Below are 54,663 nucleotides of genomic sequence, written 5' to 3' on the forward strand. Positions count from 1 at the left end.
TTATAGCCCTCGTGCCGTCCGGCCGCGCGACCGAACACGCCGTAAAGGTTGGGGCCGGTCATGTTGGGGCCGCCCGGAGTGACTGTGTGACAGGCGCGGCAGCGGGCGAAGGCGCGCCGGCCATTCTCGTAATCCGCGTCGTTGTAGGGCGTGGGCAGGGCCGCGATGGCGACGCCGATCTGTTCCGGCGTGAGGGGCGCGGGCGGCGGCGCTTTCGGTGTGGCCGTGCCCGACGACTCGCCACAGGCGGCGACGGCGAGGGCCAAGAGGGCGAGGGTGGCGATGCGGACAGTCGGGGAGGGTGTCATCGGGAGCTCCATGTTCCGTCCGGCATAGGTCGAGCGGTGGAAATCGACAAGCGGACTGGACGACGCGGGGCAGCACCTGATAATCACTGTCAACTGGAAGGCGCGCCGAACGCGGACGGTTGTGACCCCCGATTCCCCGCCCGACCCGCGACGGCAGTTCGTAGTCCCATGACCGAGATCATCACGCTGAGCCGGGCCCGCAGGGGCCAGGGAGGCCGGATTCACGCCGTCGAGGCGATCGAGGCCAATCCCGCCGATGCGCTGGAGCTGGAACGCCGCCTGCTGGAATTCGGTCTGGTCGAGGGCGCGCGGGTGCAGATGATCCACGAGGGGCCGGTCGGTCGTGATCCGGTCGTGCTGGACGTCGAGGGCATGCGGATCGCCCTGCGCCGGCATGAGGTGCGCGGCCTGAGCCTGGCATTGACCGGGACGGACGCAGCAGAATGAGCGATACGGCAATCACGGTTGCCCTGGTCGGAAATCCGAACAGCGGCAAGACGGCCCTGTTCAACGCCCTGACGGGCAGTCGGCAAAAGGTCGCCAACTATGCCGGGGTGACGGTCGAGCGGAAGGCCGGCGCCATCAAGGCCCCAGACGGCACACCGATGACGGTGCTGGACCTGCCGGGGACCTATTCCCTGCGGGCGCGCAGCCCCGATGAGGTGATCACCCGCGATGTGGTGCTGGGCCGACGGCCCGAGGATGTGCCCGATGTGCTGGTGGTGGTGGCCGATGCCACCAATCTGCGTCTGGTGCTGAGGCTGGCGCTGGAGATCAAGGCGGTCGGGCTGCCGGCCGTCATGGCGCTGAACATGTATGACATCGCCGAGCGTCAGGGCCTGCGGATCGATCTGGAGGGTCTGTCGAAGGCTATCGGCATGCCGGTCGTGACCACGGTGGCGACGCGCAAGCGCGGGCTGGAGCAGTTGCTGACTATCGTGCAGGGCGTGCTGGCGTCGACAGCGGCCCGGCCCTCGACCTGGCACGAGCCGGATGTCGGAGATATCCGCGCGGCCCACCGCGAGGCCAGTCGCATTCTGTCGGCGCATGTAAAGCCGCCTGAGCGCCCCGATACCCTGACCGGCAAGATCGACAGCGTGCTGCTGCATCCGGTCGCGGGGCTGCTGATCCTGCTGACCCTGCTGTTCGTCATGTTCCAGGCGGTGTTCAGCTGGGCCGCGCCCGGCATGGACGCCATCGACCTGGGGCTGGGCGCGCTGGGCGGCTGGGTGGCGGGGATCATGCCCGACGGCCTGTTGCAGAGCCTAATCGTCGACGGGCTGATCTCCGGGGTCGGCAGTGTGCTGGTGTTCCTGCCGCAGATTCTGGTGCTGTTCCTGTTCATCCTGCTGCTGGAAGACTTTGGCTATATGGCGCGGGCTGCCTTTCTGATGGACCGCATCATGGGCGGCGCAGGGCTGCACGGACGGGCCTTTATTCCGCTGCTGTCCAGCTTTGCCTGTGCCATTCCCGGCGTCATGTCGGCGCGGGTGATCGACTCCAAGCGGGACCGGCTGACGACCATTATGGTGGCGCCGCTGATGACCTGTTCGGCGCGCATTCCGGTCTACACCCTGATCATCGCCGCCTTCATTCCGCGCGAGACGGTGTGGGGCTGGGTCGAGCTGCAGGGGCTGGTGATGTTCGGCCTCTATGCCGCCGGGATTCTCAGCGCGCTGGTGGTATCATTCGTGATCCGCAAGATCTTCTGGAGGGGGGCGTTCGAGCCCTTCATGATGGAGTTGCCAGCCTACAAGATGCCCGATCCGGGCAGTGTGGCGCTGAACCTGTGGCAGCGGGCGCGGATCTTCCTGGAGCGGGCGGGGCGGATCATCCTGCCGCTGATGGTGGTGGTGTGGGCGCTGTCGACCTTCCCCGGACCGCCGCCGGGGGCGACGGGTGCCGCCATCGACTACAGCTTTGCCGGGATGATCGGGCGGGCGCTGGAGCCGATCTTCGCGCCGATCGGCTTCAACTGGCAGATGGTGGTGGCGCTGGTGCCGGGCATGGCGGCGCGCGAGGTGGCGGTGGCGGCGCTGGGCACCGTCTATGCCGTGGCCGACGCCGAGAGCGCGGTCGGCACCCTGGCCGGGGTGTTGTCGCTGCAGTGGTCGCTGGCGACGGGTCTGGCCTTCCTGGCCTGGTATGTGTTTGCGCCGCAGTGCGTAGCGACGCTGGGCGTGGTCAAGCGCGAGACCAACTCCTGGATGTGGATGTGGGTCATGGTGGTCTATATGTTCGCCCTGGCCTATCTCGCGGCCTTTGTGGTCTATCGGCTGGCGGTCGCGTTCGGCCTCGGCTGAGACGGAGCGGACATGCTGGCGACGGTGGGGATCGGAGCAGGGGGTCTGATCGTCGGTCTGGCGGTGTCGCGGCTGAGCCTGTGGCTGGCGGCGCTGGACGGAGAGGCCGCGCGGGCGACCAGCCTGAAGCGCGATGTGGCGCTGAGCCTGTTTGGCGGCGGCCTTGGCGTATGGGCCGCGTCGGCATCTCCGAGCCTGATGATCGCGGCGGTCAGTGCGGTTCTGGCCTGGCAGCTGCTGATGCTGGCGGTCGTGGATGGCGAGAATTTCTGGCTTCCGGATGTGCTGACCTGGCCTTTGGTGGTGACGGGGCTGGTGGCCGCCTGGTGGTTGGAGCCCGACAGTCTGATGGCGCGCGCGATCGGGGCGGCGGCGGGGTTCGGCCTGCTGTGGGGGCTGGGCTGGCTGTATCGGCGGCTGCGAGGGCGTGATGGACTGGGCGGCGGTGATCCGTTCCTGATGGCGGGAGCCGGAGCCTGGGTCGGCTGGATGGGGCTGGCCAGCGTGATGCTGTGGGCGGGGATCGCGGGGCTGAGCCTCGTCATCGCACGACGGGTGACGGGCAAGGCGGTCAGCGGTCAGGACGCCCTGCCGTTCGGCGTGTTTCTGGCCATCGGTATCTGGCTGACGTGGCTGTACGGTCCGCTGGGCCTCGCGATCAGCGGCCGGTGATCAGGCGGACGAGGATATGGGCGGTCGTTTCGATGATGGCGCGGTCACTGTCGGCGCGCTTCAGCAGGTTGAAACTGGCGGCGGCGGACTCGGCGATGTTCGCGACCTCATAGGAGGCGAGGCGGGGGTCGTAGCCTTCCGGGTGAAGGCCGGCATTGGCCGCCTGGGCGATGCGCCGCTCCAGCGCCAGATGCAGTCGGCGGAGGCGGCCGATCCGGGCCTCGACAAAGGCCGGATCGCCGCGATCGGCCATCATCTGTTCGACCCGGATGATGGCGCCGTGGCGATCCCAAAGGGCGAGCATGTCGGTGATCAGGGCGCGGGCGTGGGCGAGGCCCTGACCGGCAGACCAGTCGGCCTCGACATGGTGGGCCAGTCCCTGCCAGTCGCTGGCGACCTCTTCGCAGAGGGCCAGCAGGGCTTCATCGAGAGTGTCGAAATAGGTGTAGAAGGTCGGGGCAGAAATGGCCGCCGACTGGGCGATATCGGCAATGCGGATTTCGCCCAGATGCCGGGTGGCCAACAGACCCCGCAGGGCATCGAGGATGGCCGCGCGGGTGCGGCCGCCGCGCGCGCCGATCCTGTGTCCCAGCTTGTTGACGGCGTCGGCCATGGAACCCCGGGGGAGGGGGAGGAGAGTGGTGCCGGTTGCAGGAATCGAACCCGCGACCTTCGGTTTACAAAACCGCTGCTCTACCAGCTGAGCTAAACCGGCGCCGGGCGGTTATGCGCAGGCCGCGCCCCCTGTGCAAGGGGGCGTGTGCACTGCGGCATGGATCAGGCCGGGTCCAGTTCGGCAGCGACCCGGTCGGCGAGCGCGCGCAGGCGGTCGCTGTCGGCCATGGGGGCGTGGCCGTGGCCCTTCATCGGGCGATCCGACCAGCGCGGGATGATGTGAAAGTGCAGGTGGAAGACGGTCTGGCCCCCGGCCTCGCCGTTGAACTGCATGATGCTGATACCCTCGGGCTTCAGGGCCTTTTCCGCCGCGCGGGCGGTGCGGTGGACGGCGCGCATGACCCGGTCGAGCGTATCGGGCTCAACCTCGAGCAGGTTGCGGGCCTGTGAGGTCTTTGAGATCACCAGCATATGGCCCTCGGACTGGGGGAAGACGTCCATGAAGACCCGCACATGGTCGTCTTCCCAGACCGTCACCGAGGGGATGTCGCCGCGCAGGATGCGGGCGAAGATATTGTCCGGGTCATAGGGGCCGTGCAGGCTCATGCGGCGCTCTCCAGTCTGAATCGGGTGAAGCCTAACATGTCAGTCGAGGCACGGGAGCCATTGACCGCCTGAGGCGCTGTGGCGGAGGGTATTGGTTGAGACCTGCAGGAGAGGAGACAGCGTCATGGTACGCTTCATTGTACAGGCCCTGGTGACGATGGTCGGGCTGTGGCTCGCGGACTATCTGATCACAGGGGTCGAGTTCCTGTCGACCGGGTCGCTGATCGCGGCGGCCATCATCCTCGGGATCGTCAATGCCTTCGTGAGGCCCATTCTGGTGGTCGTGACGTTTCCCATCACGGTGATCACGCTCGGTCTGTTCCTGCTGGTGGTGAATGCGGCGATGATCGGCCTGACGTCCATGTTCCTCGGCGGCTTCGTCGTCGACGGCCTGTGGCCCGGCATCGGTGCGGCGATTGTGACCGGCATCGTCAGCTGGATCGCGGGGGCCTTTATCCCGGACGAGGCGAAGGGTTGAGCGTGGCGCCGCCGCTGGTCAAGCCCCGCCTGTCGCTGGTCGGGCCGGGGATTGTTGTCGCCGCGACGGGGATTGGCGCCGGGGATCTGCTGGCGACCCTGATCGCCGGGGGACGGTTCGGCTATCTGTTGCTGTGGGCGGCGCTGCTGGGCACCCTGCTGAAGATCGCGCTGGCCGAGGGCGTCGGGCGCTGGACGCTGGCATCGGGGCGGACCCTTTTTGACGGCTGGGCAAGACTGCCGGGGCCGGGCGTCAAGGTGCCGGGCGGCGGGACGCTGAACTGGGCCGGCCTCTATTTCGGCATCTATGCGATCATCTGGGGCTTTGTGTACGGGGCCAGCGCCATGACGGCGACGGGCCTGCCGCTGACGGCGCTGTTCCCGGTGCTGGACCTCAAGACCTGGGGGATGATCACGGGCGTGATCGGTTTGATCCTCGTCTGGCTGGGCAGCTATGGACTGTTCGAGAAGATCATGACCGGGCTGGTCGCCATCATGTTCGTCACCGTCGTCGGTCTGGCGATACTGGTGACACCGGACCTGCCGCGCCTGATCACCGGGGTGTGGCCGACGCTGCCCGAGGGGTCGGGGTTCTATACGCTGGGCCTGATCGGCGGCGTGGGGGGCACGATCACCATGGCGGCCTATGGCTATTGGCTGACGGCCAAGGGCTGGAAGGGCCCCGAGTTCATGCCGGTCATGCGTTGGGACAACCGTATCGCCTACGGCATGACGGGCGTCTTCGTGGTCGCCATGCTGATCGTCGGCGCCGAGCTGTTGCACGCGGCGGGCATTGCCCTGGCCAGCGGGGATCGGGGTCTGTTGAACCTGTCGGATGTGCTGCGCGAGCGCTTCGGCCAGCCGATCGCCATCCTGTTCCTCGTGGGCTTTCTGGCGACCACCTTCTCCAGCCTGATCGGGGTGTGGCAGGGGGTCAGTCTGATGGTCACCGACTTTGTCGCGCACGCCGCGGGCCGGGTCGGCGATCCGGCGATGACGGGGTCGAAATCACCGGCGTTTCGCGCCTATCTGCTGTGGCTGACCTTTCCGCCGATGGCCCTGTTGTTCATCGACCGGCCGTTCGGGCTGATCGTGGCCTATGGCGTGCTGGGCAGCCTGTTCATGCCGTTTCTGGCGGGGACGCTGGTGTGGCTGCTGAACGGGCGCGACCAGCCGGCGGAATGGCGCAGCGGCTGGCTGTCGAACGCCTCTCTGGTGCTGGCGGCCCTGCTGTTCGCGGTGCTGGCGGGGCAGCAGCTGTATGAGATCATCGCCGGCTGAGGACCCGGCTGACTTGCCGTCGCGGCAGGCTTGGCCTACCCCTGCGGCCCGCAGAATCAACGAAACGACGGACGTTTTTGACATGACCCTCGCCTTCCTTTTTCCCGGACAGGGCAGCCAGGCCGTCGGCATGGGCGGCAGTCTGGCCGGGGCCTTTGCCAGCGCGAGAGAGGTGTTCGACGAGGTCGATGAGGCGCTGGGCCAACGCCTGTCGATGCTGATGCGAGAGGGGCCCGAGGACCAGCTGACCCTGACCGAAAATGCCCAGCCGGCGCTGATGGCGGTGTCGGTGGCGGTCGCCCGGGTGCTGAAGGTCGAGTTCGGGATCGATATGTCGAAGGCAGGCTATGTCGCGGGCCATTCGCTGGGTGAATATTCGGCCCTGTGCGCGGCAGGCGCGATCAGCCTGGCGGACACGGCTCGCCTGTTGAAGCTGCGCGGTCAGGCGATGCAGCGCGCCGTGCCGGTCGGCAAGGGGGCCATGGCCTCGCTGATCGGGCCGAAGACGGATCTGGCGCTGGCCGAGGCGGCTGCGGCCGCGGGGTCTGAGGTCGGCGTCTGCGTCGTCGCCAATGACAACAATGCCGGCAATATCGTGATTTCGGGCGACAAGGCCGCGGTCGATCGCGCCATCGAAAAGGCCAAGGAACTGGGCGCGCGCGCTATCCCGCTGAACGTGTCGGCGCCGTTCCACTGTCCGCTGATGCAGTCGGCCGCCGATGAGATGGCCGACGCCTTGGCCGATGCCAAGATCGTCGCCCCGGTCGTGCCGGTGGTCGCCAATGTTACCGCGCGCCCCGAGACCGACCCCGAAGCGATCCGCCGCCTGCTGGTCGAACAGGTCACCGGCCGGGTGCGCTGGCGTGAGTCGATGGAGTGGATGGCCACTGAGGGTGGCGTGACCCGCTTTGCCGAGATCGGCTCGGGCAAGGTGCTGACCGGCATGGCCAAACGCATCGCCCCCGACGCCGAAAGCCTGGCGCTGAACGCCCCCGAGGATCTGGACGCGTTCGCGAAGTCAGTGACGAGTGGCGAGTGACGAGTGGCGAGCCTTTTTGCAACGCCGCCTTGTTCCCTCGCCACACGCCACTAATCACTCGCCACTTGGAGAGATATTGATGTTCAACCTTTCAGGAAAAACCGCCCTCGTGACCGGCGCCACGGGCGGCATTGGCGGGGCCATTGCCCGGGCGCTGCATGCCCAGGGCGCGACCGTGGTGCTGTCGGGCACGCGCGAGGGCGTGCTGCAGGATCTGGCCAAGGAGCTGGGCGAGCGCGCCTTTGCCGCCGCCGCCAATCTGTCCGATGCGGAGAGTGTTGACGGGCTGGTGGCGCGGGCCGAGGAGGCCGCAGGTAGCCCGCTTGATATCCTGGTCGCCAATGCGGGCATCACCAGGGACGGCCTGCTGATGCGGATGAAGGACGAGGACTTTTCCGACGTCATCAAGGTCAATCTGGAGAGCTATTTCCGCCTGTCGCGCGCGGCCATGAAGGGCATGATGAAGCGCCGCTCGGGCCGGATCATCGGGGTGACCTCGGTGGTCGGGGTGACCGGCAATCCGGGCCAGACCAACTATGCCGCGTCCAAAGCCGGCATGATCGGCTTTTCCAAGTCGCTGGCGCAGGAGGTCGGCTCGCGCGGGATCACGGTCAACTGTATCGCACCGGGCTTTATCGCCAGCCCGATGACCGATGTGCTGAACGACCAGCAGCGCGAGACCATCCTCAAGAACATTCCCGCCGGGCGGCTGGGCACGGGCGACGAAATCGCCGCCGCCGCCGTCTATCTGGCCTCGGACGAGGGGGCCTATGTCACCGGCCAGACCCTGCATGTGAACGGCGGGATGGCGATGATCTGAGCCCACAGGTTCGGCATCAAACCCCGTAACCGCCCCTTCCCCCTGCGAGCGACTGTGCTAAAGGGCAGGGGCACACGGCGGCGGCGAGTCTGGTTCAGGCTTGCGCCGGCGACTTCGCCGTCATACGGCAGGCATGTAAGACAACTGCCGCACCCTGCGGCTTATCAAGGCAGAGACACCCATGTCCGATACTCTGGAACGCGTCCGCAAGATCGTCATCGACCACCTGGACGCTGATCCCGACAAGGTCACTGAAAAGGCCAGCTTCATTGACGACCTGGGCGCCGACTCGCTCGACAACGTCGAGCTGGTCATGGCCTTCGAGGAAGAATTCGACATCGAGATCCCGGATGATGCCGCCGAGCACATCCAGACGGTCGGCGATGCGGTGAAGTTCATCGACGAGAAACTGGCGGGCTGATGCCCGGCTGAAACCGGCCCGATGGCCGCCGCGGTGTGCCCCTAGCGGGCCCGCCCGGCGGCCATTAGTGTTTGTGGCCAAAGCTGAATCGATAAGGAGCCGCCAAGATGCGTCGTGTCGTGGTGACGGGACTGGGCCTTCTGACCCCTCTGGGGACGGGCGTCGAGCATAACTGGACGGGTATTCTGGCGGGTCGGTCCGGCATTCGCCCGATCACCGCCTTTGATACCGAGGGCTGGGGCTGCACCATCGCCGGTGAATTGCCGAGTATCGACGGTCGCGGCGGCGGCAAGCCGGGTGACCCCGGCGTCTTCGATCCCGACAGCATCATGTCGCCCAAGGAGCGCAAGCGCGTCGACAACTTCATCCTGTACGGCATTGCCGCCGCGGATGAGGCCTTGGCCGATGCCGGCTGGACGCCCGAGAGCGACCACGACCGCGAGCGCACCGGCGTGGTGATGGGGTCGGGCATCGGCGGGCTGGGCCCGATTGCCGAGACTTCGCTGGAGCTGCAGGAAAAGGGGCCGCGCCGGGTCAGCCCGTTCTTTATCCCGTCGTCGCTGATCAATCTGGCGTCGGGACAGATCTCGATCCGGCATGGGCTGAAAGGTCCGAATCACGCCGTGGTCACGGCCTGTGCCTCGGGCGTGCACGCCATTGGTGACGCAGCGCGGATGATTGCGCTGGACGATGCCGATGTGATGGTGGCGGGCGGGGCGGAAAGCTCGATCGTGCCGATCGGCATTGCGGGTTTCCTGGCCTGCAAGGCGCTGTGCACCGACTTCAACGACACGCCGGAGAAGGCCAGCCGTCCGTATGACAAGGACCACGCGGGCTTTGTCATGGGCGAGGGCGCCGGGGTCGTGGTGCTGGAAGAGTATGAGCACGCCAAGGCGCGCGGCGCGAAAATCTATGCCGAGGTGGTCGGCTACGGCATGAGCGGCGATGCCTATCACATCACGGCGCCGTCCGAGGACGGCGACGGGGCCTATCGCGCCATGGCGGCGGCGGTGAAGCGGGCCGGGATACAGCCAGGCGACATCGACTATGTGAACGCGCACGGCACCTCGACCATGGCCGACTGGATCGAGCTGGGCGCGGTCGAGCGGCTGGTGGGAAATGCGGCCTCGACGGTCGCCATGTCCTCGACCAAGTCGATGACCGGCCACCTGCTGGGCGCGGCCGGGGCCATTGAAGCGGTGTTCACCGTGCTGGCCATCCGCGACCAGATTGCGCCGCCGACCATCAATCTGGACAATCCCGAGCGGGAAACCGCCATCGATCTGGTCCCGCACACGGCTAAGCCGATGAAGATCGATGTGGCCATGTCGAACAGCTTTGGCTTTGGCGGCACCAATGCCAGCCTGATCCTGAAGAAGGTCGACTAGAGTGGCGGGCAAGGGTGCTCCGTCCGACTCGAAACGTCCGCTGGGGGCGGCCCTGCTGGCGGCGTCCGCGACCTTCAGCCTGTTCCTGATCGGGGCGCTGGTCTGGGGCTGGAGCGTCTTCTACGCGCCCGGGCCCGAGGCGCGTCAGGGGGATACGACCATCGTCGTGCTGCCCAGCGGGGCGGGGGTGTCGGCCATCGGGGCGTCGCTGAAGCAGGCCGGGGTGATCCGCTCGACCGACATGTTCAAGGCGGCCGTGACCCTGACCGGATCGGACCGCAAGCTGCGCGCGGGCGAGTATGAGGTGCCGTCGGGGGCGTCGCTACGCTCGGTCATCAGCCTGCTGGTCGATGGGCGGGTGGTGCGCCATTACGTGACCCTGCCTGAGGGTTGGTCGTCGGCCCAGGCCTTCGACATCCTGATGGCCGAGGACATTCTGACCGGCGAGATCGAAATCCCGGAGGAGGGCACCCTGTGGCCCGATACCTATGAGGTCACGCGGGGTGAAAGCCGGGCCTCGGTCATCGCCCGCATGCAGCGTGCCCACGACCGGAACCTGGCCGAGCTGTGGGTCCAGCGCAGCCCCAACACGGTGGTCAGCAGTCCGGACGAGGCCGTGATCCTGGCCTCCATCGTCGAAAAGGAAACCGCCGTGGCCGAGGAACGGCCCATGGTGGCGTCGGTGTTCTCGAACCGGATCCGGCTGGGCATGCGGCTGGAGAGCGATCCGACCATCATCTATGGCATCACCCAGGGGCGACCGCTGGGCCGGGGGATCCGCCGCTCGGAGCTGGATCGGCAGACCCGGTGGAACACCTATCAGATCGACGGCCTGCCGCCGACGCCGATTGCCAATCCCGGGCGGGAGGCGATTGCCGCTGTGCTGAACCCGCCGCGATCAGATGCGCTGTTCTTTGTGGCGGACGGGACGGGCGGGCACGCCTTTGCCTCGACCTATGCCGAGCACCAGCAGAATGTCGCGCGCTGGCGGGCCATCGAGCGCCAGCAGCAGGGTCTACCGCCTGTCGAGGTGCCGCTGCAGGACGAGCTGGCCCCCGAGACCGGCGCCGAGATCACCATACTGCCGCGTGGGGCAACACCCGAATGACCGGCACACTGTCCGGCATGACCGGCTTTGGCCGGGCGGATGGGGCGCTGGGCGGTTGGGTCTGGACGGTCGAGGCGCGCTCGGTCAACGGGCGAGGGCTGGAGGTCCGGTTCCGGGGCCCGCCCGGGCTGGACGGACTCGAGCGTCTGACCAAGGCGCGGGCCCAGGCCCTGATGAACCGGGGACAGGTGACGGTCGGGGTGCAGGCGCGGCGCGAGGCCAATCCGGCCAGCGAGATCGCCGTCGATCAGGCGCTGCTGGACCGCTATCTGGCCCTGTCTCTGGAGTTGGTCGAGCGGGGGGCCGAGCGTCCGCGCGCCGATGGCCTGCTGGTCCTGCGCGGCGTGCTGGACCGGCCGGAGGAGGCCGATAGCGAGGAGCAGAAGTCCGCGCTGGAGACCGCCATCGGCGCCAGTATCGATGAGGCGCTGATGACGCTGGTGGAGGCGCGCCACGACGAGGGCCGTCAGCTGGCCGCGTTGATCGAGGGCTTCCTCGACCAGATCACGGCGGGCGTCGATCAGGCCGAGACCGAGGCCGCAGCCCAGACCGAGGCGGTGCGGGAGCGGTTCACCCGGCGCATGGCGGAGCTGGCGCCGGACACGCCCGGCCTTGAGGACAAGATTGTCGTGGAGGCGGCGGCGCTGGCCGCGCGCGCCGATGTGCGCGAGGAGCTGGACCGGCTGCGGGCCCATCTGGACAGTGGTCGTCAGCTGTTGGGCCAGCCCCCGGCCGGACGGAAGCTGGACTTTCTGATGCAGGAGTTCATGCGCGAGGCCAACACCATGTGCTCCAAATCGGCCACGGTGGAGTTGACTCGCGTCGGTCTGGCGTTGAAGGCCACGATCGATCAGTTGCGTGAACAGGTTCAGAATGTCGAATAATCAACCTCCCTGTTCATAACGGTCCGTTGGTGTACCGCAATGCCATGAATTACATGGTGTTATAAAAAAAATTGTCCTTGGGTGTATTTATCTGTGCCTGGCTGAACCGCTCATATGTGAGGGCTCATGTGTGGGTTTGGGGGCTGGGCAAAGCCAAGTCGTGATCCCATAATTTTGCCTGACGACCGACACGGGGCCGGCCCCTGAAGGTGACCTGCCCCCTTCCTGATCCCTCGGTTTGAGTGAGAGTCCATCACACAGCGGGACTGAACACCTAGATGGCCAGACTATGTCTCCTCGATGGTGATGGTGACTGGTCATCAAAGCAGGCTGCGACCACCCGAACCAGCCGCGACGCTTTTCCCGAAACCTGGATCTGTCGACCGGAAACAGTACAAAGTCCATCCGCTTCGAGGGCACGGGCCAGGTCCAGGCCCTCGTCGAGGGCGCCCTCTGCACGTCCGTGCTCCACACATACGGATCCGAGGTCCACTTCGAGATGGCACATCAGCCTTTCGATGACGGCTGCCCGCAGCCGGTCCTCTGCCGTCGTTGCCAGCTGGCGGAGGACGGGGAGTTCGCCGCGATCAATGGCCGACGCCCAGTGATCCACGCGCGATGCATTTTGGCAAAAGCCTTGCGGGAAGGCGCTGATCGCTGAAGGACCGAGACCGATCAGAACGTCGGCCGGGTCGTCGGTATAGCCCTGGAAATTGCGGCGCAGGCCGCCATTGGCCAGCTGCGCCGCCATCGGGTCGTCGGGGCGGGCGAAATGGTCCATACCGATCCGGACGTAGCGATGGTCGAGGAGCACGGCCTCGGCAGCTTCAGCCTGACTCCACCGTCCGGCGACATCGGCCAGATCGTCCTCGCGGATCATGGCCTGGTGCTTTTTCATCCACGGGACATGAGCATATCCGAACAGGGCAACCCGGTCCGGAGCCAATGAGAGAGCGGCAGTCAGACTGGCCGCGACATTGTCCGGGGTCTGGCCCGGGAGGCCGTACATCATGTCGAAATTGATGGCTTCCACGCCACCGCCACGAATGTCGGCGACGGCCGCCTCGACCCGCTCGAAAGGCTGGACACGGTTGACCAGCCGCTGGACCGTGGGGTCAAAAGTCTGGACGCCCAGACTGGCCCGGGTAACGCCCGCAGCGCCCAAACCGCGGGCGAAGTCCGGGTCGAGATGTCCGGGGTCGAGTTCAACTGCCACCTCGGCGTGAGGCCGCAGGGTGAGCTTCTGGGAAATGGAGCCAAGCAGGCGAGAAAAATCGTCGCGGGAAAGCGAGTTGGGACTGCCGCCGCCGAAGTGGATATGGGCGGCACCGGCGTGCGCTGGCAGAGCATCGACCCACAGGTCCAGCTCGCGCGCGAGGGGGTCCAGAAAGGCGGCGATGCGGTCGTAGCCGTTGGGAACGCTGGTGTGGCAGCCGCAGTACCAGCAAAGCCGTTCGCAGAACGGAATATGGACGTAGACGGAGAGGGCGTCGGTTGGCTGGATGGCGTCCAGCCACCCTCGCATCAGGGTGTCGTCGGACGCCGGCCGGAAGGCAAGGGCGGTGGGATAGCTCGTGTAGCGCGGCAGGCTGCGCGACGCATGAGCCAGCAGGGGTTCGGCCAGCGCCGTCATCTCAGCGCCGCCTCGGCTGCGGCGAGGTCCTCAGCCGTGTTGATGTTGATGAAAGGATCTCCCTCCTCGACGGGCCAGTCCACAGCGACGCAACCGACGGCTTCCGCCAGTCCGCGGAGGGACAGCTGCCCCGCGCCCGCCCGCTGCACCAGTGTGGGCACAACGGCTGTGCGCCACAGGGCGCAGATGGGATGCAGTCGTCCGTCACTGGCGGCGAGGGCGACGTCGACATCCGGCGCAAGAGCCTGCTCAAGTCGGGCAAGCAGATCGGCTGGCAGGAAGGGCATGTCACAGGGCAGCGTCAGGACCCGGTCGGCTCCGGCCTCCGCGGCCCAGTTCAAGGCCGAAAGCAGGCCGGCCAGCGGTCCATCGATCCCGGGTTCGTCGAGCACCACGGTTCCTGCGAACCCTTCAACCTGCTGGGGGCTGCGCGCGACCATGATGCAGGGCGCGGCCGTGTCGTTCACGCGGGTGAGGGCGTGATCCAGCAGGCGGGCTCCAGCCAGGAGCCGACGTGGCTTGTCTCCCCCGATCCGCCGGCCAGCTCCGCCCGCAAGGATTGCAACGACCGTACCCATTCAGCGTGCCTCGGGGCGCCGGGGGACTCGCGGGCGTGAGGCCGTGCGGCTACTGGAGCCCCGTCGGGGAGACGGGAGCGGTGTGGCCAGACGCGCGGCGGCGTCCGCGTCACAGACCGTCGTCTCAAGGTCTCGTACCAGGCCGTCGCGAATGGAATAGATCCAGCCGTGAATCGACAACGACTGACCCCGACGCCAGGCGTCGACAACGAAGGGATTGCGGGAGAGGGATCGAACCTGTGCCAGGACGTTCTTTTCGCAGATGAAGTTGACCCGGGTTTCAGGATCGCGGATGGCGTCGAGATCGGCATCGTGGTCTTCACACAGACGCTGGACGCGCTGCATCCAGTGATCGAGAATCCCGTGGCGGCGACCGTCCAGCACGGCACGAACGCCACCGCAACCATAGTGGCCGCAGACAATGATATGCCGCACCTTCAGCGTCTCGAGCGCGAACTGGAGCACCGCCAGCAGGTTCATGTCCTGAGCGGGCGCGAGATTGGCGACATTGCGATGGACGAACAGTTCGCCGGGTTGAAGGCCGACGATTTCGTTGGCGGGAACCCGGCTGTCAGAACAGCCGATCCACAGATAGTCCGGCGCCTGTTGTTCCGAGAGCCGGCGAAAATATTCCGGATCGAGCCGGGTCCGGGTGGCCGCCCAGTCCAGATTGTTGCGCAGCAGGGCCTCGATCACGACGTCGCTTCCTCGCCTTGGGGATCCAGCAGGAGGCCGCGGCGCGCGGCCAGCCGGATACTCAGCGACCTCAGATCCGCGGCAGTCAGACGAAGACGGGCGATCGGAAGGACGACGGCGTTCTCAAGAGCGATATGGCGGCGCTCATGCAGGGCGAAGTCCGTGAAAACGCGTCGGCTTTCGCGATCCTGACCGGGCGCACGACCATCGGCCAAGGCACGCTCGAGCGAGTCTATGAGGGCGCGGGCCCTGTTCAGGTCATCATGGTGCTGGGCTGACAGCGCGCCGAGGACGGAGTCCAGTTCATCGGCGGCTTGGCACCGCCGACGCAGGAGCGGAAACAGGTCATCCTCCTCGTCGATGACGTGCAGCGGCATGTCGTGGCGCAAGAAGGTGAGGATCTCGTGAGCTTCGTCGGTCAGCAGGACGGTCGCGGTGCCCACCCGCTCGATCAAATGGCACAGCTGCCGGTGGCGGTAGTGCTCGGCGAACAGCCAGTTCAGCGGCTCATGCACCAACTCCGGAGGCAGCGGCTCTATCAGGGGGACCTGGTTCATCGATCATGCGCTCCGTGCCGCCGCATCCACCTAGAACCGGTAATCGAATGCGACCCAGACCTTGTCGCGGTCCGGGAACGCGGCCAGGGCGCCGTCGAAATGCGCACCCTTGAACTCGACCGCCCAGTGGTCGTCGAGCACCAACCGGGCGGACAGATCCAGTTCGCTGCCGTAGCGAGCGGAGCCTTCAACTTCATGCAACTCCCGCCACGCGGCCGTCAGGACGCCGCTGCGCCCGATGGGCGGATGGGCGACTGCGTAGCTGACCGTGGCAGAGACGTCGCGCAAACCGTCCCTCGGCGTCGTCAGGAACACGTCAGCCCAACCCTGGAAGGCATGCAGGGTCGCCAATGGGGTCTGGAATGCCTGGCTTCCGTTGCCGTCCAGGTGCTCGAGCGCCAATGTCCCTGTGACGGGACCGCGCTTCAGTCCCGCCGAGACCAGGACATAGTCAAGGTCGAACCGGGCCGGATTGGCTCCGTACTCCGATTGCCGGGCGTATTCCACGGCGTATAGAGCCGACCAGCCGGACGAGAGGGGACGACTTCCCTCCAGTCGCGCACCCCACGTCGCCGAGGACTGGGCCGGAGCGTTGTCGAAATCCAGCAGATAGCCATAGGCCGTTACCTTGCCTGCCGGGCTCGCGGTCTCGACATTGATCAGGTGACTGTCCGAGCGCCATTCGCCCACGGGGCTGTCGTCGCCGAAGACCCTGTGAACCCGATCGACCCAGGCCCAGGTGACAGTGAGCGGCTCAAATGCCCGGGTCGTCACCTTGATCGCGTCAAAGGTCTGTTCGTTCTGGCGGAAGCCAACATTGCCCACGAAGCGAGCATTTCCCAGCACAATGCGCTGTCGCCCGAGCACCACTTCGGTGTCCGGCAGGCCGGTCCAGGTCACCTGCAGCCGGTTCAGCTCGAACGCTTCGGGGTCGGCCACCACAGGATAGGTCGAGGGGCCGTGGATAGTGTCATTGTAGTCAGCAACCAGGGCGACAACGGCCTCCCCCTCCATCAGAAAGCGGAAGCCGGACCGCTTCGGGCTCTCCCAGCCGAGGCGGGCGCGCAGGGTGGCTGCCGTGGCGTCATCGAATCCGTCCTGCCGAACGCCTTCGTAACGCAGGCGACTTTCGAACAGGAACCCACCCGCCGGTGACGGGGCGGCGACCGGGGGCAAGGCCGAAGACTGTGCATAGGCCGGGGATGAGGCCGCGCCCACCAATAGGGCCAGCAAGGCAGCGCGGCGAAAGGACGACATGTCAGTGTCTCCGGATCAGGGTGAAGGTCTTCGTCGGCGCGACCAGTTTCGATTTCAGGATCGCCCTGACGCAGGCCAGAGCCGGGTCGTCCGAGCCTTGGGCTGCCGAAATCAGGCGCGTCCAGCCCTGGTCGTCGGCGCTCTGGATGAAGCCGGCAATTTCGTTCTGGACGAACTCGGCCAGACTGACGCCCGCCGCAGCAGCGGTCTGCCGGGCCTGCGCGGCCAAGGCAGGTTCAGCTTCGTCGAGCCAGACTTCCAGACGGGCAGCCACGGCAGACTGGTCGCGTAGCAGGTCACCCAGGGACAGGGCGCCGGCCGCAAGCCTGCCGTCTTCCGTGACGCTTAGAGCGACGCCGCAATCGCGGGCCTCGGCCGCCAGGCCGGAGACGTAGCGGGCCGCAGCCGCGGTCCAGGCCCGGCTCTCCAGATGCAGGGCGATGCGAGGCAGGACATGTTCGAAAGGCAGCCGGCGGCCTTCGATCCGGCGCTCAAGGCGTAGCACATGCCAACCGAAACGGGATCGTACCGGCTCGGAGGCGGTTTCCCCGTCCTGTAGCTGGCCGAGCCCGGCCTCGACCTCGACGGCGAGATCGCCCGGCGAGAGCTGCCCCAAGGAGCCGCCGACGCCCTTGGACGGGCAGTCCGAAAGGGCCTTGGCCATCTCGGAAAAGCTGTGCGGATCAGCTGCCAGCTTTGTGATGGCGGCCTCGGCCGAGCTGCGCGCCGCCGTCCACGCGGCTTCAGTCTGGTCCTTGGGCGCGAACAGGATGTGGGACGCCTGGGTCAGCGGCGGCGTGCGGAACCGCTCTGGTGAGCTGTCGTAGACCCTCCGGCATTCGGCCTCGCCGGGGCGCTCCACCTCGATTTCCGCCTCAAGTACAGCCCTGACCAGGGCTTCTTCCGACGTTTCCTCGCGGCCGTCCTCGTCTATCTCCGGCCGCGGCGTCAGACCGAGCTGGTCGGCCCGGTCCAGCAGCAAGGCCTTGATGGCGAGGGCATGTGCGGCCGCCATTCGTGCAGCTTCGGGGGTCGCGGCGGGATGGTTCTGGGCCTCTTCGGCGACCAGACGTTCCGGGAGTGCAACCCCATCGATGACCATGACGGCGCTCATCGCGGCAGATCCCCGGAGCGACGAGAGACTGGCATCTGACGCTTGCTGCGAACAAGCTGCCAGCCGCGGCGGTTCAGGTACCAGACCGGTGCGGAGAGCATGTGAACCAGCCGTGTGAACGGAAAGATCAGCAGGATGGTCAAGCCGAGGGTCAGGTGCGCCTTGAAGATCCAGTGAACGTCAGCGACGAAGCTGGCGCTCTGGGGGTTGAGGGTGAAGATCCCCTGGGCCCAGGACATGAATTTGATCATCTCGTGGCCATCGCGGTGGCCGAGGGAGAGAGGAATGGTGGCGAGCCCGATGCAGAGCTGGGTCAGCAGGATCGCCAGGATCGCGGTGTCGCCGAAGCTGGACGTCTGGCGTATCCGGGCGTCAAAGAGGCGTCGGTGAAGCAGCAGAAGACCTCCCACGAGGCAGAAGGCCCCGGCGAGGCCGCCGGCGACGATCGCCAGCATCTGTTTGAAGCCGTGGCTGACCCCCAGAAAGTCCCACACGGCGATCGGCGTCAGCAGGCCCACGAAATGCCCGGCGAAAATGGCAAGGATGCCCACGTGAAAGAGGATGGAACCCAGAACGAGCTGCTTGCGCCGGAGAAGTTGGGATGAGCCCGTGCGCCATGTGTACTGCTCGCGGTCGAAGCGCAGGACCGATCCGATCACCAGGACCGCAAGGGCTATGTAGGGGTAGACGCCGAAGGCGATGAAATTCAGGTCCATAGTCTCGATCCTCAGGCAGCCGCGCCGGCGCGGCGGCTTTTGTCGGGGGCAGGGGCAGCATTCATGGCGGACAGCATGGAGTCGGCCTTCGGACACCCTTCGTCGGAGGGGCCGAACGTGACGGCGGTCTCTTCCCAGGCCTTGTCGAGCGCCTCCAGGTCGTCGGGGTCGTCGTCCGGCTCCTGCATCAGGGCAGCGACAGCATCCGAGTCCGGCACGGCTCCGGTCATGGCTGTAAGCGCGCCGAACACGGCCCGGTAGGGGCTCTCACGCTTGTGGAGCCGCTCGGTCAGGGCGGCGAGGACATGCGCCCCTTCGCCCAGCAGTGAGGCCGCCTCGTCGTTGGGCAGGGTGGACAGGAAATCCAGGAATACCGGCAGATGATCCGGCAGCTCGTTGGCCGTCAGTTCCAGCCCGTAAGAGCGGTAGAGCTCGACGAGGGCTGCCATCGCCTGTCCGCGGTCCCGGCTTTCGCCGTGAATGTGTTCGTACAGGTTGAGCGACAGGGATCGGGTCCGGTCGAACAGATGAACAAAGCCCTCCTGGAGGTCGAAGAGGTCCTCGTGTTCCAGCTTGCGGGCCAGCTTCTCCAGAGCTCCGACGATCGGCGCGGGGATCATGCCCTCCGAGCGGATGGTCGCCATGATTGACGACGCGGACGCCTGGATGTCCGCAGTCGGATAGCTGAGAAGAAGCGCAAGTGCGCGATAGGTCAAAGCCATGGTCAGGCCACCTCTGCTGTCGGTTTGGCGCGAGAGCGTTTGTCAGGGCCGAACAAGCCCAATTCGGTGCGTCCGCCGGAACAACCATTGCCAAAGGTGAAGCCGCAGTTCCCTCGCAGATCGTAGGCGTCCTCAACCGTCTCCCGGTGAGTGGAGGGGATCACGAATCGATCCTCGTAATCGGCGATGGCCATGATCCGGTACATGTCGTCGATCTGGGCTGCGGTGAGACCTACGGTGTCCGCCAGTCCGTGATCGATGCGGCCATCGACCGTTCTGGCGCGCATATAGGCCCGCATCGCCAGCATTCGCCGCAGCCCGAGCGTCACGGGCTCCTCGACCCCTGCGGTCAAAAGGTTGGCGAGATATCTGACGGGAATACGGAGCGAGTCGACGTCCGGCATCTCTCCGTCCATTTCGAGGGCGCCGACGGCGGCGGCGTTCTGGATCGGCGACAGCGGCGGAACGTACCAGACCATCGGCAGGGTCCGGTATTCGGGGTGCAGCGGGAAGGCGACCTTCCAGTCGATCGCCATCTTGTACACCGGACTGCGACGTGCCCCCTCCAGCCAGGCTTCGGGCACGCCGTCGGCGCGGGCCTGGGCGATGACGGCCGGATCGTGAGGGTCAAGGAAGATGTCGAGCTGGGCCTGGTAGAGATCCTTCTCGTCCGGCGTCGAGGCAGCCGCCTCGATCCGGTCTGCGTCGTAGAGCAGCACGCCGAGATAGCGGATGCGACCCACGCAGGTCTCGGAACAGACGGTCGGTTGGCCCACTTCGATGCGCGGGAAGCAGAAGGTGCATTTCTCGGATTTGCCCGAGTCCCAGTTGTAATAGATCTTCTTGTACGGGCAGGCCGACACACACATCCGCCAGCCCCGGCACTTGTCCTGGTCGATGAGGACGATGCCGTCCTCCTCGCGCTTGTAGATGGCGCCGGACGGGCAGGCCGCCACGCAGGTCGGGTTGAGGCAGTGCTCGCACAGCCTCGGCAGATACATCATGAAGGTGTTTTCGAACTGGCCGTAGATCTCGTTCTGGATGCCTTCGAAATTGGCGTCCTGGGATCGCTTGGCGAATTCGCCGCCGAGGATTTCCTCCCAGTTCGGCCCCCATTCGATCTTCTCCATCCGCTTGCCGGTGATCTGCGATCGCGGCCGGGCGGTGGGGAAGTGCTTCATCTCCGGCGCTGTCTGGAGATGCCCGTAGTCGAAGTCGAACGGCTCGTAGTAGTCGTCGATCTCGGGCAGGTCGGGGTTGGCGAAGATCTTGGCCAGGATGCGCCATTTGGCGCCCATGCGCGGCTCGATCTTGCCGTTGGCCTTGCGCCGCCAGCCGCCGTTCCACTTCTTCTGGTTCTCCCACTCCTTGGGATAGCCGATGCCCGGCTTGGTCTCGACGTTGTTGAACCAGGCGTATTCCACGCCCTTGCGGCTGGTCCAGACGTTCTTGCAGGTCACCGAACAGGTGTGACAGCCGATGCATTTGTCGAGGTTCAGCACCATGCCGATCTGTGCGCGGACTTTCATTGGCCAAACTCCTTGGACTCGAGCGGCTCATCCAGCCAGTCGACCTTCGTCATTTTGCGCAGGACGATGAACTCGTCCCGGTTGGATCCCACGGTGCCGTAGTAGTTGAAGCCGTAGGACAGCTGGGCGTAACCGCCGATCATGTGGGTCGGCTTGAGCACGGTGCGGGTCACCGAGTTGTGGATGCCGCCGCGCCGGCCGGTGATCTGCGATCCCGGCGTGTTCACGATCTTCTCCTGGGCGTGGTACATGAAGGTGGTGCCTTCACGGATCCGCTGGGAGACCACGGCCCGGGCTGTCAGGGCCCCGTTGGCGTTGAAGACCTCGATCCAGTCGTTGTCGACGATTCCGGCCTTGCGGGCGTCCGTCTCCGATATCCACACCACCGGGCCGCCGCGGTTGAGCGTCAGCATCAGCAGATTGTCGGAATAGGTGGAGTGGATGCCCCACTTCTGGTGCGGGGTGATGAAGTTGAGGACGATCTCGGTCTCGCCGTTGGGCTTGAGACCCTTCACGTGGGTGGTTTTTAGGTCGATCGGCGGCTTGTAGACGCACAGCGCCTCGCCAAAGGCCCGCATCCACAGGTGATCCTGATAAAGTTGCTGCCGGCCGGTGAGCGTCCGCCAGGGGATCAGCTCATGCACATTGGTGTAACCGGCGTTGTAGCACACTGTCTCGCTCTCAATGCCCGACCAGATGGGCGATGAGATGATCTTGCGAGGCTGGGCGAGAAGATCGCGGAAGCGGATCTTCTCGTCCTCCTTGGGCAGGGCCAGATGGGTGTGCTCTCGCCCGGTTTGCTTCTCGAGGGCTGCCCAGGCCTTGACTGCGACCTCGCCATTGGTCTCCGGCGCTAGCATGAGGATGGTCTCGCAGGCGTCGATCGAGCTCTCGATCCGGGGCATGCCTTCCGTCAGGCCCTGGTCGAGCACGGCGCCGTTCAGGGCGCGCAGTTCATCCACCTCATGGCCGGTGTTCCAGCCCAGGCCCTTGCCGCCATTGCCGACATTGGCAAGGAGGGGGCCCAGCGCCGTGAACTGCTTGTAGAGGTTGGGATAGTCGCGCTCAACGATGGTGATCTGAGGCATGGTCTTGCCCGGGATCGCTTCGCACTCGTCCAGATACCAGTCCTTGACCTCGATGGGCTGGGCCATCTCGCCCGGACTGTCGTGCTGGATCGGCGTCAGGACGACATCCTTCTCAACCCCCAGCACTTCGGGCGCGACGGCGGAGAATTTCTTCGCGATCGCCTTGAAGATTTCCCAGTCGGACTTCGACTCCCACGCCGGATCCACAGCCTCGGACAGCGGGTGAATGAATGGGTGCATGTCAGAGGTGTTGAGGTCGTTCTTCTCATACCATGTGGCCGTCGGCAGAACGATGTCGGAGTAGACGGCGGTCGTCGACATGCGGAAGTCGAGGGTCACCAGCAGGTCGAGTTTTCCCTCCGGTGCCTCGTCATGCCAGACCACGTCGACAGGCTTCACCTGACCGGCCTCACCCAGATCCTTGCCCTGGACGCCGTGGGAGGCACCGAGCAGGTGTTTGAGGAAATATTCGTGGCCCTTGCCGGAGGAGCCCAGCAGGTTCGAGCGCCAGATGAACATGTTGCGCGGCCAGTTGGCCGGATCATCGGGGTCCATGCAGGACAACTGGATCGAGCGGTCCTTCAGCCGGTCCACGGTGTAGGCCTTCGGGTCGACGCCGGCCCTTTCAGCGGCCTTGGCGATGTCGAGGGAGTTGGTCTTCAGCGCCGGGGTGGATGGCAGCCAGCCCATCCGTTCCGCCCTGACGTTGAAATCGATCATTGACGCCTTCCACGGCCCATCGGGCGCGGTCGGCGACAGCAGTTCGTCGATGCCCACGGTCTCGTAGCGCCACTGGTCGGAGTGGGCGTAGAAGAAGGAGGTGGAGTTCTGCTGGCGCGGCGGACGGACCCAGTCGGTGGCAAAGGCCAGGGGCGCCCAGCCCGTCTGCGGCCTCAGCTTCTCCTGGCCGACATAGTGGGCCCAGCCGCCGCCGGATTGGCCCACGCAGCCGCACATCACCAGCATGTTGATGACGCCGCGGTAATTCATGTCCATGTGGAACCAGTGGTTCATCGCCGCGCCGATGATCACCATCGACTTGCCGTTGGTCTTCTCGGCATTGGTGGCAAAGCCGCGGGCGGTGGCGATGATCTGGTCGCGCGGGACCGAGGTAATGGCCTCGGCCCAGGCCGGGGAGTACGGCTGCAGGTCGTCGAACGACTCCGGCATGCAATCGCCGCCGAACCCTTGATCCACGCCGTAGTTGGAGAGGAACAGGTCGTAGACGCAGGCGACAAGCGCCTCACCGTCCTTCAGCTTGACGCGTCTGACCGGAACATTGCGGGTCAGGACATCGGGGTGGTCGGTGGATGCGAAGCCGTTGCTGGCGGTGTTGGCGAAATAGGGGAATCGGACGCCGGCGACCTCGTCATGCGCGTCCTTTAGGCCAAGCTTCAGCGTGGTCTCGCGCCCTTTGGCGTCGCGTTCCTCTAGGTTCCAGCGGCCGTCCTCGCCCCAGCGGAAGCCGATCGAGCCGTTGGGCACGACGATCTCGCCGGTGGCCTCGTCGATCGCGACCGTTTTCCAGTCGGGATTGTTGGCCTGTTCAAGATCGCCGACGAAGTCCGAGGCGCGCACCAGCCGTTCCGGAACATAGCCGCCGTCCTGGGGCACCAGGCGGACCAGCATCGGCAGGTCGCTGTACTGGCGCAGGTAGTCGCGGAAGTACGGCACCTGTCTGTCGACGTGATATTCCTTGAGAATGACGTGCCCGAAGGCCATGGCGAGGGCCGCGTCGGTGCCCTGTTTGACGGGCAACCACAGGTCCGAGAATTTCGAGGCCTCGGAATAGTCGGGGCAGATGACCACCGACTTGGCGCCGCGGTAGCGGGCCTCGGTGTAGAAGTGAGCGTCCGGGGTGCGGGTCTGCGGAACGTTCGAGCCCCACAGCAGCATGAAGCTGGAATTGTACCAGTCGGCGCTCTCGGCCACATCGGTCTGCTCGCCCCAGGTCTGCGGCGAGGCGGGGGGCAGGTCGCAGTACCAGTCATAGAAGGAGCCGGTGACTCCGCCCAGAAGCTGCAGGTAGCGGGCGCCGGCAGCATAGGAGATCATCGACATGGCCGGGATGGGCGAGAAGCCGAACACGCGGTCCGGGCCCCAACGTTTGACCGTATGGGCGTTGGCTGCGGCGATGATCTCGGTGATTTCTTCCCAGTCGGCCCGCACGAAGCCGCCTGCGCCGCGCATGCTGGTGTAGGATTTGCGCGCCGCCGGATCGTTCTGGATCGAGGCCCAGGCCGCGACCGGTTCCATGGTCTCGCGTGCCTTGCGCCACACGCGCAGCAGCCGTGACCGCACCAGCGGATATTTCACCCGGTTGGCCGAATAGAGGTACCAGCTGTAGCTGGCGCCACGCGCGCAGCCCCGCGGCTCATGGTTGGGCAGGCCGGGTCGGGTCCGCGGATAGTCCGTCTGCTGGGTTTCCCAGGTGACGATCCCGCCCTTGACGTAGATCTTCCAGGAGCATGACCCCGTGCAGTTCACGCCGTGGGTCGAACGCACGATCTTGTCGTGGCGCCAGCGGCTCCGATAGGCCTCCTCCCAGCTCCGGTCTTCGTCGTTCATGACGCCGTGGCGGTCTGAGAACAGTTCGGTCTTGCGCGTAAAAAAGGCGAGACGGTCGAGGGTATGGCTCATGGTCAGGCCGCCGGTTCGTTGGTTGTCGGGGGGGAATGCAGAATCGAGCGTTTCCGGGCGTAGAAGACCCAGTTCACGATCGCGCAGCTCAGGTAGAAGGCGAGGAAGGCGTACAGGGCGGTCTCGGGCCCGCCGGTGGCGCGCATGGAGTCACCGAAGGCCATGGGGATGAAGAAGCCGCCATAGGCGCCGACGGCCGAGGAGAAGCCGATGATGGCGGCCGCCTCCATCTCGGACGCCTTGAGACGCAGTGCGGCCGTGGCCATCGGCATTAGCCGCAGCATGTCGATCCGGACGATTGCGGGGATCATCTGGAAGGTCGAGGCATTGCCCACCCCGGTCCAGAAGAACAGCCAGAGGAAGGCGGCGAAGAACAGGATGAACGACGGTTCAGCGCCGAAGCCGCCCACACTGTAGAGCACAGCCAGTACGCCGACCATCAGGGCGCCGAAGACGATCTGGGTGACATTTTCTCCGCCCCAGCGGTCAGACACCCATCCGGTGAGGGCGCGCGAGGCCGCCCCGACCAGCGGTCCGAGGAAGGCGAACTGCAGCGCGTTCACTTCCGGAAACAGGGTCTTGGTCAGCAGGGGGAAGGCGGCCGAGAAGCCGATGAAGGAACCGAAGGTGCCAACATAAAGCCAGCACATCAGCCAGTTGTGCTTGCGCTTGAAGATCACGGACTGCGCCGCGAAAGAAGCCTTGGCCGAGCTGAGGTCGTTCATGCCGAACCAGGCAGCGGCGGCAGATGCCAGAAGGAAGGGAATCCAGACGAAGCCGGCGTTCTGAAGCCACATCTGGCTCTCGACGCCCTTGTCGACGGCGATCTGGGGCGCTCCGACGACGGGCGCGAACAGGCCAAGTGTGATGACCACCGGCACGAGGAACTGCATGACGCTGACGCCGAGGTTGCCGAACCCGGCGTTGATGGCGAGCGCATTGCCCTTTTCCGCCTTGGGGAAGAAGAAGGCCATGTTCGACATCGATGATGCAAAGTTTCCACCGCCCAGTCCGCAAAGCAGGGCCAGGGTGACGAACACCCAGTAGGGCGTGTCGGGGTTCTGGACCGCGAGACCGATGCCCAGCGCCGGAACGACCAAGGACAGGGTCGACAGAGCCGTCCATCGACGGCCGCCGAAAATCGGCACCATGAAGCTGTAGAAAATGCGGAGTGTCGCACCCGAGAGGGCCGGAAGGGCAGTCAGCCAGAACAGCTGATCGGTGGTGAACTGGAATCCGATCAGACCGAGCTTGGCCACCACCATGGACCAGACCATCGACACCGAGAAGGCCAGGAGGAGGTTGGGCACCGAAATCCAGAGATTACGGCGGGCGATCGCCTTGCCGGTCGTGGACCAGAATTCTGGGTCTTCGGGACGCCAGTCAGTAAGGATGGAGCGAGACATCCGCGCCTTTCTCTAGTTCGGACGGGTGGATGAGGCGGCGGCGGTTCGGTCGGGACCGACGCCGGCCAGCTCGGGGAATTCGGGCAGGGTCGCCAGCATCGGGGAGCGCTGACGCTCCATCCGGCGGACGGCGAAATGCATCCAGACGAGGGCGGTGAGGACCAGCAGGAACAGCAGCATGAAGCAACTGGTCCAGACGCCGGTCAGGTCGTTCAGTACGCCAAAGACTATGGGCAGGATGAAGCCGCCAAGGCCGCCGATCATCCCGACCAGACCGCCGACCGAGCCGACGTGGTCGGGATAGTAGACGGGGATGTGTTTGTAGACGGCTGCCTTGCCGAGGCTCATGGCGAAGCCGAGCACGAAAACCACAGCGGTGAAGACCGGTAGGCTCATCGCCAGGCGGAAACGGATCGGCCCGTCGATGCCGTCGACTACGTAGGTCGTCGCCGGATAGGCGAGAATGAAAGCGCAAACGACGCTGATGAGAAAGGTCAGGTACATGACCTTGCGGGCGCCGATCCGGTCGGACAGCCAGCCCCCGAACACCCGGAACAGCGAGCCGGGGATCGAATAGGCCGCGGCCAGCATGCCGGCAACGCCGATGCCCACACCATAGGCTCCGGTCAGATAATGCGGCAGCCACAGGGCGAGCGCGACGAACCCGCCGAAGACGAAGAAATAGTAGAGCGCAAACCGCCAAACCCGAAGGTCTTTCAGCGGCTCAAGCTGCATCCAGGCCGCCACAGGCTTCTGGCCCGTCCGCCGGCGCTCGATCAGCTGGGGCTCGTCGCGGGTCAGAAAAAAGGCCGCGAGAGCGATGAGGAGCAGGGCCCCGGCCCAGACCTGGGCCACGGCTTCCCAGCCCAGCGCCAGCATGACGAAGGGGGCCGCGAATTTGGTTACCGCCGCGCCGACATTGCCCGCGCCGAAGATACCCAGGGCCGTGCCCTGCCGACCGGCCGGGAAGAATTTCGAGACATAGGCGACGCCGACTGCAAAGGCCCCGCCTGCCATGCCGACGCCGAGGGCAGCGATCAGGAACTGGGGGTAGGTTTCAGCGTAGGAGAGAAGGAAAGTCGCCGCCGCCGCCAGAGCCATGACGATCAGGCTGACCCTCCGCCCGCCGAATTGTTCGGTCCAGACGCCGAGAAACACGCGCGCCAGCGATCCGGTCAGAATGGGGGTTCCGACCAGCAGGCCGAACTGCGCCTCGGTCAAGCCCAGGTCGGCCTTGATCTGAACGCCGATGATCGAAAAGATCGTCCACACCGCGAAGCAGGCCGTGAAGGCAAAGGTGCTGACCCACAGGGCCGACGCCGCGCCGGGTGCTGCTGTTTCAGAGGTGGATGCCACCTGCGTCTGCTCCATGGAATGCCGCCGCTTGCCGGCTGAGGTTCCATTAGACCTAGCGCGCCCTTGGCATGCGTTATTTGACGTTTATCAATCCTATGCTTGGTGAAGTTGGAACATGCGTACTGGAATGAGGGATAATTACAGTAACGTGATAATGTAAAGGCGCAGAGTTAGCGCGCTTATCTTCCTTGCTTGATATTGGTCAAGCCATCCACTAGTCGGAGATGGGGGTGGAGCATGCGAACCCGGCCAGTTCAGAATCTCGCTCTCGAATCGCTTGAGGAAAAACACGATGACGATGCGCCCCGCAGATCTTGACCGCGTCCGCGCCCTTCCTCTGTTTGAACGCGCCGCGCCGGAAGTTTTCCGGGACGTGACCGGCGGCGCATTCCTGCAGCGCTTCCCTGCCGGGACCACCTTGCTGATGGAGGGCGACAGGGTCGACTTCCTCTATGTGCTGCTTGACGGGGCGGTCGAACTTCAGGGCTCCTGGAAGGAGAAGGAAACGACCCTCGCCCTCTTGCGACCGGTTTCGACTTTTATTCTGGCCGCAGTAGTCCTTGACGCCGACGCCCTGATGTCAGCGCGAACCCTGGAGCGGTCGGAGATCCTGATGCTGTCCGGCGAGGCTCTTCGCCGCACCATGAGGCAGGATGCCGACTTCAGCTTTGCTGTGGCCCAGGAACTCTCGGGTTGCTACCGCGGCCTCGTGCGGGCCGTGAAGAACCAGAAGCTCCGGGGCGGTGTCGAACGTCTGGCCAACTATCTGATTACCCAGAGGGTGCGCCAAGGGATGTGCGATCCCATCGTCCTGCCCCACGAGAAGCGGGTGCTGGCTTCTCTGCTCGGCATGTCTCCCGAGAACCTTTCCCGCGCCTTCGCCAGTCTGTCCAGCTACGGCGTTTCTGTGCAAGGCGCCGAAGTCGGCATCGGCCGGCCCGAGGCCCTCGAGCGGCTGGCGCGGCCTCATCCGCTGATCGACAATCACATGCCGCCACCGACGGAGAACATCGGCAAGGCTGAACGTGAGCGGTGGAGCTCGCAGACGGGACGGACCTGCGGCTCCGTCCTGGGCTGATCAGCCCCCAAGTTGGGCCAGATTCCTCAGGTCGCCGGAGCGGCCCAATGCGAGGTTGTGGCCTGCGGACTTGCCTCCCAGGGAGGACATGATGCGCTGGGTCAGCGCCTCTCGATCATCGTCATCCTGCAGCAGATCGCGCAGGTCGACGCCGCCGTCTCCGAACAGGCACAGGCGCAGCTTGCCCCGCGCCGTGACGCGAAGGCGGTTGCAGCTGTCGCAGAAGCCGGGCGCATAGGGCGCGATCAGGCCGATGGCGCCAGTGTGGTCGGGGTGGCGATATTCCAGCGCCGGCCCGGCGTCAAAGGCGCGCTCCGACGGGGTCCAGCCATTCTGGTCCAGCCAGTCCCGCAGGCCCTGGGCCTTGACGTGATGGCGCGCGAAATACGCGTCGTTGTCCGTCGTCTTCATCAGCTCGATGAACCGGACGGCCACGGGCCGATCACGCACGAAGCGCGCCCAGCCGTCAAACCCGGCTTCCGCCGTCTCGCGCAACAGGACAGCGTTGACCTTCACAGCCGAGTAGCCCGCCGCCAACGCCAGGTCCAGGCCCGCCAGGACCTGGTTCAGTTTGTCGTGGCCGGTGATCTCATGGAACGTCTGAGGATCGATCGAATCGATGCTGACGTTGATATGGCTGAGACCGGAGGCCCGCCAGTCGGTCGCATGACGGGCCAGGTTCCAGCCGTTCGTGGTCATGGCAACCTTGGCCACACCCGGCGCGCTCGCAACGGTCTGGATGATGGCGTTGAAGTCCTTACGGACAGTGGGTTCACCTCCGGTCAGGCGAACCTTGCTGAGTCCCAGATCGGAAAACCCGGCGACCAGACGACCAATCTCGTCGACCGTCAGGAACGACAGGGGGCCGGTCTTTTTCCACCCGTTCGGCAAACAGTAGGTGCAGCTGAAATTGCAGACCTCTGTCACCGACAGGCGAAGGTAGTGGAACCGGCGGCCAAAGCCGTCAGTGATTTTGCCGGCGTCGAACGCCATGGAAGCCCCTTTCCAAACACGGGAGGCGGAGGGATTTCTCCCGCCGCCCTCGATCCTTGCGGATCCGGCTGCCGAACCTTGGCGCTGTAGAGCTTTAGGTCGGGCCGCTCGGAGCGAACTCGTGAAGATTTGTACCTGATCACCCCGTCATACCCCATGACGCGAGCCCGCCCCGGCCTTGATGAAGATCAATCGGGATCGATACACGCCGGGGATGTCGACAGACCCGGCCATGCTAATCAGAGTCGGCAGACCGGAGCGGTCGGCCCAGAAGGAGGCGCATCAATGGCGGAAGAGGGGGCAAGCATTGACCGACGAGCCGGGCTGTTGCTTCTCGCAGCCACGGCGCTGGTCGCGTGCTCGCCCCGCCGCGTAGACCCATCGTTGATCGACCTGTTCGCTGCCGCCAGTCTGCGTGAGGTGCTGGACGCCGTCGTTGCCGACTATCGCCGCCGCTTCGGCAAGACCGTGCGGGTGACCTATGCCGGAAGCGGTCAACTGGCCCGACAGATCGCCCAGGGCGCACCGGCGGATCTGTTCATTGCGGCTGATGAGGCGTGGATGGACTGGCTGGACCAACGCGGCCTGATCGAGACGTCCGCCCGACGATCCCTTGCGTCCAACCAGTTGGTGCTGATTGCGCCGGTGGCCGCCTCAGACGATCCGGTGGACCTGACAGCCCCAGCTGCGATCGCCGCGCGGCTGGGGGAGGGGCGCCTGGCCATGGCCGAAACCGCCGTGCCGGCGGGCCGCTATGGGCAGGAGGCTCTCATTCACCTGAACCTGTGGCCGGCGGTCAAGGATCGGCGGGCCCCCGCCGACGATGTCCGGGCGGCGCTAGCCATGGTCGCTCGCGGCGAGGCGCCGCTGGGTCTGGTCTATGCGACCGACGCCCGGGTCGAGCCACGGGTCCGGGTCGTAGCGACCTTCCCCACGGGAAGCCACGCGCCGATCGTCTATTCTGCGGCGCCGGTCCGGCCACTGGACGGAGCCGGCGACCCCGAGGGTGCGCGGGCCTTTCTGGGCTTCCTGGCCGGCACTCAGGGACAGTCCGTTTTTCGGCGCTTCGGCTTCGCGCCCGTCCCTGTCTGAGCCGCCCCGATGTTCTCGCTCAGCCCCGAGGAACAGCAGATTATCGGACTGTCGCTGAAGGTCGCCGCCACAGCGACGGTGTTCAGCCTGCCGCCGGGCGTCGCCCTGGCCTATCTGCTGTCGCGGGCTGACTTTCCCGGCAAGGCCCTGCTGTCGGGCCTTACCCATCTGCCCCTGATCCTGCCGCCGGTCGTCACCGGCTACGCCCTGTTGCTGCTGTTCGGCCGCAACGGGCCGCTGGGGCGTCTGCTGGACCCATTGGGGATCGTGTTCGCCTTCGACTGGACGGGCGCGGCCCTGGCCGCGGCGGTCATGGGCTTTCCCTTGATGGTGCGGGCGATCCGGCTGTCGTTCGATCTGGTTGATTCCCGGATTGAACGCGCGGCCGAGACCCTGGGAGCCAGACCCTTGATCCGCTTCCTGACCATTACCCTGCCGCTCGCGCTACCCGGCGTAGCGGCCGGGGCGGTGCTGGGCTTCGCCAAGGCGCTCGGCGAGTTCGGGGCCACCATCACCTTCGTGGCCAACATACCCGGAGAGACGCGCACCCTCCCGCTCGCCATCTACAGCCTGATCCAGGTTCCCGGCGGCGAGGCCGCCGCGCTGAGATTGGTCTTCATCTCGGTCGGGGTTTCGATCGGCGCCCTGTTGATCTCGGAGTGGGGCGCGCGGGCCGCGACGCGGCGCCTGGCAGGAATGGGCTGATGCTCGACGTTTCCGCCCATATCGTCCGTGGCGACTTCGCGCTCGAGGTCAGCTTCTCGAGCGACGCCCGCATCACCTGTCTTTTTGGCCGCTCCGGCGCGGGCAAGACGACAGTGGCCGAGGTCGTCGCCGGCCTTGTCCGCCCCTCGTGCGGCCGGGTGATGCTGAACGGGGAGGCCCTTCTTGACAGCGACACCGGTCAGTCGGTCCCGGTCTGGAAACGACGCATCGGCTATGTGTTCCAGGACGCGCGGCTATTTCCGCACATGACGGTTCGGGACAATCTGCTTTACGGCCCCCGTCGATCAGGCGATCCGGATCCTGCTCTTGATGAGGCGGTGGCCTTGTTGGGTCTCGAAGGTCTGCTCGAGCGCGGCCCGAGTTCGTTGTCCGGCGGCGAGGCCCGGCGGGTCGCGATCGGACGGGCCCTGCTCAGCCGTCCCCGTCTGCTGATCCTCGACGAGCCGCTGGCCGGATTGGACGGCGCCCGGCGCGGCGACATTCTGCCCTATCTGGATCGACTGGCTCGAGAGGGGCCTCCCATCCTCTATGTCAGCCATGCCGTAGAAGAGGTCGCCCGCCTGGCCGATCGCGTGGTTCTGGTCAGTGACGGCCGAGCTGTTGGTGCCGAGCCTCCCGATGCCGCGTTCGATCGTCCGGAGGCCGAGGCCGCCGCCGGGCTCACCGCGCCCTTGTCCGTTCTCGACGGGCGGGTCATAGCGCACGATCCCGAAAGAGACGCCACCCGCGTCGACCTGGCGGGGACCGCGTTTCTCGCCCCGCTCCTCCATGTGGTCCCCGGCGATCGCTTGCGAGTCGTTGTCGACGCGCGGGAAGTCGCTCTTGCCCTGACCGATCCTGTCGACGCCAGTTTCCAGAACCGGCTTCCGATGGAGGTCGCCGCGCTGGAGGTCCGGAGCGATGGAGTCCTCGTTCGACTTGAGGCAGGCGGGCTGAGGATGAAGGCTCTGGTTACCCGGCAAGCGAGCGAGCAGCTGGGACTGGCCCCAGGAAGGCGCGTGATCGCACTGGTGAAGGCGACCGCTGCCGCCCGCTACGCCTGATCACCATCATCTGCGATCCGGCCGGGGTAACAGCAACATGGGAGCATAGCCGATCGCGAATGTCAGAAAGGCCGCTGACCAGAGTGTTGCCGAGGCGATCAGCAACGGCTGATAGATGTCCGGGATCAAGCCCCCCACGACTCGGGTTAGCGCCGCAGCATTGACCAGTACATAGATCAGAACCTCGACCTTGCCGGCGTTCAACGGCCGACCCGTATGGCCGCGACTGGCGCGAGTCATGATGGCGAGCGTCATGACGCCGATTGCGCCCGCTGTCAGGGCGTGAACACCGACAGTGGGGGGGACCAGTCCGGGCGCGGCCGCTGACAGCCCCGTGAGAAAGAGGCCCGCAGCCAGCCACAGGTAGCCAAGGTGCAGAATCCACACGAGGGGTTCCGCTGCCGTGGCATCACCGCGCCACCGGATCAGCCGGAGCAGGTTCAATCCTCCCGCCGACAGCATGAGGGCACCCGCCAACGGGTGGGCCGGCGCGATGCCCCATGCGATGAGGCCCACAGCTGTGACCGCCAGGGTCACGGCGTCGAACCGGCCGACGACAGCCGGCAATGGTCCGCCGCGCCTGATCTGCCAGTTGCGGGTGAAGCTCGGGGTAACCCGACCCCCGATGACCGCGATCAGCATGGCCACGACTGCAAGACCCAGGCGGGTGGACAGGTTTGCGACGCCGCCGGCGCCTGACTCGAGGTGAAATCCGGCATTGGCGAGGGCAAATATGGTGACCATGAGGGCAACCGGTACATTGCGCCAGTTGCGCCCAGTCAGCACCTCCCGCCAGACCACGAAGGCCATGGCGAACAGGAACAGACCGTCAACCATCAAGGGCCAGATTGCCGCCGCCAGATTGGCGTCGAGGGCCATGGCCAGCATGGCACCCCGGCCTGCCAGCCACAGGCCGAACAGCAGGGCCAGCGGCGTCCCCACGACCGGCAGGCGACCCGTCCAGTTGGGCACGGCGGTGAGCAGGAAGCCGACGACGATCCCGCCCGTATAGCCGAACAGCATCTCGTGGACATGCCAGCTCAGCCCGACAGGTCCGCCGCTGAGAAAAGCGTAAAGCCAGAGCGGTGCGGCGATAGCCGACCACAAGGCCGAAAACAGATAGAAGGGGCGCAGACCAATGCTGAAGATGGCGGGCCCGCGATGGGCGCGGATGGCAGCGGCGGTGTTCATAGGGACTCCGGGACGACGATGCGACCTGTGAATAGAGGACCCGGGCGTAGACCTGATTGACGGACCGGATGCTGCGACCTGCACTTCGTCAAGTCGATGGATCAGTCTTTTCAGCACAGGCAATGAGCGTCTTCTGAGACTCGGCCGAACGCTCGAGAAGCTCGCGCCAGACCGGAATTGCGATCGCTTCGTCCAGCCCGCAACGCCGTGCTGCCGACTGGACGCGGGTAAGGATGGCGGCGATCCGGACAGGATCCCGGGCACTGTCCGGCCCCGTCTTGAGTGTGGCGATGACCGCGACCTGGCGCTGGCGGGCTGCGACCAACCGCACCAGGGCGGAATCGATCCGGTCTATTCTGGCCCGCCGGGCCTCCAGTTCGGTCGTGTTCATGCCGCGACACCCCCACGCCCCCAGCGAGCGCCGGCCATGCCGTGTAGATAGCCGCTGACCAGGGGTCCGGGCGGGCCAAGAGGCTCGATTTTCAACGCAAGTTCCTCTGCCATGATCCGCCCGGTAGAGAATTCGAGGAACAGGTTGGAGACTGCGATCATGTCCAGACTGTGCGGCGATAGTCGCAGGACCGAGACGCCGGCTTGCTTGAGCGCTTCAAGCTCAACATCAACCAGCTGACATCCGTGCGACAGGGTTTGCAGTCCGTTGATGGCCAGAAAATCCTTACCCTCGATGGTCGCGACATCCATTCCGTCAGGATGGTGATCGCAGACATAGCGGCAGGCGTCCCGGTGCAGGCCCTCCATCCGAGCCTGGGCGCAGCGGCTCGACAGGGCCAGCGGCAGACGACCGAAGGCGAAGAGCTCGAGTTCGAGCCCGGGACAGGCTTGCGCGATTTCGGCGATCGAGGTCAGGGGGAGTTCGATGTTGGCGCACAGACGCACACAGCCCATCCGCACCAGCTCCGCCGCCGCGGGGGCGCTGTAGACGTTCAGCAGCGGGCCGGCGACAAACGGGGCTGGCGCCCGGCTCCAGACCGCTGACATGTCCCCGGCCTCGATGAGATGATCGGGATCCGCAGCGAGCTCAGCCGCCAGCCGGCGCTCCCTCGGCGTGGAGGGGATAGCAAGGGTCGACCAGATCACGGTCTTGCCCGCCGCCTCCAGCCGATCTGCTGCGCGCGCCAGGACGTCCTGCAGCGGGGGCTGACGCTTTCCACACACCACCTCGCCGAGATAGACCGTCCCCACCGGTGCCTCGTCGGCGATCCGGGCATAGAAGGCTTCGACCTGTTCCGTCGGCCAGTTGAACAGCAGGGGTCCGATCGCCAGTTCCATCGAACCCCTCATCGCCAGCGTTTCCGATAGGCCCCGGTCGTCTCCCGTGCGCCTTCAGCGAGGTCACCCAACAGGGATTCATAGGGGGCTGGAGATTCCCCTCGCGCGATGGCGTCGATCGCCGCCCGAAAGGCGGCGGTGACGCGGGACACATAGGCGCGTCCTCTCTGTCGTCCCTCAATCTTGACGGCCGTGACCCCGGCCGTGGCGAGTCCGGCCAGCAGGCTCATGGCGTTCAGACTGACCGGATCCTCGAACAGATAGCCCGGCTCATCGGAGCCGCCGCCCCGGAATCGGCCCTTGCAGAGGGTCGGATAGCCGCCGACCTGGCCCGCTGGCAGCCGGTCAATGGCGAAGCCGGACAATCGCGTCGTGCGCTCGCCGTGGTCGTCGCTGAAACTCACCGCCTCGGGCGGCGAACACACCCCTGACAGGTTCGGCGATCTTCCCGAGGCATAGGAGGACAGGGCGCAGCGGCCCTCGGCCATTACGCATAGTCCGCCGTAGACGAAGGCTTCGGTCTCGACGGAAATTTCCGGTGTCAAACTCCTGATTTCCTCGACGCTGAGGACACGGGGCAGAACCACCCGTTTCACCCCGTATTCACGAGCGTAAAAGGCGATCGCTTCCGGCGTCCCCGCCGCAGCCTGCACCGACAGATGAAGCCGCGTGTCCGGATGGTTGGCGCGCAAATGAGACAGTACGGCGAGGTCTGCGGCGATCACCGCGTCCACACCGGCCGCAACAGCGGCGTCAGCTGAGGCCCGCCACACATCGGTGGCGTCGGCACGGGCAAAGGTATTCAGCGCCAGCAGGACCCGGGCGTCGCGCTCGTGTGCCCAGTCGGTCGCAACGCGCAGTTCCTCGGGGGAGAAGTTCAGACCCGGGAAATTTCGTGCATTGGTCTCGTCGCGGAAGCCGCAGTATACGCTGTCCGCGCCAGCCTCGATCGCCGCTCTCAGCATGGCTGGCGAACCAGCTGGGCACACTAATTCCAGCCCTGAAGCCGCACGTCTGTTCACGGGTAGGCCTCGACTGGGCGCCAGTGTCCGGCGATCGACAAGGCGGTCTGCAGCAGCGGATCCAGCTGGCGTGGCAAGCCCAGGATATCGGCCATCGTCAACTCCGACGCTTCGAGCGCATTGTGCAAAGCCAGGATGGCGACGGTATCGCCATTGACGTCGATCCGGCGCTGGAAAAAGGCGCCGTCGGCATCTCGCCGACCGTCAAACAGGGACAACAGCGTCAGCAGCGGACCCCTTATGCAAGCCGACGTCTCGCCGGGATCTGCATTGGAGCGGACCACCCGGATGGACCCGGCGGTGCCGTCCGGCCGCATCTCAAAGGCGAAGGGCAAGCCGTCAGGCATAATGCGTATGGTAGCCCGACGGACTTCACCCAACCGATCGAACGCGTCAGGCTGACGACGCGCCACCCCCCGAAGGGAAGCCGTCAGCAGGACCTCCACAGGCCGCCGCGAGCGATACAGGAGTTCAGTCCACCCATGACTCGACGAAGAGCGACGCAGAGGTGCTATCCGCATCGGGAATAGCCGCAGTCGAGGCAGCTGTCGCAGCCTTCCTTGCGAACAAGACCCGGCGTGCCGCATCGCGGACAGGCCGTGGGAGCAGGCGCTGCAGCGGTCGCTGGGCCGGGGTCCTGTACAGGCGCGGCTTCAGGCGCAGAGGCGCCGTCACCGGCCGAGAGGTTCATGTGACGCTCGATCACCGCTCCAATGGCGGCCGGTAGGGACGGCGTATAGCGCCCCTCCATCCAGGCCCCGCCGCCCGGGTCGAAGACCGCCTTGAGTTCTTCTGCCACAAAGGAGACGTCGCCACCCCGCCGGAAAACAGCCGACACCATCCGGGTAAGGGCGACGGTCCAGGCATAGTGAGCCATGTTCTTGGAGTTGACGAAAATCTCCATCGGACGCCGCTCGCCTCCGGGCTCGTCGTTGGAGTCATTGATCGTCACATAGACGGCGTGCGCGTCCAGCGGCCAGCGCACCTTGTAGGTCGCACCCTCCAGCCGCGCAGGCCTCGGCGTCAACACTGGCCCGACCGGAACGGTCTCGTCTGACGGCGACGGCTCGACGCTCAGGACCGAGCCGGTGATGGCATTCGGCCGATAGGTCGTCAGACCCTTGCAGCCCAGACGATAGCCCTGCCGATAGACATCGGAGAAGGCGTCGAAGGCTATATCTTCGGGGCAGTTGATGGTCTTGGAGATGGAGCTGTCGATCTGGGCCTGGGCCGCCGCCTGCATCCGCAGATGATGCTCCGGAGTCAGGGTCTGAGCGGTGACAAAGGCGTCGCCCGGCGCGCTTTCCAGCGGAGCGCCCGCTCCCATGATCCGCTTCCAGAGCGTCAAGGCGTAGTCCTCCACGGCTTCCTCGCGCTTGCTGCCATCCGGCTGCAACACCTTGCGGGTGTAAGTGAAGGCGAACACGGGCTCGATTCCGGACGACACATTCCCCGCCAGGAGAGACGTCGTTCCCGTGGGAGCGATCGAGGTCAGGCAACCGTTGCGCAGGCCGTGCCGGGCAATCAGGTCGCGTGTCTCGGGATCCAGTACCGCGAGGTTTGGCCGATCCAGCATAGCCGGATCATAGAGGGGGAAGGCGCCCTTCTCGGCTGCCAGCTCGGCCGAGGCGCGATAGGCCTCCCGCCGGATCAACCCCAGCCACTGTTCCGTCAGGGCCACGGCCCTGTCCTCGCCATAGCGGGCGCCGCAGAAGATCAGGGCGTCGGCGAGCCCCGTCACGCCAAGGCCGAGGCGGCGCTTGGCCCGGGCCTCTTCTTCCTGCGCCGGCAGGGGGAAGCGGGAGACGTCAATGACATTGTCCAGCATCCGCACCGCCGTGCGGGTGAGAGCCGCCAGCTCGACTTCATCCATGGCGGCGCCGGGATCGAACGGAGAAGAGACCAGACGGGCCAGATTGATGGACCCCAGCAGGCAGGCGCCGTAGGGGGGCAGCATCTGCTCGCCGCAAGGATTGGAGGCCGAGATCACCTCGCAATGGGCAAGGTTGTTCGCCGCGTTGACGCGGTCGATGAAGATCACCCCCGGCTCGGCGGCGTCATAGGTGGCCTGCATCAGGCGATTCCACAAATCTGCCGCCCGAACGGTGCGCCGCACCTCGCCACCGAACACCAGAGGCCAGTCCGCGTCGGCGTCCAGGGCGGTCATGAAGGCGTCGGTGACCAGCACAGAGAGGTTGAAGTTCCGGAACCGGACCGCATCCCGCTTGGCGTCGATGAAGGCCTCGATGTCCGGATGGTCAATCCGCAGGCAGCCCATCATCGCCCCGCGCCTTTGGCCGGCAGACATGATGGTGCGGCACATGGAATCCCAGACGTCCATAAAGCTGAGCGGGCCCGAGGCTTCCGCCCCGACGCCCCTCACCGGCGCACCGGACGGCCGCACCGTGGAGAAGTCCATGCCGACGCCGCCACCCTGCTGCATGGTCACCGCAGCCTCGCGCAGGTGCAGGAAGATGCCGTCGAGGTCATCGGGCACTGTGCCCATGACGAAGCAGTTGAACAGGGTGACGGCGCGGCCAGTGCCCGCCCCCGCGAGAATCCGTCCAGCGGGCAGGAAGCGGTAGTCTTCAAGCGCGTCCCGAAAACGGGCGCGCCAGCGACCGCGCAACTTTGCAGGTTCGGCTTCAGCGAGCGCGGTCGCGACCCGGTCCCACGTGGCCTCAACGGTCGCATCTCCGGCCCCGTCGTTCGGCCGGAAACGATATTTCTTGCTCCAGATCTCACCCGCCAGCGGACTATCGAACGCCATCTCTGCACCCCTTCAAATTTGGAGTTCAGATTCGCCGATTCCGTGCGGCACGGGGAAGGGTGGCAGGGGTGTCGCGCACCCGGACCGGCATCAATGCGAGGCTTGACTGACGTCAAGCCCTGGCCCGCTGCGACGCCTTACGAAGACCCGATCATCACGCTCGCGCATGGGAGCGCGAAAGGAAGAGGACACTCTGGAACATGTCGCTTGAACATCTTTCCGTCGGCGAGATCGCTGTCATCCTGCCGGGAGCCACGACGGTCTTTCGTCGCCACAAAATCGACTTCTGTTGCAAGGGCGACGTCTTGCTTGCCAAGGAAGCGGAGAGCCGAGGCCTCGATCTGTCGGCGCTTGAGGCGGAGCTCCACGCTCTGGAAGCGCCGGGAGACCACGCGCCCGCCGAGACAGCCGACCTGATCGCCCACATTGTTGAGCGCTATCACAAGGTGCACCGGCGGGAATTCCCCGAGGTCATCGCCTTGGCCCGCCGCGTCGAGTCGGTTCACCGCGACAGGGCCGACTGCCCGCACGGGCTGGCCAACCTGCTTTCCGACATGTTCGATGATCTCGAAGACCATCAGCACAAGGAGGAGGCAGTCCTGTTTCCAGCGATGCTCAATGGCATTGGTCCGGCCCTGTGTGGCCCGATCTCCCGGATGATGCAGGACCACGATGACCTGGGGGCTTTGCTGGCTTTCATGGCGGAGCTGACCGACGACTTCGTCGTGCCGGACGGGGCGTGCGCTACCTGGCGTGCTCTGTATGCCGGGTGCAGCAAGCTGGATATGGACCTGCGCGAGCACGTCCACCTGGAGAACAATATCCTTTTCCAGCGCTTCCTCTGAGCGGGTTCAGAAGTCCAGAACGAGGGCGGTGTCCCCGGCGTCGAGAGCTGTAGCGCCGGGGCGCCGCCGGATCAGTACATCCGCAGTCGCCAAGGCCATCTGGGTCGCAGAGTCCTGGACAGACAATGGCGCGACACCGCCTCCGACCAGACGGCCGCGCTCAAAGGTCTCCCGATCTCCGCAGGGTTTCAGCGGCGCAGTCAGGGTCATGTCCCGCCAGCTCAGTAGCGCGCTCGGATCTCTCCCCGCCAGACCGGCGACCAGTGGCGCCATGAACAGACGGGCCGTCACCAGCGCTGAGGTGGGATTGCCAGGCAGACCCAGGACCAGCTTCCCGCCTGCCCGCCCGAACCAGACCGGCTTGCCCGGTTTGATGGCCACCTTGGAGAAGATCATTTCCAGTCCGAGCGGGGTGAACATCGAGCGGGCGTAGTCCTTCTCGCCGACGGACGCACCGCCCGTGACCACCACCAGATCGGCTTCGTCGAGCGCGCGGCGGGCAGCAGCCCCAAGGAGTTCAGGCGTATCGGTCAGGCGGCGGCGATCAACCACCTCACCCCCGCATTGCCGCGCAAGGGCGGCGACGCCGAACGAGACGCTCTCCGGAATGCTGCCGGGCGTCTCCAGAGCCTGCCCTGGTTCGGCCAGTTCATCCCCGGTGCCGAGGATGACTATGCGCGGGCGGCGTACGACCGACAGCGTGGTGACGTCAGCGGCTGCAGCGGTGACCATGGCGCGAAAACCGAGGGCCGTCCCCGCGCGGAGCAAGGTATCACCGGCCCTGAAGTCCGACCCCGATGCGCGGATGTGCTTGCCCGGTCCGGGCGTCACCTCGAACACGGCCATGTCTCCGTCGCGGCCGACAATCTCCTGGACCACGATCCTGTCGGCCCCGTGGGGTACGGGTCCGCCGGTAAAGACCCGGGCGCAGGTTCCGCCAGGCAGGACCGGCACGTCGGCTCGCCCGGCGAAGGCAACGGTGGTGATTGGCAGTCGGGCCGGAAAGGTCCCAAGGTCGACGTCTCGCACGGCGTAGCCGTCCATCGCCGATACAGCAGCGCGCGGGGCGTCGCCGCGGGCCCGCAGATCGACGGCCAGTACCCGGTCGGCGGCGGCGCCCAGCGCCACCGTCTCGCATGGCAGGGGACGGGCTTCGGTCAGGACCAGAGCGACGGCGGAGTCGAAATCAATCACGACGCGGTCCAATCGCCCGATCGTCCGCCCGACTTGGACAACAGCCGGACCTGGCTGATGACCATGCCCCGGTCAGCCGCCTTGAGCATGTCGTAGAGGGTGAGGCAGGCGACGGAGACGGCGGTCAGGGCCTCCATCTCGACGCCGGTCGGTCCCGAGACACGCGCCTCCGCCGTAACGATGAAGCCGGGCAAGGCTTCGTCGAGATCGATCTTCACCGAGACCTTGTCGAGGCCGAGCGGGTGGCACAACGGGATCAGGTCCGCTGTGCGCTTCGCCCCCAAGATCCCGGCCAGTTCGGCGGTCGTGACCACTGCACCCTTGGGTGCGTGGTCATCCTGGACCAGCGCAAGTGTGGCAGGCGCACAGATAACCCGGCCTTCAGCCACAGCCCGCCGTGCCGTCGGCGTCTTGTCGCCCACGTCGACCATGTGCACGCGCCCGCCGCTGTCCAGATGGGTCAGGGCGCTCACGGGCAGATGCCCCGGAAACGCGGGATCTGGCCCACCAGGGAACAGGGCCGGAAGCGGCTGTCTAGCTCTTCCGCCAGCACCAGGTCCCAGGCGTCGCGGCACGCCCCGGTCGAACCGGGCACGCAGAAGATGAAGGTGTCCTCGGCCTGTCCCGCGAGCGCCCGTGATTGAAGGGTCGCCACGCCGACCGTGCCCAGGCTGGCGAGGTGGAAGACCACGGAAAAACCCTCAAGCTCACGTCGGAACAGCGGCTTCACGGCCTCAGGCGTCACGTCACGCGGTGAGAAGCCGGTACCGCCCGTGGTCAGGACGACGTCGACATCCGGGTCCTGGACCCAGATCTTGAGCTGGCTGCGGATGGCATCCACCTCATCGTGAACGATGGCCTTGCCCTTCAGCACATGGCCCGCCGTGGTCAGGCGTTCGACCAGGGTGCCGCCCGAGGTATCAGTCGTTTCATCGCGGGTGTCCGAGATGGTCAGCACCGCGATGTTGAGCGGGTGAAATGGCAGCGTCTCGTCAATTCTTCCGGCCATCAGGGGGTCTCGTCCTTCCAGCGCGCCAGTGCGGCGCGATCTTCGTCAACGGGTTCGATCCAGCGTGTGCCGGAAGGGCCGGTCTCGCGTTTCCAGAATGCGGCCTCGGTCTTGAGCCTGTCCATCAGATAGTCCGCCGCCGCGAAGGCTTCGCGACGGTGGGCAGCGGCGGCCGCGACGAAGACGATAGTCTCGCCGGGGACGATCTCGCCGCATCGATGGACCACGACCAGATCCGTAACCGGAAAGCGCGCTGCGACGGCTTCGGCGATATCCTGCATCGACCGCTCGGTCATGCCCGGATACCAGTCGAGCGTAAGGGTTTCGACGAACGAGCCGTCCTTGCCAGTGCCCCGGGCAAGGCCGGTGAACGTGACCACGGCACCGTCGCCCGTGCGGCCGGCGAGAAAGGCCTCAAGCTCCGCAGGGGCGGACAGGGGCGTGCTGATGAGCCTGACGTCGAGGGCCAACTCAGCCCCCCGAAAACAGGGAAAAGAACGCGATCTCCTGACCCGGGCGGGCGAGGGAGTCCTCACTGACCACAACCATGTCGACCGAGGCGCGGACGTCGGGGCGCAGCAGGGCGTCTGCCGCGACCTCGTCGCGCTCGGCCAGCAGGTTGCGGATCTCACGAACCGTAAGGCCCTCGCTCGGCAGGTCGAAGCTCCCTTCAGGGCCCAGACGTTCGCCGACCCGGCCGAAGAACAGGATAGGGGTCATGGTCGTCTCCATTTCAGGCTGCCTTTGCTTCGTCGGGGCCAGCCAGGGCTCGGCGCAACTCCTCAATGAAGCGAGGCAGCAGGTCGTGCCGCACCGAGGAGTCAGACCAATAGGGGTTCATGAAGACGCAGCGGATCACCAGCATCCCGGCATCACCCTCGGATCGGTCATTATAGCCGCCATGGCCGCTGAGCAGATTGGCGATGAGTGCGGCGTTGTCGGCACCAAGTGTCGTCTTGGACACGGCGAAATGCGGAGATCTCTGGAAATGATCAAAGACAGCCTGGGTACGGACGTTGGAATGGCTCAGCGCCTCGCCGGCTCGAGCCAGCGAGAAGCAGGCGATATTGCTGTCGGCGGGCAGGAAACACGCTTCCGGGACAGCTTCCCGTACGGCGGCTTCGAAAGCCTGGCGGGTCTCAACCGTAGTGGCCATCAGAGCCCCGAGGCCGTCCGCGCCGAAGCCGAGGGTTTCCGCCGTCAGCCAGGTCGCCGCGGCGCCTGCCGCCGACCGCGACCCTTCCAGAGTGGACGACCACTTTCCGTCGCCAAGTTCCGGCCGGTCCAGATAGGGAGCGTCAAAGGCGGAGACGGCGTAATGTTCGGCGTCCGGCGTCAGGAAGGCTCCGCAGGCATAGGGCACATAGCCCAGCTTGTGCGGGTCGATGGTGATCGAATCCGAACGTCCCATGGCCCGCAGTGCGGCGGCCGTCTCCGGGGCCAGGGTTGCTTCTGACGGGCCGTCCAGCATGGCCCGGAGAAAGCCGCCATAGGCCGCATCGACGTGGCGCCAGATGCGCCAACCCCGCTCCGCCCGCCACAGGTCCAACCGGTCATAGAGGCGATCGAGGGGATCAATGGCCCCTGTCTCGGTGGCCCCGGCCACGGCGACAGCCATAAGGATCGGTCTCCCATCAGCCTGGGCGCGCTCCACCTGACGTTCGAAATTGGCGAGGTCCAGGTGACCGCCCTTGTCCAGGGCCACGCTCCAGATCGCCTCTCCGCCGAGGCCGAACACGTTGGCGGACTTGCTCCAGGAATAGTGCCGGTTTCCGGGAACAAGCATTATCGGTCCTCGATAATCCCGTCCTGACGCCCGACTGATCCGACGCCAGACATCGCCCGGATTGGACGCCGCCGCGCTACAGGACTTCAGGACATCGTCCGGGACGCCGTAAAGAGTCTGCAGGTGGCGGAACTGGTTCCAGCCCATATGGGCCGCCGCGAAGGGGTCCAGGGGTGCACCGTCGGTTTCGGAAATATGCAGCGCCAGTGCCAGCCAATGATCCAGTCTGTAGCGCGCGCGCCAGACGGCCTCGAAGTTGGCGACCGTCCCACCGGAGGTGAAATGCCCCTGGGCCTGCGCGGGATCATAGCCCAGCATGCCGGCCAGGGCGGCGATGGCCTCGGTCTCGATCACGCTGCCGACGCGACTGGCGTCGCGCGAACTGTTGTTGGGATTGTGTAGCATGGCCGCGAACCAGCCCAGCAGACCCGGCAGGGACAGATCAGCCTTCATGTGGGCGATGTAGCGGGGAGAAAAGGTCGGGGTCTCCGCCGTCAGGGCATCGCAGAGTGTCAGCAGCCGGCGTCCGAGCCGATCGCCCTCGTGCAAAGGAGCACCGGAAGCGGGCGCCGCGTCATTGGAAGCGCTGTCCTCAAAGCGACCGGATCGCCAGCGGAACCAGTGGTCGAGGGTCGCGTCGATCTCGTTGCGTAGACGGCGCTCACCTTCCGATCGCGCTCCTGGAAAATAGGAACTTACGAGCTCGCGCGACGGATCAGCGGTCATCGGAACGTGGGTTGCCTCTCTGCCCGGGCCGGGCTGGTCCGCTGGATTTACAACCTCCGTTGTCAAAACGAATTGGCATCCATCAAGTGCCCGGACGACCCCCATCAAAGACCCGGGGCGCCCTCAGCGCCAACCACGTCTCGTGGCGGCCTGCACATGCAATCATCCCAGCTCAGGCGATCTCAAGGAAGTCGCCGTCGGGTCCATAGGCCGCGAAGCCGCCAATACGGCCGTCGCGCACGGCCTGGACCATGGTCTCCAGGGCGAGGTCGATTCGGGCCTTGTCAGGCGGACGTCCGGCTTGTCCGGACAGGCTCGCGGCGAACACGACGCTCCAGGGCGGGCCGGCCTCCTCAGCCTCCGAGACGAGCGCCTTGAAGTCCGGCAGGTCGCGCGGGGCCTTGTCGACGCACATCAGTGGCCCGAGCGCGCCTCCCTTTCCTGATCGAAAGCGTGCCTCCTGCTCCGGCGTGGCCCTGTCGGGCAGTTCGGCACCGGCAAAGACGAATAGCAGGCGCTGCGGTTCCGGCTCGGCGGCGGCGGCGGCGAGGAGTTGCTGGAAGTGCTCATTGGGGTTCATCGGACAGACGTTACGACAATCAGGTCCTTCGTGTCTCGCAGGCTCGAAGCTTTCATGAGTTACCTTTGCGGTCGCGGGGTCCGTCGCCCGGGCAGCGATGTGGTGACCCCCGGTCGTCACAGAAGGATTGTCGGCCGATCGTCAGGGACGATCCACCACAGCCACGAAGCGATCCAGAGGCACCGCTGATCCCGGGAACGGCATCGGTCAGCGACCCGAGCATGGCTTGCTCTGGTCAACCTGGAGAAGCCCGTAGCACGCTGAGTACGACGGAGGGGACTGGTAGCGACTTGCCTTGAAGGTGGTCAGCGGCTCCTCTCAGGCCTTCCAGCGCCTCGGGCCAGAGCTTCTCTCGCTCCGCTGCCTCGAAGTTCATCTCCAGGGAGCATGCGAGTTCATGGGCGAGAATGATGATGAGGTCGGTGGTCATTGTGGTTCCTCTGAACGAAAGTGAGCGGAGAGCAGGGCCCCTTGCGACACGGCCCGGTTTGCGGTGTCGCCGTCGGCGCCCTATTGGGTGAGCAAGGCGTGTGGCGCGCACGGAATCGCCGTTCGCATCCTTCAGCCAGGAAGCCATCTTGCTGTGGGTCTGGTGTGGGTGCGAATTCGGTGAGTTCCAAAAACTGACTTTTAAACAATGCGCTGTGGATTAGGATTCAGAATGTCGAATGACCGTATGCCCCGCCGCGGCGTCCTGCTGATCGTGGCCAGCCCGTCGGGCGCGGGCAAGACCTCGCTGTGCCGGCGGTTGATGGCCGATCACGGGGGGCTGGAGCTGTCGGTCAGCATGACGACGCGGCCGATCCGTCCGGGCGAACAGGCGGGGCGGGACTATCACTTTGTCGACGAGGCCGAGTTTCAGCGCCTGATTGAGGCCGATGCCTTTCTCGAATGGGCCAATGTTCACGGCAATCTGTACGGCTCTCCGCGCGCGCCGGTCGACCGGGCGCTGGCCGAGGGCCGCGACGTCCTGTTCGACATCGACTGGCAGGGCGCGCGCGAAGTGGCCCGCCGCTGTCCCGAGGACGCGGTGCGGGTGTTCATCCTGCCGCCCAGCCTTGAGGAACTGCGCCGTCGTCTGGTGACCCGCTCGCAGGATGCGGAAGAGGTCATCGACCGCCGCATCCGCAACGCCAAGGGTGAGATCGAGCACGCCACCGAGTTCGACTATGTGTTCGTCAACGACGACTTCGACCGCTCCTATGCGGAACTGGCCCACATCTATCATGCGGAGCGGTCGCGCCGGTTTCGCAACGTCTGGGTCAGCGGCTATCAGCAGGCTTTGCTGAACGAGAAGGTCTGACGCCTCAGGCCGGCAGGTCCGGATTGGTGTTGATCATCCAGGGAATGCCGAAACGGTCGATGAGGCTGCCGAAGCCCGGCGACCAGAACGACTCCCCGAAGGGCATCACAACCTTGCCCCCCTCGGACAGGGCGTCGAACCAGCGACGGGCCTCGGCGACGTCATGGGTGTGCAGGGTAACGTCGAAGCCGTTCTTCGGCTTGTCGATGCCGGGAGCCCACTGGACATCCATATCGGCGCCCATGATGGCCTGATCCCCGATTTGCAGCCAGCCATGCATCAGCCAGTCTTTCATATGCTCCGGCACTCCCATGTCGGGCGGCCCGTCGCCGTAGGGCATGGCGGCGGTGATCTCTCCGCCGAGAACCCTGGCGTAGAATTCGAAGGCCTCGCGGCATTGGCCGCGGAAGCTGAGGCTGGTCACGATCTTCATGGTGGTGTCCTTCCGTTTTAATCCCTGTGGGCGGCCAGCCAGGCCTCAAGCCGGTCGGTCGTGCTGGTCCAGCCATGGCGATGGCCGGTCAGGCTCTGTTCGGACTTCAGGCCCGCGTGGGTGAGGTCCATGTGGGTCTTGCCGTCGTCGGTGTCGCTGAACACCACGGTCACGAGCGTGTCGGCGGGCGGGCCGTCCTCGTGGCTCTCGTCCCATTTGAAGGTGAAGACGAGGCGTTCGTTCTCGACGATCTCGAGATAGATGCCGCCCTGCCAGAGCTCCTCGCCCGTTTCGACCGAGCGCAGGCATTTGCGCCACTCGCCCCCCACGCGGAAATCCTGGGTGGCGCTGATGGCCGGCCATTCGACCGGGCCCATCCATTGAACGGCCATCTCGGGGCGGGTCCAGGCCATCCAGACCAGCGGGCGGGGCGCGTCGAACACCCGCGTAATATGCAGGGTGGGGCGGGTCGCAAGATCGTCGGTCACGGCCATGTCAGAAGGTCTTCACCAGCTCGGCCAGCTGGTCGGCGCACTGAGCCCAGCCGTCGTGGAAGCCCATTTCCTCGTGCTGCTTTTTCGTGGCCTCGTTCCAGTGATGGGCGGTGGCCGTGTATTTTGTGCGGCCGTCGGGCAGGGGCTCCAGCTCGATGCGGCTGACCATGAAGGGCTGGCCGGCGGGCTTCCAGTCGGGCGTCAGGCCGTCGGTCGAGACGATGCGCCGGTTGGGGATGACCTCGAGGAAGACGCCGGTGTTCGGGAATTCCTGACCGTCGGGTGAGCGCATGATGAACTGTGTCAGGCCGCCGGGGCGGGGGTCACAGACCGCGTCGGTGATGGTCCAGGGTTTGGGGGCCAGCCATTGTTTGATCAGTTCAGGCTCGGTCCAGGCGCGGAAGATCTTTTCGGGAGGGGCGTCGATGATGCGCTCCAGCACGAGATCGAAGCTGTGGGCGGCGCCGTCGGTGTCGCACGGGTTATCAGTTTCGTTGACCATCGTCTTTGCCTTTCTGCAGATTTCTCAGATAGCTATCGAGACGATCAAACGAGGCGTCCCAGTAGCGGCGATAGTGTTCCAGCCAGTCGGCCACGCCCTTCAGCGCCATGGGTTCCAGCTTGGCCGGGCGCCACTGGGCCTCGCGGCTGCGGCTGATGAGGCCGGCCTTTTCGAGCACCTTCAGATGTTTCGACACGGCCGGCAGGCTCATGTCGAACGGTTCGGCCAGTTCATTGACGCTGGCCTCGCCCTCGCACAGCCGTGCCAGAATGGCCCGACGGGTCGGGTCGGCGAGGGCTGCAAACTTGGCGCTGAGGGGGTCGGGGGTCATGGCGGCTTTCGTGTGAAACTGAGGGGTTAAATATCCGGCAGCCGCCCATTTGTCAACCGGTCGGTTAAATGAAGCCGCACGAGCAGAATTCGGCGGGAGACAGGCAGGCCACATTGAGGGATGCTGGGGGCGTCCCTATGCTGGAGCCCGCCATGAAAACCATCCTCCTCATCGTCGCCGCCCTGACGCTTCTGACCGGCCCAGCGCGGGCCCAGAGCGAGGACCCGGGCGCAGTCATCGACGCCCTGCACCAGGCGGCGCGCGAGGCGGACGGTGCGGCCTACTTCGCCCTGTTCACCCCGGATGCGCGCTTCATCGGCACGGACGTGACCGAGCGCTGGACCGTGGCGGAGTTCGAAGCCTATGCCACGCCCTATTTCAGCCGGGGGCAGGGGTGGGACTATCAGGTCGTCAGCCGCGAGTTGTCGATCCTGCCGCTCGACTGCCGCTGCGTCGCCGTCTTCGATGAGGTGCTGGAGAATGCCAGCTATGGCACTGTGCGGGGCTCGGGCGTGCTGCGGTTGACCGATGACGGCTGGAAGATCGAGCAATATGTCCTCAGCTTTGCCGTGCCCAATGACGTTGCGCGCGATGTTGTCGCCGTGATCCGCGCCGGGGAAGCCGCTCGGCCCTGATGGAGTTCGAGGACGACGCCTTTGTGCTCTCGGCCCGTCCGCATGGCGATACGGGCGTGGTGGCTGACCTGCTGACCGAACATCACGGACGGCGGCTGACCTATGTCGCGGGCGGGGCCTCGCGGCGCATGAAGCCCTTTCTGCAGCCGGGGTCGCGAGTGCGGGCCGCGTTTCGCTCGCGCGACGACAGCCAGCTGGGTTCGGCCCGGCTGGAGCCGCGCGGCGAGGATATCAGCCGGCTGTTCGATTCACCGCTGGCCCTGGCGGGGTTGGCCGCTGCCACCGCTGTGGTGCAGGGCGCGCTGCCCGAGCGAGAGCCGGAGCCCGGCATCTTTGCGGCGATGGAGGCGCTGATGTCGGCCTTCGCCCATGATGCGGTCTGGCCGGCGGTGTTCATTCGCTTCGAACTGGGCCTGCTGGCCAGTCTGGGCTTTGGCCTCAATCTGGATGTGTGCGCGGTGTCGGGGTCGACGGACGATCTGGCCTGGGTCAGCCCGCGCACGGGCCGGGCGGTCAGCCGGACCGAGGGCGCGCCCTATGCCGAGCGGCTGCTGGGCCTGCCGCCTTTCCTGCTGGGCAATCAGGCGGCGGTCGTTGAGGGGGATGTCGGTCTGGGTCTGGCCCTGACCGGCCATTTCCTCGAGGCCTGGGTGTTCCATCCGCGTGACAGGCCGCTGCCGCCCGCGCGGGACTGGATGGTCGAGCGCTTGCAACGATCCGGCTTGTTGTAGGCGCGGTTGCGGGACTAGGGTCGCGCCGAAAGAAATCGGGGAAGTCACACCATGAGTATTCGTCGTCTCGCAGGCATGGGCGCGGCCCTGTCGTTGCTTCTGGCCGGAGGGCTGGCGGCCCCGGTGCTGGCCCAGTCGTCCGAGGATGCGCAGGTCGCGCGCCGGATGGAGGCCCATGTGACCTTCCTGGCCGATGATGCGCTGGAGGGCCGGGACACCGGCTCGCGCGGCTATGAGCTGGCGGCCCTCTACGTCGAGAGCCATTTCTTCGCGCTGGGCCTGACGCCGGCGGGCAATGCCGAGCGCACCAGCTGGCGCCAGCCGGTCAATTTCGCCGAGATCAGCCTGTCGGCCGGCCAGATGAGCTGGACCGTCCCGAACGGCACCGCCCACAGCTGGGATCACGGCGACGGCGTCGCCCTGATCCCGTCGCAGGTCGGTGAGGTGGCGCTGGATACCGGCTTCGTCTTCGTCGGCTATGGTCTGGATGTGCCCAGCCACGGTCTGGACGACTACGACGGGCTGGATGTCGAGGGCAAGGTCGTGCTGGCCCTCTATGGCATGCCCGAGGGCCTGCCCAGCGAACTGGCGGCCCACCTGGGGTCGGCCAAGGCAACGACGGCCTTTGAGCACGGCGCGGTCGGCTACATCATGATCCACTCGGCCGATACGCGGAATATCCCGTGGTCGGCGCTGATGGGGTATTTCGGGGAGCCCCAGACCCGCTGGGCGACCGCCGACGGAGTGCCGCAGAGCGATGCGCCGGGCATCAAGGTCGAGGGCTTCCTGTCGCAGCCGACGACGGCCATGCTGTTCGAAGCCGCCGGTCAGAACTTGACGGCCATTCAGGACGCGGCCGCTGCGGGGGCCTCGCCCAAGGGGTTTGAAATCCCGGGCGCGGCCAGCGTCAGCCTGACGGCCGAGGCTCGCTATTTCGAGAGCCCCAATGTGGTGGCCATCCTGCCCGGATCCGATCCGTCGGTCGCCGATGAAGTCGTGGTGGTCATGGGTCATCTCGATCACGTGGGCATTTCGGACGACGAGAGCGCCGAGGACCGCATCTCGAACGGGGCCATGGACAATGCCACAGGCATCGCCACCCTGATCGAGGTGGCCCGCGCGCTGTCGCTGTCGGATGAGCGCCCGCGCCGGTCGGTCATGTTCCTGGCGGTGACGGGTGAGGAACTGGGCCTGCTGGGCTCCAGCCGCTTTGCTGCCGATCCGACCGTGCCGCTGGAAGACATCGTCGGCGTGGTCAATCTGGACATGCCGATCCTGACCTATGACTTCGTCGATGTGGTCGCGTTCGGCGCCGATCACTCGACGCTGGGCGCCATCGTCGCCGAGGCGACGGCCGAGGTCGGGGTGGCGACGGTGCCCGACTACATGCCGGAAGAGAACCTGTTCGTGCGCTCGGACCACTATGAGTTCGTCAAGGCGGGCGTGCCGTCGGTGTTCCTGGCGACCGGACCGGGCGGCGAGGGGCGTGAGGCGACCGCGGCCTTCCTCGCGGACAACTATCACCAGGTCAGCGATGAGGTGGACCTGCCGTTCGACTGGAACGCCGCGGCCCGGTTCGTGCGGGTGAACACCTCGATCGCCCGGACCATCGCCGACGGCGAGGAGCGCCCCATGTGGTATGAAGGCGACGAGTTCGGTGACCTGTTCGACGCCGACGGCCCGCGCGCTACCCGCCCCTGAGCCGGGCGGACACCCGTCCGCACCGATTTGGGCCTAGACTGATCGAAGCGGCGGGCGATTCGTCCGCCGTTTCCCATTCGTATTGATACCATGACCTTGCACACCCCTCCGCCGGACGGCGGCCGTATCGTTGATGAGCCGATGGGAGACGCCCTGTCGCGTCGCTATCTGGCCTATGCGCTGTCGACCATCACCAACCGCGCGCTGCCCGATGTGCGGGACGGCTTCAAGCCCGTGCACCGGCGGATCCTGTACGCCATGCACCAGATGCGGCTGAACCCGCAGGCGGCGGCGCGCAAATGCGCCAAGGTGGTGGGCGACGTCATGGGCGGCTATCACCCGCACGGGGACGCCTCGATCTACGACGCCCTGGTGCGCATGGCCCAGGCCTTTGCCCAGCGCTATCCGCTGGTCGACGGGCAGGGGAATTTCGGCAATATCGACGGCGATAACGCTGCGGCCATGCGTTACACCGAGTGCAAGCTGACGGCGGCGGCCGTGCTGCTGATGGAAGGGATCGACCAGAATGCAGTCGATTTCCGTCCCACCTATGACGATCAGGATCAGGAGCCCGTGGTCCTGCCGGCGGGCTTTCCGAACCTGCTGGCCAATGGCTCGTCGGGCATTGCCGTGGGGATGGCGACCTCCATCCCGCCTCACAATGTCGGCGAGTTGATCGAGACCTGCCTGATCCTGCTGGACGATCCCGAGGCCACGACCGAGGCGCTGATGCAGCATATGCCGGGGCCGGATTTCCCGACCGGGGGCGTGCTGGTCGAGGGCAAGGCCTCGCTGCTGGAGACCTATGAGACGGGACGGGGCGGTTTGCGGCTGCGCGCGCGCTGGGAGGTCGAGCATCTGGAGCGCGGCACCTGGCGCATCGTGGTCACCGAGATCCCGTATCAGGTGCAGAAGGGCCGGCTGATCGAGACCCTGGCCGATCTCATCGACCAGAAGAAGGCGCCGCTGCTGGGCGATGTGCGCGATGAGTCGGCCGAGGACATCCGGCTGGTGCTGGACCCGCGCGCCCGGACGGTCGAGCCCGAGGTGCTGATGGAAAGCCTGTTCCGGCTGTCCGACCTCGAGGTCCGGGTGCCGGTCAACATCAATGTGCTGGATGCCACGGGCACGCCGGGGGTGATGGGGCTGAAGGCATGTCTGCAGGCGTTCCTGGATCACCGGCGCGAGGTGCTGATCCGTCGCTCGAACTGGCGTGCAGAACGCATTGAAAAGCGACTGCATCTGTTGGAAGGGCTACGGATTGTCTTCCTCAATATCGATGAGGTGATCCGCATTGTCCGCGAGGAGGAACAGCCCAAGGCCGCGCTGATCGCGCGGCTGAACCTGACCGAGGTGCAGGCGGACTTTGTGCTGGACACGCGGCTGCGGCAACTGGCGCGGCTGGAAGAGCTGGCCATCGAGACCGAGTTCCGCGAACTGGCCGAGGAACTGGCCGGACTGCGGGCCCTGATGGACTCGCCGTCGCGGCAGTGGAAGCGCATCGGCAAGGATCTGGCCGAGGTGCGCAAGGCGCTGCCGTCGCCGCGCCGGACGATCTTTGGCGAGGCCCCGGAGGGTGGCGCCAGCGCGCCGATCGAAGCCTTCATCCCGCGTGAGGCCATCACGGTCGTCCTGTCCGAGCGGGGCTGGATCCGGGCGGCCAAGGGCAAGGTCGAGGACCCGTCCGAGCTGAAGTTCAAGGAGGGCGACAGCCTCGCCTTCCTGGTGCCGGCCTTTACGACCGACAAACTGCTGGTGGCGGCGACCGACGGGCGCATTTTCACGATCGGGGCCGACAAGCTGGCGTCGGGACGCGGCCATGGTGAGCCGATCCGGCTGATGATCGATCTGGAGGAGGGCGTCGAGATCGTCGCCCTTTTCGCGCACCAGCCGGGGGCGAAGCTGATGGTCGCGTCAAAGGCGGGCTATGGCTTCATCGCGCCGGAAGACGAGCTGCTGGCCCAGAAGCGGGGCGGCAAACAGGTGCTGAACGGCGAGATGGCGGTCTGCCTGCGCGTCACGGGCGACCATGTCGCGGTGATCGGCGACAACATCAAGACGCTGGTCTTCCCCGTGTCGGAGCTACCGGAGATGTCGCGCGGCAAGGGCGTGAAGTTCCAGTCCTATCGTCAAGGCGGCATGGCCGATGCCACGGTCTTTGCCGAAGAGACGGGGCCGGACTGGGTTGATGGCGGCGGGCGTCGCCGCAACTGGCCCGACTGGCGTGACTGGATCGGCAAACGCGCCGCGGTGGGGCGTCAGGGACCTCGCGGCCTGCGCAAATTCCGCTGAGTCTGCGGGGACCGGTCCCGAAATAAACTCGATTTCACTTGGGTGCGGGGGCCGGTTCGCGCGATAAGGGAGCTCGCAATCAAAGGAACCTGCCCATGATCACCTGGATCGTCATCGGCGTTATCGTCGTCCTCATCCTGTTCGTCGTTGTCGGCGGCTACAACAAGCTGGTGGCGCTGGATCAGCGCGCGGACCAGTCGTTCGCCGACATCGATGTGCAGCTGAAGCAGCGGCAGGACCTGATCCCCAATCTGGTCGAGACGGTGAAGGGCTATGCCACGCACGAGCGGGCCACGCTGGATGCCGTCACCCAGGCGCGGGCCGCTGCGGCGGGCGCGACCTCGGTCAATGACAAGGTCGAGGCCGAGAACATGCTGACCGCCACGCTCGGCCGACTGTTTGCCGTGTCCGAGGCCTATCCGGACCTGAAGGCCAACACCAATTTCCAGCAGCTGCAGACCGAGCTGTCGGACATCGAGAACAAGCTGGCCGCCGCCCGCCGGTTCTTCAACAATGCGGTGTCCGAGTTCAACGCCGTCCGCCGTCAGTTCCCGACCGTGCTGTTCGCCGGGCTCGTGGGCTTCGGGTCGGACAAGCCGTTTTTTGACGTTGGCGAGGGCGAGCGCGCGGCCATGACCGCCGCCCCGCCGTCGGTGCAGTTCTAGGATCCATGCAGGCCGTCGGGCTCCAGACCCATATCTGGGCGAACAACACCCGCTCGATCGTGTTGCTGGCCATGTTCCCGGTGCTGTTGGTGCTGGTTCTGTATGGCCTGCAGCTGGTGCTGATGGGGTTCGGGATCATACCCGGCAGCGGCGGCACCCTGGGTGACGACATGGCGCTGGCCGGGCGCATGCTGGGCTGGACGGTGCCGGCCGCCGCCGTGATGGCCGCGATCTGGTTCGCCATCGCCTATTTCGGCAGTCAGGCGATGATCGACGCCATGACCGGGGCCCGCAAGGTCGAGCGCCGCGACAACCCCGAGCTCTATAATCTGCTCGAGAACCTGGCGATTTCGCGCGGCATGCAGACGCCGACCCTGCGGATCATCGAGACGGATCAGCTGAACGCCTATGCCTCGGGCCTGCATGAGGGGCGCTATAGCGTGACTGTCACCCGGGGCCTGATCAACACCCTGACCCGCGACGAGGTCGAGGCGGTGCTGGCCCACGAACTGACCCATGTGATCAACAAGGATGTGCGGACGATGGTGATCGCCTCCATCTTTGCCGGTATCCTGAGCGTCATGGCCGAGCTGGTGTTTCGCGGCCTTTTCTTTGCGCGCGGCGGGCGCGGCAACAAGAATGCGGGACCGCTGATCCTGATCGGGATCGCCATTGCAGCGATCGGCTTTGCCCTGGCCTTTGTCATCCGGATGATGCTGTCGCGCACGCGCGAGTATGTGGCCGATGCGGGCGCGGTAGAGCTGACCAAGAACCCGGATGCGATGATTTCGGCGCTGCGCAAGATCGAGGGGCGGTCGACGCTCAAGGCGCCGGACGAGGTACAGGGCATGTTCCTGGACAACCAGCCGGAGAAGGCCGGGATCATGGGCCTGTTCGCCACCCATCCGCCGATCCCGAAACGGATCGAGGCGCTGGTCAAGTTCGGGGGCGGACGCGATTCCGGGCCGTGGTCGCAGCCGACCTATGCCCCCTCCACCTCGGTGCCCAGCGCCGGCT

At 65.9% G+C, this 54,663-nt stretch carries 56 protein-coding genes, 1 tRNA gene and 1 riboswitch (2 of these 58 only partly in view); of the genes, 23 read left to right on the forward strand and 34 right to left on the reverse strand.

The features are described from left to right. On the reverse strand, positions 1-308 hold the 5' portion of the coding sequence (locus tag EG854_RS03855; protein WP_123286409.1) for a c-type cytochrome. It extends 178 nt beyond the left edge of the window; only the first 308 of its 486 coding nucleotides appear in the window; the start codon lies at positions 306-308; the stop codon falls past the left edge of the window. 168 nt (positions 309-476) lie between these two features. On the opposite strand from EG854_RS03855, the gene EG854_RS03860 reads away from it, so the two are divergent. From EG854_RS03860 to EG854_RS03870, 3 genes are read left to right on the forward strand one after another with little or no spacing between them, the layout of a single operon-like run. Continuing rightward, entirely contained in the window at positions 477-755 is a 279-nt protein-coding gene (locus tag EG854_RS03860; RefSeq protein WP_123286410.1) for a FeoA family protein, read from the forward strand. Continuing rightward, on the forward strand, positions 752-2,611 hold the full coding sequence (gene feoB / locus EG854_RS03865) for a ferrous iron transporter B (protein WP_123286411.1): 1,860 nt from the start codon (positions 752-754) through the stop codon (positions 2,609-2,611). The genes EG854_RS03860 and feoB overlap by 4 nt, the downstream gene beginning before the upstream one ends. A 12-nt stretch (positions 2,612-2,623) precedes the next feature. Next, positions 2,624-3,283, forward strand: a complete 660-nt coding sequence (locus EG854_RS03870; RefSeq protein WP_123286412.1) for a prepilin peptidase — start codon at positions 2,624-2,626, stop codon at positions 3,281-3,283. On the opposite strand, the gene EG854_RS03875 is transcribed toward EG854_RS03870, so the two are convergent. From EG854_RS03875 to EG854_RS03885, 3 genes are all read right to left on the reverse strand, one after another. Next, positions 3,270-3,896 (reverse strand): TetR/AcrR family transcriptional regulator, encoded by a 627-nt coding sequence (locus EG854_RS03875; protein ID WP_123286413.1) that lies wholly within the window; start codon positions 3,894-3,896, stop codon positions 3,270-3,272. The two genes, EG854_RS03870 and EG854_RS03875, sit on opposite strands and share 14 nt — an antisense overlap. A 26-nt stretch (positions 3,897-3,922) precedes the next feature. Beyond that, positions 3,923-3,998, reverse strand: a tRNA-Thr gene (locus EG854_RS03880). Between the two features lie 62 nt (positions 3,999-4,060). Continuing rightward, positions 4,061-4,504: an HIT family protein gene (locus EG854_RS03885; RefSeq protein ID WP_123286414.1), complete on the reverse strand. Its 444-nt coding sequence runs from the start codon at positions 4,502-4,504 to the stop codon at positions 4,061-4,063. Positions 4,505-4,628: 124 nt separating this feature from the next. Here EG854_RS03885 and EG854_RS03890 point away from each other — a divergent pair, with 124 nt between their 5' ends. From EG854_RS03890 to EG854_RS03925, 8 genes are all read left to right on the forward strand, one after another. Continuing rightward, positions 4,629-4,982 carry a phage holin family protein gene (locus EG854_RS03890; RefSeq protein ID WP_123286415.1) on the forward strand — a complete coding sequence of 118 codons (354 nt, stop codon included), beginning with the start codon at positions 4,629-4,631 and terminating at the stop codon, positions 4,980-4,982. A 2-nt stretch (positions 4,983-4,984) separates the two neighbouring features. Beyond that, positions 4,985-6,262, forward strand: coding sequence for an Nramp family divalent metal transporter (locus tag EG854_RS03895; RefSeq protein WP_183211061.1), 1,278 nt, complete (start codon positions 4,985-4,987; stop codon positions 6,260-6,262). Positions 6,263-6,344: 82 nt separating this feature from the next. Continuing rightward, the gene (fabD, locus tag EG854_RS03900; RefSeq protein ID WP_123286416.1) at positions 6,345-7,301 is read left to right on the forward strand and encodes an ACP S-malonyltransferase; all 957 of its coding nucleotides are present in this window, start codon (positions 6,345-6,347) and stop codon (positions 7,299-7,301) included. 79 nt (positions 7,302-7,380) lie between these two features. Further along, on the forward strand, positions 7,381-8,121 hold the full coding sequence (fabG, locus tag EG854_RS03905; protein WP_123286417.1) for a 3-oxoacyl-[acyl-carrier-protein] reductase: 741 nt from the start codon (positions 7,381-7,383) through the stop codon (positions 8,119-8,121). 181 nt (positions 8,122-8,302) lie between these two features. After that, on the forward strand, positions 8,303-8,542 hold the full coding sequence (locus EG854_RS03910; protein WP_092312098.1) for an acyl carrier protein: 240 nt from the start codon (positions 8,303-8,305) through the stop codon (positions 8,540-8,542). Between the two features lie 107 nt (positions 8,543-8,649). Further along, on the forward strand, positions 8,650-9,930 hold the full coding sequence (fabF, locus tag EG854_RS03915; protein WP_123286418.1) for a beta-ketoacyl-ACP synthase II: 1,281 nt from the start codon (positions 8,650-8,652) through the stop codon (positions 9,928-9,930). A 1-nt stretch (position 9,931) separates the two neighbouring features. Continuing rightward, a complete protein-coding gene (mltG, locus tag EG854_RS03920) occupies positions 9,932-11,038 on the forward strand; it encodes an endolytic transglycosylase MltG (RefSeq protein ID WP_123286419.1) in 1,107 nt (368 codons plus the stop codon). Beyond that, complete coding sequence (locus EG854_RS03925) at positions 11,035-11,922, forward strand: YicC/YloC family endoribonuclease (protein WP_123286420.1); 888 nt, start codon at positions 11,035-11,037, stop codon at positions 11,920-11,922. The genes mltG and EG854_RS03925 overlap by 4 nt, the downstream gene beginning before the upstream one ends. Before the next feature lie 274 nt (positions 11,923-12,196). Here the strand turns inward: EG854_RS03925 and hemN are convergent, their stop codons facing one another. From hemN to EG854_RS13220, 12 genes are read right to left on the reverse strand one after another with little or no spacing between them, the layout of a single operon-like run. Continuing rightward, the gene (hemN, locus tag EG854_RS03930) at positions 12,197-13,555 is read right to left on the reverse strand and encodes an oxygen-independent coproporphyrinogen III oxidase (RefSeq protein ID WP_123286421.1); all 1,359 of its coding nucleotides are present in this window, start codon (positions 13,553-13,555) and stop codon (positions 12,197-12,199) included. Further along, on the reverse strand, positions 13,552-14,133 hold the full coding sequence (gene mobA / locus EG854_RS03935; protein ID WP_123286422.1) for a molybdenum cofactor guanylyltransferase: 582 nt from the start codon (positions 14,131-14,133) through the stop codon (positions 13,552-13,554). The genes hemN and mobA overlap by 4 nt, the downstream gene beginning before the upstream one ends. After that, complete coding sequence (locus EG854_RS03940) at positions 14,134-14,829, reverse strand: carbonic anhydrase (protein WP_123286423.1); 696 nt, start codon at positions 14,827-14,829, stop codon at positions 14,134-14,136. It abuts the gene before it with no gap. Beyond that, entirely contained in the window at positions 14,826-15,386 is a 561-nt protein-coding gene (locus EG854_RS03945; RefSeq protein WP_123286424.1) for a hemerythrin domain-containing protein, read from the reverse strand. The genes EG854_RS03940 and EG854_RS03945 overlap by 4 nt, the downstream gene beginning before the upstream one ends. Before the next feature lie 30 nt (positions 15,387-15,416). Next, positions 15,417-16,643 carry a hypothetical protein gene (locus tag EG854_RS03950; RefSeq protein ID WP_123286425.1) on the reverse strand — a complete coding sequence of 409 codons (1,227 nt, stop codon included), beginning with the start codon at positions 16,641-16,643 and terminating at the stop codon, positions 15,417-15,419. A 1-nt stretch (position 16,644) separates the two neighbouring features. Beyond that, positions 16,645-17,757, reverse strand: a complete 1,113-nt coding sequence (locus EG854_RS03955) for a peptidylprolyl isomerase (RefSeq protein ID WP_123286426.1) — start codon at positions 17,755-17,757, stop codon at positions 16,645-16,647. Then, positions 17,754-18,473, reverse strand: coding sequence for a respiratory nitrate reductase subunit gamma (gene narI, locus EG854_RS03960; protein WP_123286427.1), 720 nt, complete (start codon positions 18,471-18,473; stop codon positions 17,754-17,756). The genes EG854_RS03955 and narI overlap by 4 nt, the downstream gene beginning before the upstream one ends. Positions 18,474-18,484: 11 nt before the next feature. After that, entirely contained in the window at positions 18,485-19,195 is a 711-nt protein-coding gene (gene narJ / locus EG854_RS03965) for a nitrate reductase molybdenum cofactor assembly chaperone (protein ID WP_123286428.1), read from the reverse strand. 2 nt (positions 19,196-19,197) lie between these two features. Further along, the gene (narH, locus tag EG854_RS03970) at positions 19,198-20,724 is read right to left on the reverse strand and encodes a nitrate reductase subunit beta (protein ID WP_123286429.1); all 1,527 of its coding nucleotides are present in this window, start codon (positions 20,722-20,724) and stop codon (positions 19,198-19,200) included. Further along, positions 20,721-24,452 carry a nitrate reductase subunit alpha gene (locus EG854_RS03975; protein WP_123286430.1) on the reverse strand — a complete coding sequence of 1,244 codons (3,732 nt, stop codon included), beginning with the start codon at positions 24,450-24,452 and terminating at the stop codon, positions 20,721-20,723. Before EG854_RS03975 ends, narH begins: the two co-directional genes overlap by 4 nt. A 2-nt stretch (positions 24,453-24,454) precedes the next feature. Beyond that, complete coding sequence (locus tag EG854_RS13215; protein WP_123286431.1) at positions 24,455-25,858, reverse strand: MFS transporter; 1,404 nt, start codon at positions 25,856-25,858, stop codon at positions 24,455-24,457. A gap of 12 nt (positions 25,859-25,870) precedes the next feature. After that, a complete protein-coding gene (locus tag EG854_RS13220) occupies positions 25,871-27,214 on the reverse strand; it encodes an MFS transporter (protein ID WP_241153121.1) in 1,344 nt (447 codons plus the stop codon). Between the two features lie 292 nt (positions 27,215-27,506). Between EG854_RS13220 and ftrB the strand changes: the two genes are divergently transcribed. Then, entirely contained in the window at positions 27,507-28,292 is a 786-nt protein-coding gene (gene ftrB / locus EG854_RS03990) for a transcriptional activator FtrB (RefSeq protein ID WP_123286433.1), read from the forward strand. On the opposite strand, the gene moaA is transcribed toward ftrB, so the two are convergent. Beyond that, complete coding sequence (gene moaA / locus EG854_RS03995; protein ID WP_123286434.1) at positions 28,293-29,285, reverse strand: GTP 3',8-cyclase MoaA; 993 nt, start codon at positions 29,283-29,285, stop codon at positions 28,293-28,295. Beyond that, positions 29,277-29,411, reverse strand: a riboswitch (molybdenum cofactor riboswitch). It overlaps the preceding gene by 9 nt. A 258-nt stretch (positions 29,412-29,669) precedes the next feature. Between moaA and modA the strand changes: the two genes are divergently transcribed. From modA to modC, 3 genes are read left to right on the forward strand one after another with little or no spacing between them, the layout of a single operon-like run. After that, positions 29,670-30,377, forward strand: coding sequence for a molybdate ABC transporter substrate-binding protein (gene modA / locus EG854_RS04000; RefSeq protein WP_206423372.1), 708 nt, complete (start codon positions 29,670-29,672; stop codon positions 30,375-30,377). 9 nt (positions 30,378-30,386) lie between these two features. Continuing rightward, positions 30,387-31,082 carry a molybdate ABC transporter permease subunit gene (gene modB, locus EG854_RS04005; RefSeq protein WP_123286436.1) on the forward strand — a complete coding sequence of 232 codons (696 nt, stop codon included), beginning with the start codon at positions 30,387-30,389 and terminating at the stop codon, positions 31,080-31,082. Continuing rightward, complete coding sequence (modC, locus tag EG854_RS04010) at positions 31,082-32,146, forward strand: molybdenum ABC transporter ATP-binding protein (RefSeq protein WP_123286437.1); 1,065 nt, start codon at positions 31,082-31,084, stop codon at positions 32,144-32,146. Before modB ends, modC begins: the two co-directional genes overlap by 1 nt. 6 nt (positions 32,147-32,152) lie before the next feature. Here modC and EG854_RS04015 read toward each other — a convergent pair whose 3' ends face one another. The 6 genes from EG854_RS04015 to EG854_RS04040 form a co-directional block, all read right to left on the reverse strand. Then, complete coding sequence (locus EG854_RS04015) at positions 32,153-33,337, reverse strand: NnrS family protein (RefSeq protein ID WP_123286438.1); 1,185 nt, start codon at positions 33,335-33,337, stop codon at positions 32,153-32,155. Between the two features lie 88 nt (positions 33,338-33,425). Next, the gene (locus EG854_RS04020; protein WP_123286439.1) at positions 33,426-33,728 is read right to left on the reverse strand and encodes a chorismate mutase; all 303 of its coding nucleotides are present in this window, start codon (positions 33,726-33,728) and stop codon (positions 33,426-33,428) included. After that, positions 33,725-34,627 carry a ubiquinone anaerobic biosynthesis protein UbiV gene (gene ubiV / locus EG854_RS04025; RefSeq protein ID WP_241153122.1) on the reverse strand — a complete coding sequence of 301 codons (903 nt, stop codon included), beginning with the start codon at positions 34,625-34,627 and terminating at the stop codon, positions 33,725-33,727. The genes EG854_RS04020 and ubiV overlap by 4 nt, the downstream gene beginning before the upstream one ends. A gap of 8 nt (positions 34,628-34,635) precedes the next feature. After that, complete coding sequence (gene ubiU / locus EG854_RS04030; protein ID WP_123286441.1) at positions 34,636-35,592, reverse strand: ubiquinone anaerobic biosynthesis protein UbiU; 957 nt, start codon at positions 35,590-35,592, stop codon at positions 34,636-34,638. Positions 35,593-35,645: 53 nt separating this feature from the next. Further along, complete coding sequence (ubiT, locus tag EG854_RS04035; RefSeq protein WP_123286442.1) at positions 35,646-36,236, reverse strand: ubiquinone anaerobic biosynthesis accessory factor UbiT; 591 nt, start codon at positions 36,234-36,236, stop codon at positions 35,646-35,648. Next, a complete protein-coding gene (locus EG854_RS04040; RefSeq protein WP_123286443.1) occupies positions 36,161-38,419 on the reverse strand; it encodes an adenosylcobalamin-dependent ribonucleoside-diphosphate reductase in 2,259 nt (752 codons plus the stop codon). Before EG854_RS04040 ends, ubiT begins: the two co-directional genes overlap by 76 nt. A gap of 200 nt (positions 38,420-38,619) precedes the next feature. Here EG854_RS04040 and ric point away from each other — a divergent pair, with 200 nt between their 5' ends. Then, positions 38,620-39,264 (forward strand): iron-sulfur cluster repair di-iron protein, encoded by a 645-nt coding sequence (gene ric, locus EG854_RS04045; protein ID WP_123286444.1) that lies wholly within the window; start codon positions 38,620-38,622, stop codon positions 39,262-39,264. Between the two features lie 6 nt (positions 39,265-39,270). On the opposite strand, the gene EG854_RS04050 is transcribed toward ric, so the two are convergent. The 7 genes from EG854_RS04050 to EG854_RS04080 form a co-directional block, all read right to left on the reverse strand. After that, complete coding sequence (locus EG854_RS04050; RefSeq protein WP_123286848.1) at positions 39,271-40,458, reverse strand: molybdopterin molybdotransferase MoeA; 1,188 nt, start codon at positions 40,456-40,458, stop codon at positions 39,271-39,273. Then, positions 40,455-40,931 (reverse strand): cyclic pyranopterin monophosphate synthase MoaC, encoded by a 477-nt coding sequence (gene moaC / locus EG854_RS04055; RefSeq protein ID WP_123286445.1) that lies wholly within the window; start codon positions 40,929-40,931, stop codon positions 40,455-40,457. Before moaC ends, EG854_RS04050 begins: the two co-directional genes overlap by 4 nt. Beyond that, positions 40,928-41,467 (reverse strand): molybdenum cofactor biosynthesis protein B, encoded by a 540-nt coding sequence (moaB, locus tag EG854_RS04060; RefSeq protein WP_123286446.1) that lies wholly within the window; start codon positions 41,465-41,467, stop codon positions 40,928-40,930. The genes moaC and moaB overlap by 4 nt, the downstream gene beginning before the upstream one ends. Continuing rightward, positions 41,467-41,937: a molybdenum cofactor biosynthesis protein MoaE gene (locus tag EG854_RS04065; protein ID WP_123286447.1), complete on the reverse strand. Its 471-nt coding sequence runs from the start codon at positions 41,935-41,937 to the stop codon at positions 41,467-41,469. The genes moaB and EG854_RS04065 overlap by 1 nt, the downstream gene beginning before the upstream one ends. Before the next feature lies 1 nt (position 41,938). Next, positions 41,939-42,187 (reverse strand): MoaD/ThiS family protein, encoded by a 249-nt coding sequence (locus tag EG854_RS04070; protein WP_164461817.1) that lies wholly within the window; start codon positions 42,185-42,187, stop codon positions 41,939-41,941. 13 nt (positions 42,188-42,200) lie between these two features. Continuing rightward, positions 42,201-43,979 carry a pyridoxal phosphate-dependent decarboxylase family protein gene (locus tag EG854_RS04075; RefSeq protein ID WP_164461819.1) on the reverse strand — a complete coding sequence of 593 codons (1,779 nt, stop codon included), beginning with the start codon at positions 43,977-43,979 and terminating at the stop codon, positions 42,201-42,203. 172 nt (positions 43,980-44,151) lie between these two features. After that, positions 44,152-44,559, reverse strand: coding sequence for a ribonucleotide reductase subunit alpha (locus EG854_RS04080; protein WP_123286450.1), 408 nt, complete (start codon positions 44,557-44,559; stop codon positions 44,152-44,154). A 661-nt stretch (positions 44,560-45,220) separates the two neighbouring features. On the opposite strand from EG854_RS04080, the gene gmk reads away from it, so the two are divergent. Continuing rightward, positions 45,221-45,862, forward strand: a complete 642-nt coding sequence (gene gmk / locus EG854_RS04090) for a guanylate kinase (protein WP_123286452.1) — start codon at positions 45,221-45,223, stop codon at positions 45,860-45,862. 4 nt (positions 45,863-45,866) lie between these two features. Here gmk and EG854_RS04095 read toward each other — a convergent pair whose 3' ends face one another. The 4 genes from EG854_RS04095 to EG854_RS04110 are packed head-to-tail and all read right to left on the reverse strand — an operon-like array spanning position 45,867 to position 47,622. Then, on the reverse strand, positions 45,867-46,295 hold the full coding sequence (locus EG854_RS04095) for a VOC family protein (protein ID WP_123286453.1): 429 nt from the start codon (positions 46,293-46,295) through the stop codon (positions 45,867-45,869). A 17-nt stretch (positions 46,296-46,312) separates the two neighbouring features. After that, positions 46,313-46,789, reverse strand: coding sequence for an SRPBCC family protein (locus EG854_RS04100; RefSeq protein WP_123286454.1), 477 nt, complete (start codon positions 46,787-46,789; stop codon positions 46,313-46,315). Between the two features lies 1 nt (position 46,790). Then, positions 46,791-47,291 carry an SRPBCC family protein gene (locus EG854_RS04105; protein WP_123286455.1) on the reverse strand — a complete coding sequence of 167 codons (501 nt, stop codon included), beginning with the start codon at positions 47,289-47,291 and terminating at the stop codon, positions 46,791-46,793. Then, complete coding sequence (locus EG854_RS04110) at positions 47,275-47,622, reverse strand: ArsR/SmtB family transcription factor (RefSeq protein WP_123286456.1); 348 nt, start codon at positions 47,620-47,622, stop codon at positions 47,275-47,277. The genes EG854_RS04105 and EG854_RS04110 overlap by 17 nt, the downstream gene beginning before the upstream one ends. 152 nt (positions 47,623-47,774) lie before the next feature. Between EG854_RS04110 and EG854_RS04115 the strand changes: the two genes are divergently transcribed. The 6 genes from EG854_RS04115 to EG854_RS04140 all read left to right on the forward strand — a co-directional run. Then, a complete protein-coding gene (locus tag EG854_RS04115) occupies positions 47,775-48,257 on the forward strand; it encodes a nuclear transport factor 2 family protein (RefSeq protein ID WP_123286850.1) in 483 nt (160 codons plus the stop codon). Next, positions 48,257-48,988: a DNA repair protein RecO gene (gene recO, locus EG854_RS04120; RefSeq protein WP_123286457.1), complete on the forward strand. Its 732-nt coding sequence runs from the start codon at positions 48,257-48,259 to the stop codon at positions 48,986-48,988. The genes EG854_RS04115 and recO overlap by 1 nt, the downstream gene beginning before the upstream one ends. 51 nt (positions 48,989-49,039) lie before the next feature. Next, entirely contained in the window at positions 49,040-50,689 is a 1,650-nt protein-coding gene (locus EG854_RS04125) for a M28 family metallopeptidase (protein ID WP_164461821.1), read from the forward strand. Between the two features lie 90 nt (positions 50,690-50,779). After that, positions 50,780-52,981: a DNA topoisomerase IV subunit A gene (gene parC, locus EG854_RS04130; protein ID WP_123286459.1), complete on the forward strand. Its 2,202-nt coding sequence runs from the start codon at positions 50,780-50,782 to the stop codon at positions 52,979-52,981. Between the two features lie 95 nt (positions 52,982-53,076). Next, positions 53,077-53,646 (forward strand): LemA family protein, encoded by a 570-nt coding sequence (locus EG854_RS04135; RefSeq protein WP_123286460.1) that lies wholly within the window; start codon positions 53,077-53,079, stop codon positions 53,644-53,646. Positions 53,647-53,651: 5 nt separating this feature from the next. Continuing rightward, positions 53,652-54,663: the 5' portion of a M48 family metallopeptidase gene (locus EG854_RS04140; RefSeq protein ID WP_123286461.1), read on the forward strand. It continues 2 nt past the right edge of the window; 1,012 of the gene's 1,014 nt are visible here — the first part of the coding sequence; the start codon lies at positions 53,652-53,654; only part of the stop codon is in view: it crosses the right edge, with 1 base visible at position 54,663.

Origin of the sequence: Brevundimonas halotolerans (genome assembly GCF_003730275.1) — a bacterium.
GTDB lineage: Bacteria > Pseudomonadota > Alphaproteobacteria > Caulobacterales > Caulobacteraceae > Brevundimonas > Brevundimonas halotolerans.

What these genes read in the sequence shown, in the direction of transcription:
- EG854_RS03860 (WP_123286410.1), top strand. Translation starts at nt 477, where the DNA reads ATGACCGAGATCATCACGCTGAGCCGGGCCCGCAGGGGCCAGGGAGGC.
- feoB (WP_123286411.1), top strand. Translation starts at nt 752, where the DNA reads ATGAGCGATACGGCAATCACGGTTGCCCTGGTCGGAAATCCGAACAGC.
- EG854_RS03870 (WP_123286412.1), top strand. Translation starts at nt 2,624, where the DNA reads ATGCTGGCGACGGTGGGGATCGGAGCAGGGGGTCTGATCGTCGGTCTG.
- EG854_RS03875 (WP_123286413.1), bottom strand. Translation starts at nt 3,896, where the DNA reads ATGGCCGACGCCGTCAACAAGCTGGGACACAGGATCGGCGCGCGCGGC.
- EG854_RS03885 (WP_123286414.1), bottom strand. Translation starts at nt 4,504, where the DNA reads ATGAGCCTGCACGGCCCCTATGACCCGGACAATATCTTCGCCCGCATC.
- EG854_RS03890 (WP_123286415.1), top strand. Translation starts at nt 4,629, where the DNA reads ATGGTACGCTTCATTGTACAGGCCCTGGTGACGATGGTCGGGCTGTGG.
- fabD (WP_123286416.1), top strand. Translation starts at nt 6,345, where the DNA reads ATGACCCTCGCCTTCCTTTTTCCCGGACAGGGCAGCCAGGCCGTCGGC.
- fabG (WP_123286417.1), top strand. Translation starts at nt 7,381, where the DNA reads ATGTTCAACCTTTCAGGAAAAACCGCCCTCGTGACCGGCGCCACGGGC.
- EG854_RS03910 (WP_092312098.1), top strand. Translation starts at nt 8,303, where the DNA reads ATGTCCGATACTCTGGAACGCGTCCGCAAGATCGTCATCGACCACCTG.
- fabF (WP_123286418.1), top strand. Translation starts at nt 8,650, where the DNA reads ATGCGTCGTGTCGTGGTGACGGGACTGGGCCTTCTGACCCCTCTGGGG.
- EG854_RS03925 (WP_123286420.1), top strand. Translation starts at nt 11,035, where the DNA reads ATGACCGGCACACTGTCCGGCATGACCGGCTTTGGCCGGGCGGATGGG.
- hemN (WP_123286421.1), bottom strand. Translation starts at nt 13,555, where the DNA reads ATGACGGCGCTGGCCGAACCCCTGCTGGCTCATGCGTCGCGCAGCCTG.
- mobA (WP_123286422.1), bottom strand. Translation starts at nt 14,133, where the DNA reads ATGGGTACGGTCGTTGCAATCCTTGCGGGCGGAGCTGGCCGGCGGATC.
- EG854_RS03945 (WP_123286424.1), bottom strand. Translation starts at nt 15,386, where the DNA reads ATGAACCAGGTCCCCCTGATAGAGCCGCTGCCTCCGGAGTTGGTGCAT.
- EG854_RS03950 (WP_123286425.1), bottom strand. Translation starts at nt 16,643, where the DNA reads ATGTCGTCCTTTCGCCGCGCTGCCTTGCTGGCCCTATTGGTGGGCGCG.
- EG854_RS03955 (WP_123286426.1), bottom strand. Translation starts at nt 17,757, where the DNA reads ATGAGCGCCGTCATGGTCATCGATGGGGTTGCACTCCCGGAACGTCTG.
- narI (WP_123286427.1), bottom strand. Translation starts at nt 18,473, where the DNA reads ATGGACCTGAATTTCATCGCCTTCGGCGTCTACCCCTACATAGCCCTT.
- narJ (WP_123286428.1), bottom strand. Translation starts at nt 19,195, where the DNA reads ATGGCTTTGACCTATCGCGCACTTGCGCTTCTTCTCAGCTATCCGACT.
- narH (WP_123286429.1), bottom strand. Translation starts at nt 20,724, where the DNA reads ATGAAAGTCCGCGCACAGATCGGCATGGTGCTGAACCTCGACAAATGC.
- EG854_RS03975 (WP_123286430.1), bottom strand. Translation starts at nt 24,452, where the DNA reads ATGAGCCATACCCTCGACCGTCTCGCCTTTTTTACGCGCAAGACCGAA.
- EG854_RS13215 (WP_123286431.1), bottom strand. Translation starts at nt 25,858, where the DNA reads ATGTCTCGCTCCATCCTTACTGACTGGCGTCCCGAAGACCCAGAATTC.
- ftrB (WP_123286433.1), top strand. Translation starts at nt 27,507, where the DNA reads ATGACGATGCGCCCCGCAGATCTTGACCGCGTCCGCGCCCTTCCTCTG.
- moaA (WP_123286434.1), bottom strand. Translation starts at nt 29,285, where the DNA reads ATGGCGTTCGACGCCGGCAAAATCACTGACGGCTTTGGCCGCCGGTTC.
- modB (WP_123286436.1), top strand. Translation starts at nt 30,387, where the DNA reads ATGTTCTCGCTCAGCCCCGAGGAACAGCAGATTATCGGACTGTCGCTG.
- modC (WP_123286437.1), top strand. Translation starts at nt 31,082, where the DNA reads ATGCTCGACGTTTCCGCCCATATCGTCCGTGGCGACTTCGCGCTCGAG.
- EG854_RS04015 (WP_123286438.1), bottom strand. Translation starts at nt 33,337, where the DNA reads ATGAACACCGCCGCTGCCATCCGCGCCCATCGCGGGCCCGCCATCTTC.
- EG854_RS04020 (WP_123286439.1), bottom strand. Translation starts at nt 33,728, where the DNA reads ATGAACACGACCGAACTGGAGGCCCGGCGGGCCAGAATAGACCGGATC.
- ubiV (WP_241153122.1), bottom strand. Translation starts at nt 34,627, where the DNA reads ATGGAACTGGCGATCGGACCCCTGCTGTTCAACTGGCCGACGGAACAG.
- ubiU (WP_123286441.1), bottom strand. Translation starts at nt 35,592, where the DNA reads ATGCTGAGAGCGGCGATCGAGGCTGGCGCGGACAGCGTATACTGCGGC.
- ubiT (WP_123286442.1), bottom strand. Translation starts at nt 36,236, where the DNA reads ATGCGGCACGCCGGGTCTTGTTCGCAAGGAAGGCTGCGACAGCTGCCT.
- EG854_RS04040 (WP_123286443.1), bottom strand. Translation starts at nt 38,419, where the DNA reads ATGGCGTTCGATAGTCCGCTGGCGGGTGAGATCTGGAGCAAGAAATAT.
- ric (WP_123286444.1), top strand. Translation starts at nt 38,620, where the DNA reads ATGTCGCTTGAACATCTTTCCGTCGGCGAGATCGCTGTCATCCTGCCG.
- moaB (WP_123286446.1), bottom strand. Translation starts at nt 41,467, where the DNA reads ATGGCCGGAAGAATTGACGAGACGCTGCCATTTCACCCGCTCAACATC.
- EG854_RS04070 (WP_164461817.1), bottom strand. Translation starts at nt 42,187, where the DNA reads ATGACCCCTATCCTGTTCTTCGGCCGGGTCGGCGAACGTCTGGGCCCT.
- EG854_RS04075 (WP_164461819.1), bottom strand. Translation starts at nt 43,979, where the DNA reads ATGACCGCTGATCCGTCGCGCGAGCTCGTAAGTTCCTATTTTCCAGGA.
- EG854_RS04080 (WP_123286450.1), bottom strand. Translation starts at nt 44,559, where the DNA reads ATGAACCCCAATGAGCACTTCCAGCAACTCCTCGCCGCCGCCGCCGCC.
- gmk (WP_123286452.1), top strand. Translation starts at nt 45,221, where the DNA reads ATGTCGAATGACCGTATGCCCCGCCGCGGCGTCCTGCTGATCGTGGCC.
- EG854_RS04095 (WP_123286453.1), bottom strand. Translation starts at nt 46,295, where the DNA reads ATGAAGATCGTGACCAGCCTCAGCTTCCGCGGCCAATGCCGCGAGGCC.
- EG854_RS04100 (WP_123286454.1), bottom strand. Translation starts at nt 46,789, where the DNA reads ATGGCCGTGACCGACGATCTTGCGACCCGCCCCACCCTGCATATTACG.
- EG854_RS04105 (WP_123286455.1), bottom strand. Translation starts at nt 47,291, where the DNA reads ATGGTCAACGAAACTGATAACCCGTGCGACACCGACGGCGCCGCCCAC.
- EG854_RS04110 (WP_123286456.1), bottom strand. Translation starts at nt 47,622, where the DNA reads ATGACCCCCGACCCCCTCAGCGCCAAGTTTGCAGCCCTCGCCGACCCG.
- EG854_RS04115 (WP_123286850.1), top strand. Translation starts at nt 47,775, where the DNA reads ATGAAAACCATCCTCCTCATCGTCGCCGCCCTGACGCTTCTGACCGGC.
- recO (WP_123286457.1), top strand. Translation starts at nt 48,257, where the DNA reads ATGGAGTTCGAGGACGACGCCTTTGTGCTCTCGGCCCGTCCGCATGGC.
- EG854_RS04125 (WP_164461821.1), top strand. Translation starts at nt 49,040, where the DNA reads ATGAGTATTCGTCGTCTCGCAGGCATGGGCGCGGCCCTGTCGTTGCTT.
- parC (WP_123286459.1), top strand. Translation starts at nt 50,780, where the DNA reads ATGACCTTGCACACCCCTCCGCCGGACGGCGGCCGTATCGTTGATGAG.
- EG854_RS04135 (WP_123286460.1), top strand. Translation starts at nt 53,077, where the DNA reads ATGATCACCTGGATCGTCATCGGCGTTATCGTCGTCCTCATCCTGTTC.